Here is a 57,671-nt window from a genome sequence, read left to right on the forward strand (position 1 = left end):
TAGTTGGTGTGAAATGGTGAATAGGACAAGAGAATTAGAAAATGCCCTTGGTGACGGGGTTAAAGTAATAGAAGAAAACGAAAAGGAAACAGTTATTGTTCAACAAAGAGGAATCTATTTAAAAGAGAATGTGACTAAAGGACATTTCCTTACTATAAAAGATTTTGAGTTTTTAAGACCAGCACTTAAGAATGGATACCTTCCTTATGAGGCAGAAGAACTTGTTGGAATGGAAATGAAATATGAAAAGAAGGTAGGAGAGCCTTTAATTAAAGGAGATTTACAATGATAAAGGGTAAGTTTACTGGACTTAGAGCAATTGAAAGAACAGATTTGCCCATTCTCTTAGAATGGAGGAATAAACCTGAATTTCGTATGTTTTTTAGAGAACATAAAGAACTAAATATGGAAAATCAACAATCTTGGTTCGATAATTATGTAATACTTGATTCTAATACTAGAATGTTTGCAATTATCGAACTAAGCACACAAGAGTTGATTGGCGCTTGTGGTCTTTGCTATATTGATTGGGTGAACAGAAGCGCAGATTTCTCAATATATATAGGAAAAAATGATTTATATATTGATGATATATTATCAATAGATGCTGCTCTTTCAATGGAAAAGTATGCATTTGAAGAATTAAATCTTCATAGACTCTGGGCTGAAATCTACTCAATTGATGAAAAGAAAATAAAGTTTTTTAATAAATTGCAATTTGAACAGGAAGGTCACTTAAAAGAGACTCATTGGACAACAGGACGTTGGGTAGATTCATTATATTTTGGGAAAATAAATAAAAATAATTGAGTTAAAATCTATACTCATTTTTAATCGTTTGAAAATAGATTTGTAAATTTAATGGAAGTTGTTAATCTTTTATTATTGTTTTTTTTTTGAATTGATTTTGTTAAAAGATAATATAGATAATTAGTGTTTAAAGGTCGAAAATAAATGAAAAAAAGAAGTACTTATTATCTCCTTAGAATATTATAATTCAGTTAAAGTTAGGTGTTGAGAGTAATTGCCTGAAAATCAAAGCATCAAAATCCCAGCACATCATAACATATATACTGGGTACTCAAATAGAGAGTTGAGAATTGACTTTTCGCTTCCTGAAAAAGGAACAAATGAGACTACTGGCATTGTAATACTAGCTCCAGGCTATGGGGGAAATATTGATTCAAGTGTGTATAAGAAGATGAGAGAAACATTTGCAGAAAAACATAATTTAGTTACAGTACAATGTGAGTATTTTGGCAGTGACTTTATGCAAAGTGCTTCATCCTTTAATTTAAAAAGTGATTTGGAACAGGTAATGATTTCCCTAACTCCTGAGGAAAGAGATTCTATAAAGAATAATACATCTAAACTATTAGATATATTATCAAATAAAACAATAAATCTCTCTGTAAAAGCAGATATAAAAGAAACAAATGATTACTTTAATGATATGGGCTATATGCAAGCAATTGATATTATTACCTCAATTGAAGCGATACGAATTATATTAAAAGACAATAATTTTATATTTAACGAAAAAAAAATAATAGGATATGGTCATTCTCATGGTGCTTATCTAATTCATTTAAGTAACCGTTTAGCACCTCATCTTTTTTCTCATATTATAGATAACTCTGCATGGATTGAACCAGTTTATTTAACTGCTAATCGCTATTTATTTCAGAAGTATGGGGAAATGATATTACAAATTGAATTTGATTACTTTGCAAAAGAAATTATAGAAGATAAACAATCACTTAATTTATTCACTGTGTATAATGACTTTAATAACGTGGCAAAAATTATTTCATTTCAAGGAAATAATGATAATTTAATTAACCATTTGGAAAAAGAAAAACTAATCAAAAGTATACCTGGGACAAAGTTTATTTTAGTTGATGAAAAAAGAGTAGATGGGCAAATATTTAAATCTAATAAACATGGATTAGATGCTGATTTTTTGACAATGTTTGACTGTGGAGTTAAAGAATTAGGAGTACATCTTAATGATATAGACCTATCAACTAAATATGAAATTACATTATCAAATACAATGATTCAGGTTGACTACTCTCGGGGACTTCCGATTTTTAATAGAAGGTTATTGTAGGAATTCATAAAAAAAGACTAGAAACCTTAAAATGGTTTCCTAGTCTTTTTTTTAACTAAATAATCTCAGTACATCATTAATATTCTGATTCGTATGCTTAATTAGCATTTCATCGCCCTTTTGGCGTATTCCTTGTTTAACAAATTCCATCATTTCATAAGCCAAATCTGGATCTCGAATAAGAGATTCTGACTTTTGAAGACTTGCCTCGGTATTCGACACGTTATCCTTATGGTGAGTTAGTGCTTCGTAGTCTGCTCCAGTATTTGCAAGGTGACTAGAAATAATACCTTGGGCTTTATCCACGTTTGTTATTAAATCCTCTGCTTTTTCGCGTGTAGAAAGCTCAGCGATTGCTATACCTAAAGAAGCCGTACTCACATTTACTGTATCAATACGAAGTGCCTGTCCAGTGTTAGCACCCACGTGTATGTACAATGGTCGGACGTCACCGAGAATACTTTGAGTGTTAAACTCCATTTTGTCGGCAGTATCATCAATTGATTGGAGAAGCTGGTCTAATTCCTTTTGGGCTGCTCCTCTGTCTTCATCTGAAACAGTATCAGTAGATGTTTGTACTGCTAATTCCCTTATCCGCTGTAAGACACCGCTAACATGTTGAAGACCCGCATCCGTTGTCTCAAGTACAGAAAGCCCATCCTGCATATTAAGCTGAGCCCTTGCAAGTCCACGAATTTGCCCACGCATTGTTTCCGAGATGGACAAACCTGAAGCATTATCTGCAGCACGAGTCAATTTGTCGCCACCTGAAAGTTTTTCTAGTGTTCTAGTTATTGCATTGTCATTTTTCTGATAACGATTGATAGAGAAGGCTATCCCTGCCTGGTTTTGTATTTTCAATTCATTCACCTCCATGTGAATTATTTTACTACTCTATTATTATCGTCAGTTTAAATGGAAATTTTGCTAACAACTGAAAATTAATATTAAATTGCCGATAATGAATATAAGAACATTGTTAGCATAGGGGGAGAGCCTAGTATGCGTCTATCAGCACAGGCACAGTCAAAAGATGTTGCAATTACATCTCAGCTAAAAAAAGAAGTAGTGGGAGATATAACAAAATCAAATGTAACAGAAAATTCTCTAAGACAAATTATGCAAGCTGAACAAAAAGCAAATGAAAAGGAATTAATTCCAAAAGAAAAAGTACAAAAGGCAATAGATGCATTAAATGAGTTTATGACTATCCAAAACAGAAACTCAAAATTTGTTATGCATGATGGTTTAGATCGCTACTATGTAGAAGTTATAGACGCAGAGACGGAAGAGGTAATAAGAGAAGTTCCACCTCGAAAGCTATTGGATGCATTTTACACGATGCAAAAATTTTTAGGCATGATAATTGACGAAAAAATTTAGGGGGTTATTAAATGGCAGGTTTAAGAGTTGGTGGATTAGCATCGGGAATGGATATTGATCAAATTGTTGGAGATTTGATGAAAGCCGAAAGAATACCATTAGATAAATTATTTCAAAAGAAAACAACAACGGAATGGCAAAGAGATTCTTATCGTTCTATAAATACAAAATTAAAAACTTTTAGTGATTACTTACTTGATAATTTCACATTGTCCAGAAACTTTAACAAAAAAACTGTACAAAGCTCTAATTCAAGTCTAGTAACTGCAACTGCAAATTCCTCTGCTTCAAGTGCTTTATCTCTTGAAGGGGTATCCCAATTGGCTACTGCAGCGAGACAGATTGGAAATACTATTTCTACTACAAGCGGGGGAACAGTATCTGGTACTACTCAAATGAGCGAGCTTGGTGTTGGGGATACGACAATTTCTTTGAAGGCTATCCAAGCAGATGGCAATCTTGCAGCAAAAGCAACAGAGATAGAAATAAGTTCTACGGATACTATTGCTCAAGTAGTATCTAAAATAAATAATAGTAATGCGGGAGTATCAGCATTATTTGAGAATGGTAAGCTATCTATTACTGCAAAAAATACAGGTGATGTAAAGGGCGGAGCTGAAGTCCAAGTAGTTGCAGGGAATGATGTATTTTCAAAATTAGGCATGGCAGATTCAACTAATTTAGCATCTGGAGGAACTAATGCTGTTTTCCAAGTGAACGGTATTACAACGGAAAGATCTTCTAACACTTTCAATATCTCAGGATATACAGTGACATTAAATTCTACATTTAATGTTAAAAATACTTTGCAAGAACAAGTGGCACGATTAGAAATAGCAAAAAATCAAGCCGCTCAAGATGTGGTGAATGCAGAAAACTCCGAAACAGCTGCGTTGGAGGCTCAACGTGTCGCCAATGCAAACTATACATCTACTTATGAGAATTTATCTTCTAGTTTGCAAACAACCTATACAGATTTTGTTAGTGGAAATTCTAATGTTAAAAATACTTTAGCAAATTTAAGTGAAGAAAATTTCGAAAAATATAAAGCACTTGCTTCTACTTCAGATGAAGATATAGATGGTTCTGATCTAACTGCTGAGCAAAAAAAAATGCTGAAAAATTTATCAGCTGATGAGAGAAAAAATTTACAGGAAATGAGCACAGGAGATTTTACTGCTTTAAAAAATGTAGCTGAAAAGGATATTCAAGCGGAAATAGCAACTTTGACCGCAACGAATGCAACAAATGATCTAGCAGCAAAAGAACTGAAAAGTACTCAGTTGAATGATGATTATAATGATGCTGTTGCTAAAAATAATGCTACATCACCTGATACAACTGTAGCTCCTGTTCAACTTACAGCTAGTGCTGATATAGACTCCATGGTAGATAAAGTAAAAGAGTTTGTTGCAAAGTATAACGAATTAATTACTGGAATGAATGATTCTTTAAAAGAAAAGAAATATCGTGATTATCCTCCATTAACAGATGAACAGCGCAAAGATATGTCTGATAAAGAGCAAGAATTATGGGATGAAAAAGCTAAAAGTGGACTTCTTCGTAGTGATTCCATAGTTAGCAGCGGTTTATCTAGTATGCGTAATGCAATTTATGGTAGAGTAGATGGTATAGGTGACGATTTAATTGATACTCTTGCTGAAATGGGGATTACTACTTCTAGTGTTTACTCAGATGGTGGTAAACTAGTAATTAGTGAGGATAAACTACGAAAAGCAATAACAGACAATCCTGATAAAGTGGTACAAACTTTAACTCAATCAGGAGAAAAAACTGCAACAGGAGACACTCGTGGTATTGTCAATAGACTTCGTGATTCTATGAAGGAATTAACTGCCAAAATTGAATCTAAGGCAGGGAAGGCTAGCGCCACTGATCAACAATATACTCTTGGTAAAAGCTTAATTGACATGAATACTCGTATTTCTAACTTCCAACGCAGATTAGAAGATATAGAAACTCGTTACTGGAAACAGTTCACTGCAATGGAGCAGGCAATTAGCAAAGCCAATTCACAATCAGGTTATCTATCACAATTCGGCCAAAGCTAAATATAATTATGTTTTTCAACAAAAGGAGTTGTAAGATTTGTCAGCACAATCGGTCCACCAAGCTTATAAAAATAATAGTGTGAGTACTGCATCGCCAGGTGAGTTGACTTTGATGTTATACAATGGTTGTTTAAAATTTTTAGGTAAAGCAAAAATTGCGATAGCAGAAAAGAATATTCAAGAAAAAAATACAAACTTGCAGAAGGCACAGAAAATTATTCAAGAGCTTATGATGACCTTAAATATGGATATTGAAGTTTCTAAGTCAATGATGCAAATGTATGAATATATGAACCATCGCTTAATTGAAGCAAATATGAAGAATGACACTGCTATTATTGAGGAAGTGGAAGCATATGTCCTTGATTTCCGCGACACATGGAAGCAAGTCATTCAATTGAATCGTCAAAAGCAATTTACTACTGGCGGACAAGCGTGATGGCTAGTGTCGACCAATTTTTAGCGGTCTCTGAAGAGCTATACAGCCATCTTTTAAAAACACCATCTGATGATGAGCGTACAGAATTTATTGAAAAAATTAATGAGTTATTGGATGCTCGTGAAATGGCATTACAATCCTTAGATCTTGAACAAATATCCAAGCTATCAGTTTATGGCAAATTAATAGAGTTAGATCATGGGATAAATAAACAGCTAACTACTGTGATGGCTCTTGTTAAGAAAGATATTAAGGAGCTTCAGCAAAAGAAACGCCATGAAGGTTCTTACACTAATCCTTATGCGGCTACTCAAATGATCGATGGTATGTATTTTGATAATAAAAAATAATACAAAAAACGACTTTCGCTATGAAAGTCGTTTTTCTTTTTCTCTTAAAAACTATACTCCTTCAACAATCCCTCCAGCTTCAATGCCAATCCAATACTCCCGTCAACCTTCAGCTTCCCAAACATAAATGCAGAAGTGCTATTTAAATCCCCATTAATGAGCTTTACAAAATCCTTTGAGCTTAATGTAAGGGTGCAATCAGCTTTTGTGCTAGTATCATCCGTTACATATGCTCGACCGTCAGATAGGACTAGCTGTTTGACGGATGGTTCGTCGCCGGTTAGGTGGAATTCGTAACGGACGTTTTGGTTTTGGATTGGAGTTGGGTGGTTATTCATTGTGTTTTCGATTTGGTTCCAGGTTTCGTTCATGTATCATGTCCCCTTTGTATTTACTGAATGGTTATTCATTAATTATCATGCCATATTTTCTGATAATTTACGAGCATTTATTTCCCAGGTAATATTTTGTTGAAAGTTGTGGATGTTACCAAAGTTTTACCGATATAAAAAGAAAGGGGGTTTAAAGTATGAGAAAGAAAGTGCTGATTATAGCATTTATACTGTTTTTTATTACAGAAACTGCAAGTGCTAGTACGCTTTATGAAGTGAAAAAAGGCGATTCGCTTACTAAAATTGCTAAATTACATAATGTAACAGTCGCTGATTTACGTACTTGGAACAAGCTGACAAAGGATAATATTTTTATTAAGCAAAAGCTTGTCGTTCAAAAGCCGGCAACTGTTAAGGGGACAACGAATACAACGCCAGTTAAAACAGCTCCTGTAGTAACAGCACCTGTAAAAAATGAGTTGGTTGTCTCACCGGCTCCTGTTATTACAGTACCTAGCAATGTATCTGGAGAAGGTTATGCTTATTACCCATTGATCATTGATTTTGCTAAACGCCTGGAGGGCATTCCTTATTTGTATGCTGGTAATACGATGGCTGGATTTGATTGTAGTGGGTTTATTTATTTCCTACATACGCAAGCTGGTATGAAAATCGAACGTAAGAGTAGCGAGTCCTACTATTTAGAAAGTATTGTGGTGACTAACCCGATTCCTGGAGATTTAGTGTTCTTCCAAAACACGTATAAAGAAGGAATTTCTCATATGGGGATCTATCTTGGAGACAATCAATTTGTCCATGCAGGATCTAAGGGAGTAGAGATCACAAAGCTAGATAATGTGTATTGGAAAGAGCATTTTGTATCCTTTAACCGTTTTGTTCAAAAGTAAATAATCAGACAGGAGATATATTATGAAGTGGACAATTACAAAGAAAATGTGGTTGGGCTTCTCCGCAATTATCCTATTGATGATTGTTGTTTCTTTTTTCAGTAGCTTAGCAGGCAAGGAAACAAATAAACAGTATAGAGAGATTCTTGAGGTGGATAGCGTAAATGTGAGGCTTATCCAGGAAATCAAAATGTCTCAAAATGAAACTACAGAAAATCTTTATGATTTTTTATTAACGAAAATGGATGCTTCTCGAAAGGGAGTCAGCTCGCATCTGGAGACCACTGGGACGCTGATGGAAGAGCTCAAACAGGGGATAAATTCAAAGGAGTCTCTTCCTTTCATCGAGGACTATGAAAGAAAGTACGTAATGTTTGTAGAGGCTAATGAAAAGCTCATCTCTAACCAAATTCTTGTTGACCCGACTCAAATAAATACGTTAACGAAAGATGTAAAAACTATTAATGACAATATGGTATCTATATTAAACAAGATAGAGGAACAACTTCAAAATGATATGGCTGTAACAGTTAATGAGCTGCAGGACTACGAGCGTGGTGCGAACATTTTCATCATGGCTATTACGATTGTAGGGGCTATCCTTGGGGCAATTATTGCATTTTACATAGGCAGAAGTATTGCACGTCCAATTAAGCGTGTTACCTTAGGTCTTACAGAAATTGCAGGAGGCAACTTGCATGTAGAGCCAATTCATATTAAGAACAAGGATGAAGCAGGCGAAATGGCAGCAGCATTTAACATAATGTCAGAGGATCTTCGTACAATTGTTTCCAACGTCCAAGACACCTCTATGCAACTAGCAGCAAATGCGGAGGAACTATCAGCCATTGCAGAAGAAAGTCTTGCTAGCTCTCAATTAGTAGCAAGCTCGGCACATGAGCAAATGACTAGCAGTGAGCAACAAGTAGAACATATGACCACTTCGATGGCAGGCATGTCTGAGCTATCTCAAGGCGTTAGTGACATTGCAGCAAGTAATGGGGAAATGTTGAACTCCGCAGAAAATGTAGGACACCTAGTGAAGCAGGGTTCTGATGTAATAGCGGCTGTGGCCACTCAGATGAATATGATTCATAATACGTTCAATGAAACGGCAAATAATATGAGAGATATGGAGAAGCACTCACATGATATTCAGGGAATCACTTCTCTCATTACAGAAATTTCAGAGCAAACCAATTTACTAGCATTGAATGCGGCTATTGAGGCTGCCCGGGCTGGAGAGTATGGCAAAGGCTTTGCGGTCGTTGCAGACGAGGTAAGAAAGCTAGCGGAGCAGTCGAAAGATGCAGCATCTGAAATTGCTAAAATGATTGAATTGATTCAGGGAGCATCTGGTACTGCGGTAGAGGCTATTACAACTGGGGAGAACAAGATCAAAGAGGGCATGAACAAAACAAACGAGTCTTTAGAGGTCTTCCAGCTTATTGAATCAGCGGTAGTGGAGGTAGGAGAGAAAGTAGAATCTGTTTCTACAGCAATTGAGCAAATTCAGGCAATTGCTCAATCGGTGTCAGATGGCTCCTTGGAGGTTCAAAGACTTGCTGAAATCGTTGCCCAAGGAGCAAATGACACAAGCTCCGCAACAGAGCAACAGCTTGCTTCTAACGAAGAAATTACCTCTAATGCCCAGTCTCTAGCAAACCTTGCTGAAACATTACAAAATAATGTAAGTCATTTTAAGATATAGGTAAAAGGGATCTATATTATGTTTCGTAGTATAGATCTTTTTTATTTTATTATGAATAAATATGTACATTTATCTATGTCTAAATACCTTAAAAAGAGTATAATTATAGAGGTGCATTTTTACTAGCGCTAAATATTTTAAAGGAAAAGGAGTTCCAAAATGAAATTGTCAATTTCAAAGAAAATGTGGTTCGGTTTTTCATTTGTTTTACTTTTATTAATTTTTATAAGTGTTATATCTATCTTTACTTCTTATGATGTTGCAGACAAATATAAATCTATTATTGATAAGGACATTGAAAAAATTAATCTAGTATCAGAAATTGAAGTAATTCAAAAAGATATGGCGACTGCTGTACTAGAATTCGTCATGTTCGGCTCGGAGGATGCTACCGATAAATTTGATGAGGAAATAGAAAAGGGTTCTATAGCAGCTCGTAAATTAATAGAGTCTGTTAAGGATGAAGAATCTTTAAAATTAATGAAAGACCTACAAACGGAGACAGTTCAACTGTTTGAATCAAATGATAAGATTATCTCATTGAAAAAAAGCAACCAGCCCTTTGATCAATATGCAGCTCAATCATCGGAATTAAATGAGAAGACATTAGTGATTTTAGGTGAATTAAAGCAAATTCAACAAGAAAATATGCAAAAAACTAGAGAAGACTTAGATACATATCAAACTAACGTTAATATAACTATTATTATTTTAGCCATTGCAAGTATTATTATTGGGGTTTTAGTATCACATTTCATTAGCAAAGGTATATCTAGCCCAATCCGCAAGGTTACAGAAGGCTTAGGAGAAATAGCGGATGGTAATCTGAATGTAGAGCCAATCGTTATAAAAAATAGAGACGAAGTTGGAGCAATGGCTTTAACATTCAACAAAATGACGAGCGATTTACAGCGTATCGTTTCCAATGTACGTGATTCTTCCATGCAGCTTGCTGCAAATGCGGAAGAACTTTCAGCAAGCTCAGAAGAAAGTTTAGCTTCCTCTCAAATGGTTGCAAAATCTGCAGAAGAACAAATGGCAGCGAGCGAGGAGCAAGTGAAGCATTTAGAAAGCTCTGTTAGATCTATGTCAGAAATGCAACAAGGTGTGGAAGATATTTCGCAAAACAATAACGAGATGCTTCAAGCAACTGATGGCGTGAAAAAATTAGTAACAAAAGGCTCTACAGTAGTATCTGGTGTAGCAAGTCAAATGAATACTATCCATGAAACATTCAAAGAAACAACAGAGATTATGAATAATATGGCTAAGCATTCCCATGAAATTCAATCGATTACTGCATTGATCACGGATATTTCAGAACAAACGAATTTACTAGCATTGAACGCTGCAATCGAGGCAGCTCGCGCTGGGGAATATGGTAAAGGCTTTGCGGTTGTAGCAGAAGAAGTTCGTAAGCTTGCAGAGCAATCAAAAAACTCTGCTTCCGAAATTGAATCTATGGTTAAATTGATTCAGTCTGCTTCAACAGAGGCTGTAAAGGCGATTACAACCGGTGGTGACAAAGTAGAGGACGGTCTGTCTAAAACTACTGAATCATTAGATGTTTTCAATGAAATTGAATCTAGTGTAGAAGCCGTAGCTGAAAAGGTTGAATCAGTTACTACTGCAATCGAGCAAATTAAAGAAATGGCTAGCTCAGTAACACATAATGCTCAACAGGTCCAAGGCTTGGCAAGTCATGCTGCAGATGGAGCAAGCGATACGAGCGCAGCAACTGAGCAACAATTAGCTGCAAACGAGGAAATTTCTACAAACGCTCAAACTTTAGCTACTCTTGCAGAAAAATTACAAAGTGAAGTAAGTCATTTTAAAATTTAATAAATAAAGTATTGGGTAGAGTCCACTTGTCTTAACTAAAAGACAGAAAAGCTTTAATCTCATGAGCGCTAAGGCATTGTCACATACTGTGGCAATGCCTTCTTTAATGATAGAGGAAGAGATTTATAAGTTTTCTTCAACCGAACAATTAGTGTAGTCTAGCAGGCTTAAATTTTAAATTCTATTTATCATGATAATTCCTCACCTAGTCACAATTAAAAGGAAAACTTTTTAGTATAATAAGGATAGGTGATCAACTATGTATTCATTCATTATGTATATGCACGTGATTAGCGCTATTCTTTCCGTAGGTCCATTCTTTGTATTGTTTCCATTACTGAATCGTATGAAAGGCAAAGCAGGAATAGAGTTAGATACACAGATAGAGGTATTTCAGGCAGCTATTCGAATTGTAAAGCATGCGGGACATGTCTTGGTTTTCTCTGGTATCCTGCTTATGTGGCAAGGGAATTGGCAATGGACGACTTCATGGGTAATAATGACAATTATTGTCATGGTAAGCTCTATCATCTTTTTAGCTAGAGCCTTTAAACCGAAAATTCGGCAGTTTTATGCTGGTGAGATGAATGTAGAGACACTTATTTCAAAGCTACGCTCCTCCGTATGGAAGTATATTTTCCTGCTAATGATTATGCTTTGGTTCATGGTTGCAAAACCAATCCTATGGTAAAAATTGTTTCTAAAGGATCTTGTTTAAGAATGCGTATCTTTTTCTAAAGAATTTCATCATGATTTAATATTTATGCCGTGAACCTTGTGTTCATGGTATTTTTTAGGCAAAAAAGTATTTAATTTCTTTAATGGGTAGGATAGTAGTTTCTCATTCTACAAGTCATCCATTATTTGTTGATTGAAGCGATATGCGGCGACTCCAGTGGGATGAGTGAGATAGATAAGACATCACAACCGACGCGTAAGCGACGGTGATGGCTTATCACTCACCCCGCGGAAAGCGTCCGCATAGAGCGAAAATCAAGATTTACATATATGTTTTTCATGTGAATTGCATCTATATGAGTATTCATATAACAGGCTAATTTATAAATTGATTTAATTTACACTATATTACTTCTTTACATATCTGATTGAAGCGCATGTGGCGACTCCAGCGGGATGAGTGAGAGAGATAAGACATCACAACCGGCGCGAAAGCGACGGTGATGGCTTATCACTCCCCCCGCGGAAAGCGTCCGCATAGAGCGAAAATCAGGGTTATTTTGTCATATCACTGCAAAATCAATCTAGTGATTCTCCTATAATATCTCTCGTCTAATTCTTGAAAATAATCCTTCCACCTTCCTTTTGTTCGCTTCAAAGACCAACATGCATATGCCTCCCACAATCATGTTATGTATAAATAAAATTAAAAATAATTTTTCTTTATTTAAAATGCGATATATCGCTATTGTAAGCGATTACAACATTTACGAATATTCAAAACTAACAGAAAATTTACCAAAATACTGTTGACGCAAGGATTTAAAGGCGTTATGATAGCTTCAATATATTAAATATTGCAAGAAAATTCACATAGTATTTAAAAATGAATTTCACGAATTTTGCACAGGTAAACGCGTTGAAGCGGTAAAGTATAGGGGCGATTTAAATGAGAAGTGACATGATAAAAAAAGGCGTAGATCGAGCTCCTCATCGTAGCTTACTTTATGCTACGGGAGTAAAAACAAGAGATTTAGATAAACCATTTATTGGTGTATGTAACTCCTATATCGATATTATTCCTGGCCATATGCATTTAAATAAATTTGCAGAGGTTGTAAAGGAGGCGATTCGTGAGGCAGGTGGAATTCCATTCGAATTCAACACAATCGGTGTAGACGATGGAATTGCAATGGGACATATCGGAATGCGATATTCACTTCCGAGTCGTGAGTTGATAGCAGACTCAGCGGAAACCGTTATTAATGCTCACTGGTTTGACGGTGTCTTCTACATTCCAAACTGTGACAAGATTACTCCAGGAATGCTAATGGCAGCAGTCAGAACGAACGTCCCATCCGTATTTGTGTCAGGCGGTCCTATGGAGGCAGGTGTATCTGCTGATGGAAAGCAGCTTTCCTTAACCTCCGTATTTGAAGGTGTGGGATCTTATAAATCTGGTTCAATGACTGCAGAGCAGCTCTTAGATATCGAACAAAATGCATGTCCAACATGCGGCTCCTGCTCAGGGATGTTCACAGCAAACTCGATGAACTCTCTAATGGAAATGCTAGGAGTAACTTTACCAGGTAACGGAACGATTGTTGCTACATCAGACGAGAGACACCAGCTCATTCGAGAAGCTGCAAAGCATCTTGTAAGAATGGTTAAAGAAGATGTAAAGCCTAGAGACTTAATCACGAAAGAAACAATTGATGATGCTTTTGCGCTAGATATGGCAATGGGTGGATCAACTAACACTGTATTACATACATTAGCTATCGCTCACGAGGCAGAAATTGAATATAACGTAAATGAAATTAATGAAGTAGCTAAAAGAATTCCATATTTATCAAAAATCATGCCAGCATCTGATTACTCCATGCATGATGTTCACTTAGCAGGAGGAGTCAGTGCCATTATAAAGGAACTTTGTGAAATACCTGGAGCGGTTCACCCAGATCGTTTGACGATTACCGGTAAGTCACTCTATGAAAACGTAAAAGATTGTGAGATTAAGAACGAGCAAGTAATTAGAAGAAAAGAAAATCCTTATAGTCCTGTAGGTGGATTATCTGTACTGTTTGGAAACATTGCTCCTGAGGGTGGTGTGATAAAGGTTGGCGCTGTGGACCCTTCTATTAAGGAGTTTACGGGCGAGGCAATTGTCTTTGATTCACAGGAGGCTTCACAGGAAGCAATTGACAATGGAACTGTTAAGGCAGGTCATGTAGTAGTAATTCGCTACGAGGGACCAAGAGGTGGTCCTGGTATGCCAGAAATGCTTGCTCCGACATCAGCGATACAAGGTCGAGGATTAGGAACAAAGGTAGCACTCATCACAGATGGAAGATTTTCAGGTGCTTCTAGAGGAATTTCCATCGGACATATCTCACCAGAGGCGGCTGATGGAGGGCCGATTGCTTTAGTAGAGAATGGCGATATTATCGCTATTGATCTTATAAATAGAACGATAGAGCTGCAGGTTAGTGAAGAAGAACTCGCTAGCAGAAGAGCAGAGCTTCCACCGTTCGAACCAAAGATTAAAAAAGGATATTTAGCAAGGTATTCAAAACTCGTTACATCTGCAAGCACAGGTGGAGTCATGAAAATATAAATATTGCTGTAAATCATTGATGAGGTAAAAGTTAAAGGAATTTTGTATTCACAGAGAGCTGGTATAGCTGGGAGCCGGCAATACAACCTTTAACGACATCCCCTCGGAGTGAGGTGTTGAACGGGATTTCCCCCTTTAGATACTTCCGGGTGTAGTAAAAAGCTACTCTCGTTAAAAATGGACATTCGATGCTTAGTCGTATGTCTGCGAGGTAGCGGTTGCGCTGCGAACTAGGGTGGTACCATGAAAAGAATTTCATCCCTATACAAAAGAACTATGGTTTCTTTGTGTGGGAGGAAATTCTTTTCTTTTTATTTAGATGAGCTAGATGATTCATATCTAGCTTCTGGCCCCTGCCTTACGAGGGTGTCCTAGGTTTAAGAGTAACTGGACGATTGAGGAATAGGAGGAATGATGATGAAGTTTACTGTAGAAGCGGAACGTTTAAAAGAAGAACCTGCAACCAGTGTAGCTCTCAAGGAAATGAATGGTGCAGAAGTATTTATTGAGACACTGAAAAAGCATCAGGTGGAAGTAGTATTTGGTTATCCAGGTGGTGCGGTTTTACCGATTTATGATGCGCTTTATAAAAATCCGATTAAGCATATTCTGGCCCGGCATGAACAGGGTGCTATCCATGCGGCAGAAGGATATGCAAGGGTCTCCGGTAAAGTTGGAGTCGTGATTGCAACATCTGGCCCAGGTGCAACTAATGTAGTGACAGGAATTGCAGATGCAATGATGGACTCTATTCCTTTAGTTGTGTTTACTGGTCAGGTTGCTACAACAGTCATCGGAACAGATGCCTTTCAGGAGGCAGACATCATTGGTATTACTCAGCCAATTACGAAGCATAACTATCAAGTAAAAGATGTAGCAGATTTCCCAAGAATTATAAACGAAGCTTTTCACATTGCTTCCACAGGTCGTCCAGGACCAGTCGTTGTAGATATACCTAAAAATATGGCAACAGGTATTTTTGTCCCGAAGGAAGGGGCAACCGAAGCAGTAAACTTACCAGGCTATCAACCGACAACTACGCCGAACTTCCTGCAAATTCAAAAGGCGTCACAGGCGATTACAAACGCCAAACAGCCATTAATTCTAGCAGGCGCAGGAGTACTTTTTGCGAAAGCCAACGAGCAATTGAAAGAGCTAGCGGAAAAATATCAAATACCGATTACAAATACACTTCTAGGACTAGGAAGTATAGAAGGTACACACCCATTATTTTTAGGGATGGCTGGTATGCATGGTACATACACAGCAAACATGGCCATTCAAACATGCGACCTACTCATTAATGTGGGGGCAAGATTTGATGATCGCTTGACAGGGAACTTAAATTACTTTGCTCCTAATGCAAAAGTAATTCACATTGATATAGATCCCGCAGAAATCGGAAAAAACGTTCCAACAGAGATTCCAATTGTCGGTGATGCGAAAGAGGCTTTAGAGGCTTTATTGAACCAAAATGTACCTAATGGAAATACAGCAGCTTGGCTTGAGAGCTTGAAGGTCAACCAAGTGCAATATCCATTACATTACGATGCAAGTGGAGATCGAGGACTTCTTCCACAGCAAGTATTGGAATTAGTACAGGAGTACACGAATGGTGATGCCGTTGTAACAACAGACGTTGGGCAGCACCAAATGTGGACTGCACAATACTACAAATTCAGCCAGCCACATAATTGGGTAACGTCAGGTGGCCTAGGGACGATGGGCTTTGGATTTCCAGCGGCAATTGGGGCTCAAATTGCTAAGCCGGATGCAAAGGTTGTTTCCATTGTTGGAGATGCTGGCTTTCAGATGACGCTTCAGGAGCTGTCACTGCTACAAGAAATGCGTATACCAGTGAAGGTCATTATTTTAAACAATCAGGCACTCGGAATGGTTCGTCAGTGGCAGGAGACGTTCCACGGAGAAAGGTATTCTCAGTCATTAATCTCAGTTCAACCCGATTTCGTCAAGCTGGCTGCTGCCTATGATATTAAGGGATACAAGATTGAGACATACGAAGATGCAAAGGTTCAATTAAAAGAAGCATTAGCTTCGGATGAGCCAGTGCTCATCGATTGCCGAGTAGTACAAAAGGAAAGTGTTCTGCCAATGGTTGCCCCTGGCAGAGGATTACATGAAATGATTGGAGTGAAGCCAGAATGAAACGCATTATTACCGTAACGGTTATCAACCAAAGCGGTGTACTCAATCGGGTTACCGGTCTACTCATGAAGCGCCAATTCAACATAGAAAGTATTACGGTAGGACATACAGAGCAGCCTCAAATCTCTAAAATGACCTTCGTTGTAAATGTGGAGGATGAACAGAAGCTGGAGCAGCTGTTAAAGCAGCTACAAAAGCAGGTAGATGTCTTAAAAGTAAATGATATTACGGAAAAATCGATAGTAGTTAGGGAGCTCGCCTTAGTAAAGGTAGTATCTCCTCCGTCTGCAAGAGCAGAGATTAATAGCTTAGTAGAGCCTTTCAGAGCATCTACCATTGACACAGGAAAAAATGTTGTCACATTCCAGGTCACTGGAAACCCAGAGAAAATAGACGCTTTTATTGAGCTCGTCAAGCCTTATGGCATTAAAGAACTAACAAGAACAGGTGTGACTGCCTTTGTAAGAGAAACACAAAAGGTTACGAATGCACCTTATCTTTCTATATTGCAATAACAAAACAAACATTCTGAGGAGGAAAAGAAAATGGCGAAAATGTATTATAACGGGGATATCAACGAAGGAACTTTAAAGGAAAAAACAATTGCAATCATCGGTTACGGATCACAGGGTCATGCACATGCACAAAATTTAAAGGATTCAGGATTTAACGTTATCGTAGGAATTCGTGCTGGAAAATCATTTGACCAGGCGGCAGAAGATGGGCAGGAGGTTTACTCCGTTCAAGAGGCGGCAGAAAAAGCAGATGTGATTATGATTTTATTGCCAGATGAAAGACAAAAGGCAGTGTATGAGGCAGAAATAGAAGCAGCTTTAACAGCAGGTAAAGCTTTAGTATTCGCGCATGGTTTTAACATTCACTTCGACCAAATCGTTCCTCCGGCAGATGTGGATGTATTCTTAGTTGCACCGAAAGGACCAGGACATCTAGTTCGCCGTACATTTGAATCTGGAGCAGGAGTACCTGGCTTGTTTGCGGTATATCAAGATGCGACCGGGCAAGCAAAAGACTTAGCTTTAGCTTATGCAAAAGGCATCGGGGCTGCACGTGCAGGAGTATTAGAAACAACGTTCAAGGAAGAAACTGAAACGGATTTATTCGGAGAACAAGCAGTTTTATGTGGTAGTACAACAGCAATCGTAAAAGCAGGCTTCGAAACGCTAGTGGAAGCTGGCTATCAGCCCGAGCTAGCTTACTTTGAAACATTACATGAATTAAAACTGATTGTAGACCTTATGTATGAAGGTGGAATGGCAACAATGCGCTCTTCTATTTCCGACACAGCGGAGTGGGGAGATTTCGTGTCAGGCCCACGCATCATTGATTCATCTGTTAAGGATCGTATGAAGGATGTATTAACAGATATTCAAAATGGTAAGTTTGCGAAGGAATGGATTCAAGAAAATGAAACAGGGCGTCCAAAATATAATGCAATCAAACAAGCCGAATCAGAGCATCAAATTGAAACGGTAGGTGCACAGCTAAGAGAAATGATGCCTTTCATCAATGAAGGGAAAAAAGCGAAGAAAGAAGTGGTGACGAGTGGGCAAAATTGATATTTTTGACACAACCTTAAGAGACGGAGAACAATCGGCAGGGATTAACCTAAACTCCCAAGAGAAGTTAGAGATTGCTCGTCAGCTAGAGAAATTTGGAGTGTCTATTATCGAGGCAGGTTTTCCTGCTTCGTCACCAGGAGATTTTAACGCAGTCCAACAAATTGCGAATACTGTAAGAAATTCGGTCGTCACAGGTCTCGCTCGTTCTATAAAAAGCGACATTGAAACGTCATGGGAGGCATTAAGAGGAGGGGTCCAGCCTCATCTCCATACATTTATCGCTACGTCTCCAATCCATATGCAATACAAACTCAATAAAACACCAGAGCAGGTGATTGAAATTGCAGTTGAATCAGTTAAACTGGCGCGTAAGTATTTTCCTTTAGTGCAATGGTCAGCCGAGGATGCAACGCGTTCGGATAAGAATTTTTTAGTTCGCATTATCAATGAAGTTATTAAAGCAGGAGCTACTACTATCAATATCCCAGATACAGTAGGCTATGCAACACCAATTGAATACGGTGCGCTATTTAGATACTTGTCTGAAAATGTGACAGGAATTGAGAGAGTGAAGCTTTCCGCTCACTGTCATGATGATTTAGGTCTTGCAGTGTCCAACACACTGGCAGCAATTGAAAATGGTGCAACACAAGTAGAGGGAACCATTAACGGAATTGGTGAACGAGCAGGTAATGCTGCACTAGAAGAGGTCGCAGTCGCTTTACATATTCGTAGCGATTACTACCAAGCGGAATCAGGAATTATCCTAAAGGAAACAAAGCGCACGAGCCAGTTAGTAAGTAAGCTTACCGGAGTAGTGATCCAGCCGAACAAAGCAGTTGTAGGGAAAAATGCCTTTGCTCATGAATCAGGCATTCATCAAGACGGTATGCTGAAAAATCCAGAAACATATGAAATTATTACTCCAGAGTTAATCGGAGATGTCGCAACAGAGCTAGTACTAGGAAAGCATTCTGGTCGTCACGCATTCTTTAGCCGTGCAGTGCAAATGGGATTCCAGCTTAGCGAGGAAAAACTAAATGCAGCATTTGCAGCGTTTAAAAAGCTTGCAGATCGCAAAAAGGAAATATCCGATGAGGACTTATTTGTTTTATTGACGGATCAGCAAGTCGACAATGGAGAAGTTGAGGTTTATGAATTAGAGGAATTAATCATTAATTATGAAAACAACATACCGACATCAACTATTACAGTGAAGGTTCCAACAGGAGAGCAAATAAAAGAAAAATGTAGCGGTTCAGGGGCAGTGGAGGCAATTTTCAATACATTAGAAAAACTAGTAAATGGAGATGTTCGAATTTTAGATTATCGGGTGTCATCTGTTTCGAAAGGTCGAGATGCTTTAGGCGAGGCAGTTATTAATCTAACCTATAATGGCGTAACTTCCTCTGGAAGAAATGCTTCGCAAGACGTTTTAAAAGCATCTGCAAGAGCTTATATCAATGCAGTCAATCGACAATTAATGAATGCACATTATCAAGAGCGTGTGGCAGTCAATCAATAAATAAATCTATGGGAGTGAATGGGATGGAAAAAACGATAACGGTATTACCTGGTGATGGAATCGGTCCTGAAGTAACGGAAGCGGCGGTAAAGGTGCTTGAAACAATTGCAAAGCGATATAATCATACATTCAAGCTGCAATTTGCGTTAATAGGAGGAGCAGCGATTGATGCTTGTGAAAATCCACTACCAGAAGAAACAATCAGCTTATGTAGTGATAGTGATGCCATCCTCTTAGGTGCTGTAGGTGGGCCTAAATGGGATCAAAACCCATCTCATTTACGCCCCGAAAAAGGATTGCTAGCAATTCGCAAGCACTTTGGTCTTTATGCAAACATTCGTCCAGTGAAGGCAATTCCTGCTTTACTAGAATCTTCTCCACTCAAAAAAGAAATAGCGGAGAATGTTGACATGGTTATTGTTCGTGAGCTAACAGGTGGATTGTATTTTGCAGAGCCTCGTAAGAAAACAGAGGATTACGCGTTGGATACGCTTGTTTATACTCGACCAGAAATTGAACGAATTGTTGACACAGCGTTCCAACTTGCAAGAAGTAGACGAGGAAAGCTGGCCTCTGTAGACAAAGCGAACGTACTTGACTCCAGTAAGCTATGGAGAGAAATAGTGGAAGAGAAAAAGCAAGGATATCCGGACGTTGAGGTAGAGCATATGCTAGTCGATTCAACAGCGATGAAGCTGATTACAAAACCAGGTGCATTTGATGTAATCGTTACAGAGAATATGTTTGGCGATATTTTAAGTGATGAGGCATCTGTAATCACAGGATCTCTAGGAATGTTGCCATCCGCAAGTACACGAGGTGATGGTTTTGGACTTTATGAACCGGTTCACGGGTCTGCACCAGATATCGCTGGTCAAAATAAGGCAAATCCAGCTGCCTGCATTTTATCAGCGGCAATGATGCTACGAGAGGCGTTCCAAATGGAAACAGAAGCTGCGGCAATTGAAGAGGCTGTGTTTAGTGTATTAAATGATGGATATTTTACAGGAGACTTGCAGACTAAAGGAATAAGCGTTCTTTCAACAAGTGATTGGACCGACAAAGTGTTGGATGAATTGGATTCAGAGTTTGTTTCAGAAAGCATTATGTATTCATACGTTTAAAAGGGAGAGGGACTAAATGGCAAAAACGATTATTGAGAAAATTTGGGATGAACATATTGTGTATGAGGAAGAAGGGAAACCAGACCTTCTCTATATCGATCTTCATTTGCTTCATGAGGTGACTTCTCCACAGGCGTTTGAGGGCTTACGTTTAAATAATCGTAAAGTTCGCCGACCAGACCTGTGCTACGCGACAATGGACCATAATGTGCCGACTAGAAACCGGGAAGAAATAAAAGATGTAATTGCACGTAAACAGATTAATACATTACAGCAAAACTGTGATGAATTTGGAGTTCCTTTAGCTAATATCGGTCATCCTGACCAAGGGATCGTTCATATAATTGGCCCGGAGCTAGGGCTAACACAGCCTGGAAAGACAATTGTTTGTGGTGATAGCCATACTTCGACACACGGTGCCTTTGGTGCAATCGCTTTTGGTATCGGAACAAGTGAAGTAGAGCATGTCCTGTCTACACAAACTCTTTGGCAGGCTAAACCAAAGACAATGGAGATAAAGGTAACTGGTGAGCTAGGGATAGGAGTAACAGCTAAAGATATTATTCTGGCTATTATCGCTAAATTCGGAATCGATATGGGAACGGGTTATATCGTGGAATATACTGGTGAAGCTATTCGCAAGCTAACTATGGAGGAGCGCATGACAATCTGCAATATGTCTATTGAAGCAGGAGCAAGAGCAGGATTGATTAGTCCCGACGAGACTACTGTAGAATTTTTAAGAGGTCGAGAATACGTACCAGAAGGTGAAGCATTCGACCGAGAAGCGTCACGATGGCTACAGTTGGCATCGGATAATGGAGCTATTTACGATAAAACCTTAGAAATCAATGCCAATGAAATTGAACCATTTGTTACTTGGGGAACGAATCCATCTATGGGATCTGGAGTCTCCCAAAGCATTCCTTATATAAAAGATTTTCATGAGTCATCCGATCAGCAGGCTCATGAAAAAGCACTTACTTATATGGGCCTGCAGGAAGGTATGGCTTTAACTGATATTCATATTAGTAACGTCTTCATCGGCTCATGCACTAATGCTCGTCTAAGTGATCTACGCGATGCTGCTAACATAGTGGAAGGACGTACGGTGCATCCGAATGTCAAAGCAATTGTTGTACCAGGTTCTCAAACTGTAAAAAAACAAGCAGAAGACGAAGGAATAGACCGAATTTTCAAGGCAGCGGGCTTTGAATGGCGCGAATCTGGCTGTAGCATGTGTCTAGCAATGAATGATGACATAGTACCTTCAGGTGAGCATTGTGCCTCAACTTCAAATCGCAACTTTGAAGGCCGCCAAGGAGCAGGAGCGAAAACTCATTTAATGAGTCCAGCAATGGCAGCTGCAGCTGCAATAGAGGGGCATATTGTAGATGTACGCAAATTTCAGCTAACGCATGCATAAGGAGGAGAACCATGGAGCCAATCAATGAAATTAAAAGTGTCATAACACCTTTAAATAGAAAAAACGTCGATACAGACCAAATCATCTCTAAAGAATTTCTCAAAAGAATCGAGCGCACTGGCTTCGGTAAATACCTGTTCTACCATTGGCGCTTCGACGAGGAAGGAAAAGAACGAACAAATTTTGTATTAAACGATGAACGCTATAAAGATTCAACTATTTTAGTAGCACATGATAACTTTGGCTGTGGCTCCTCAAGAGAGCATGCGCCATGGGCGATTTTGGACTATGGCTTCCGAGTAGTTATCGCGCCAAGCTTTGCAGATATCTTCTATAACAACTGCATGAAAAATGGCATTCTTCCTATTAAACTATCAGTTGAAGAAGTAGAAGCAATCCTCAGCAAGGAAAACTACTCTGTGGAAGTAAACTTAGAGTCACAAACAATAATCGGAGAAGATGAAGTAACATACTCATTCCCAATCGACCCCTACCAAAAGAAAATGCTCCTAAATGGCTGGGATGAAATCTCCTTAACCTTCCAATACGAAGACCACATTAAAGACTACGAAGAAAAGAAACTTGCAGGAGCACAATTATAAAGATTTAGCCACTAATCTAAAGAAGATTAGTGGCTTTTTATTGATAAAACATAGTTTTTGCAGCTGAACTAGGATTTAGCATAGACATTCTAAGCATAAAATAGCTTTATGACCGGATAGAGCTCATTTATGACCGGATAAAAATATTTATGACCGTTCAAGAGAGATTTATGACCGGATAGATTTTTTTATGACCGCATAGAAAAATTTATAACCGTTCGCAGCAAAAATAGACTTTGGAGCAGATTTATTTTGCAATAAAGGCAATTCTCAATGCAATTAATGGCTATTTTATCTAGAAAAGAGGATTTAGCGTAGACATCCCGCATTCGGTGCAGGTTCATTTTGTAACAAAAGTTATCCCCATTGCGAGAATAGCTTTTAAAAACAGGTAATATAATTCCTATGTTTGTCTACAATGAAAGAGAGTTGACTTTCTTAGGTAATTAAAATATAATTACTTACGAAAAGTAAGTTAATTAGAGGAGCCAATAACTATGAAATTTCATCAAAAACCATGGACTTACGTAGAGCTAGTAGAGTTAAAGGTATCAGACTTAGAGCAATCACTTAAATTTTATGAAGAAGTAATAGGGTTTAAAGTATTAGATAAACAAGCAAACAAGATATGGCTAACGGCTGATGGACAAACGGCGTTGTTATCAATTGAACAGCCTGATAATGTAGAGCCAAAGCTACCTAAAACGACGGGTCTTTATCATTTTGCATTACTATTACCTAGTCGTGAAGATTTGGGCGCTGTTTTAAGATTCTTTGCAGAAAACGGAATTCGCATTGGTGCAGGAGACCACTTAGTGAGTGAGGCACTTTATTTAAATGACCCAGATGGGAACGGAATAGAGATTTATAGCGATCGGCCTGATTCTGGATGGAAGTGGGATAATGAGTTTGTTGCAATGGATACATTGGCAATTAATGCTCAAGATATTTTAGCAGCTGGAGCAGGAACAGAGTGGAAAGGATTGCCTAGTGGAACAGTAATGGGACATATTCACTTGCAGGTGGTGGATATCGAGGAAGCCAAAGAGTTCTATGAGCTATTGGGCTTTGAAGTTGTTACTCCTTACCCAGGTGCACTATTTATGTCCACTGGAAAATACCATCACCATATTGGATTGAACACTTGGGCTGGTGCAGGGTCCAAACCCGCTACAGAAGAAATGACCGGATTAGAAGCATTTAATATTATCTATCCTTCTATACAAGAAAGAGATACTGCGATTACTAATTTAAGAACAAAAAATATTTCTATTCTTGAAGAAAACGATATCTTTTATACAAAGGACCCTTCTGAAAATAAAATAAAGATGGTTGTTAAATAAATAAAAATGCCTCCTAAATTCTAGGGGGCATTTTGCGTATAATTTCATTTCCTTCTATATAAGACAGCTTCACCAATTTAATGTTTATCCATAAAACGCTCCAACCTCTTTAAGTAAATAGAGGTTATCTCAACATATAAACTTTTTCAAAGCAATGCACGTCTTCTCCCTCATTTTAAAGAGCCTTTAACATTCCACCATCAATAACTAAATTTTGACCAGTCATATAAGTATTTGCTTCGGAGCATAAAAAAGTTATCACTTTGGCAAATTCTGCTGGCTCCCCATATCTGCCCATCGGAATCACTTGTTTGAATCCATGGCGAACTTCTTCTATTGTGATATCTCGCTTTTTAGCAGCAATTTCATCTAGCTCTGTTACGCGGTCTGTTTGAATCCGGCCTGGCCCCACTGTATTAATCAGAATATTATCATTCCCATATTCTCTCGCTATGCTTTTCGACAAACCAACCATACCTAAACGGAAAGTGTTCGACAAAATTAAACCATCTAAGACCTCTTTTGTAGAAGATGACGAAATGTTAACTATTCTGCCGAAATTTTGCGCTTGCATGTGTGGGAGAGCTTGTCGAATAGTGCGTATATAGCTAAGCAAATTTTTTTCAAAAGCCTTTGCCCAGTCCTGATCGGTTACTTGGCCAAATCCACCGGGTGTCGGGCCTCCTGCATTATTGACAAGAATATCTACACCACCAAGCTTTGTCTTTGCTTCTTTGAACAATTGAACAATATCTTCTTCCTTCGTAACGTCACAGACGGTATAAAATATTTCAGCATTACCGCTATTTTGTTTGATTTCCTCTAATGTTGTTTTTAATTCTTCTTCATTTCTACTAGAGATAAGCACCCTAGCTCCTTCTTTAGCAAACTGTAAAGCTGTTGCCTTTCCTAAACCTTTACTTGATGCAGTCACAACCACGCGTTTATTTTGAAGTCCTAAATCCATTATTGATCACTGCCTTTCCGTAAATATATGTTAATAATAATTTTACATTTAATATTCTGTTTTGTCAGTGTAAAGGTAATATTAAGAATACGTAAATCAAAACTGTTTTAGAAAATTATATGCTATATTTTCATTTAGGGGGGCTGAATACCTATGTTGAAGTGGTCAAAAATGCCAATTAGAATGAAGTATAACGTTGCTTTTTTTAGTTCTTTTCTCTTGTTTGGAGTCATGACAATATTGTTAATATACCAAGTGACAAAAAACTACAATCTTACAAATGAGCTAGAATTATCTTCTAAGAATGTGGAATATGTAGACAGGATGATGAATGAAAATGCAGGAATGTATATTGCCATTACTCACTTTACAGGAGATCCAATTGAGCAGTATGAAACTGATTATCAAACATATAAAAAGAACCTGGAGTTACTTTTAAATGAAAAAAACAGATTTACTCAAGCAGAGAAGGAAAAGGTGTTAAGTACGATCCAAGGTATCCAAACTATCTATGAAACCAATCTTAGAACATCTGTACTAAATAAAGAAAACGTTGCCAAACGAAGGCAACTGAATGCTATACATACTCAATACAATGATCTTACATCTCTCCTAAATGATCAAAGAGAGAAAGAGTCGAATAATAGAGAAACAATTATAGAAGAAATGAATGAAAGCCAATTACAAACAATCCAATGGATGATTGGTTCGTTTCTTATATCAGGAGTCTGTTCAATTGGCTTGCTACTTTTGACTAACAGGCAAATTAAAGAGCAATTATCAATAGTTGCCTATTCTGCTAAAGAAATTTCTAAAGGAAAACTAAAAATAGCTCCAATTCCTATACTTAGTCAGGATGAATTAGGAGAGGTTTCGAGTGCTATGAACGATATGAAGGATAACCTCAAGGAGATGGTTACTATTATAAAAGCTACATCTAACAAGCTAAGTGAAGATAGCGTTTTATTAAAAGAGAATTCTTACCAATCCGTTGCTGGAGTTAACAGCGTACAGGAGGCAATCGAAGAGGCAAGCGTTAATATGAACGAGCAAAGAAATATGTCATTAGATATAAAATCTTTCCTAGAAAGATTCTCAGAGACCTTAACAATGGTAGCGGATCATGCCAATGAAGTAAAATTACAAGCTAAAAGTGCTGTAAGTATTGCAGATGCAAGTGCAATCGCTTTAAATAATGCAATTTCGGAGGTTGGGATTCTTAGATCTTTATTTAAGTCCGCTGACCAAGAAAGAAAATTACTACAGAAGAAAACAGAAGAAATAGTAAGATTAACCTCAAAGGTTCAATCTATTTCTAAGCAAACAAATTTATTAGCATTAAATGCTGGGATTGAAGCTGCGAGAGCTGGGGAACATGGCAAGGGGTTCAGCGTGGTAGCAGAGGAGGTAAAGAAACTAGCAGATGATGTCTCGGAAACCGCAGCAATTATTCGCGAAACTTCCATCTATATAACGGAGCAAGGAAATGACCTGAAAAAAGTATTTGCCGAAGGTCTTACAACAGCAAATTCCAGTGAGTTAGTGTTTCATTTATTACAGGAAAAATTAGAGGTCATCATTAATTATATCCATCAATCAAACGAACAAAACAATCAAATGGCTTTATCTATGCAGACTATAGAGAATGATAAAAACGAAACAGAAAATAGAATAATAGAACTCGCAAAGTCAATCGATATAAATTCAGGCTATATGGATGAAACAGTTCAATTGCTTTTCCTTAATGTCAAAAATATTAAGTCCTTATCGAAGCTAATTAGTGATTTAAGCGATCAAGCAGAAATTTTAGAGCAATCTACAACTCGCTTCGAACTTTAAAAAATATCATGTATATGAGATTAAAATATGACTTAAAAGTATATAGGTAAATAGTTTGTTAAATGTTTTAAAATTGCACCTTCTAGTGATAAAATTTTTTCATATGCTCTTTGAACTTAATTTATGATAATTGTCCCAATATCCATTTTAAAAGATTTCACAATATTAATAATGAAAAACATCGACTTTTTGTCGATGTTTTTTTATATAAATCCCTTTATACCAAGGGTTGTCCATATTTCCAATGAAAAAAGCTCTGTTACATTAGACGTTCTTTGTAATGAAATTGTTACATAACTGTAAAATAAAAAAGGTTTAAAAAGTGATAAGATGAATTCAGTTAAGTTTTCAGAAAATTTATGACGTCGGAGGAACTACATGAACTTGAAGTCTATATCGCAAAAAGTCATTGGTATAATAATTTTATCCATGCTTTTAGTCACACTTCCATTTGCAGCAAGCACCGAAGCTTCTAGCTCAATAGATTCATCTGAATTAGTAGCAACCGCTAAAAACTTAATAGGTATTAAATATCGCGGAGGCGGAACTACAACTGCTGGATTCGATTGTTCAGGCTTTGTAGGCTACGTATTTGATGATTTAGGCATTAATCTTCCAAGATCATCCGCAGGTATGTATGCGACTGGTTCTAAAGTTGAAAAAGATAACCTAGCTTCAGGAGATCTTGTTTTCTTTAATACATCTGGTAAAGGCATTTCACATGTTGGAATATACATTGGGGATGGAAAATTTATTCATTCATCGACTTCTAAAGGCGTGAAGGTAGATAAGTTAAGTGATCCTTATTATTGGGGCAAACGCTTTGTTGGAGCAAAAAGAGTCGCAGATGTAACAATGACAGCAAATAAATAAAAACATATACCCGGATACCTTATCGTATAGTGCGATAAGGTATTTTTTTATTACTAAATAAATAATACGGCGCTACAGCGAATGACAATCAGCATAAGCGCTTTTGAACTTTTGTAGTTTGAATAATTATGCGGTGGTTTTAAGATAACTAAAGAGAGGTATATAGGTTAATAATAACTTCCACTCTATAACTACAATATGGAGTTTGCATACTATTAATTTCTTGATAATTATTCTTCCGTTAGTCATAATGGAGGGAAGAAATAGGTTAATATTGGTGTGTGTGGGAGGAATTACAATGCAGTATAAGAGAAATGAATATTTTCGATACACTTTCGGTGAACCTTGTGAGGCAACATTTCGTTTAATAAAGGACACGGGAGGTGACCGCCCTACAGAATTCTCGAATAAAGGGAAGTGTCAAATCATAGATATAAGTCCCAATGGCTTAAGGATAATTACAGAGCTTTCTATTGTAATTGAGCTATTAAAAGTGATAGAAGTGAATTTTATCATTGATGAGACACCACTTAGTATGATTGGGGAACTCGTGTGGTCTAAGAAAAATGTCAATGGCTTCGAATACGGAGTGCGATTGAGTGGAAATCAAAATAACGAGCAAAAAATCGTAAATGACCTTAAAGTACGAAGTCGAAAAGAAATGGAATTAAAAACCAAAAATGTGTCAAGATTCGACAAAAAATAATTATTTTATTTTACGAAAAGAAGGATATTTAAAAGGAAATGTTGAAATATTATATAGAGTTAAATTAAAGGAGGAGTTTACATGCTAAACTTTAACATTCGTGGAGAAAACATTGAGGTGACTCCTGCAATTCGTGAGTACGTTGAAGGTAAGGTCGAAAAAGTCGGTCGTTACTTTAACGAAGAAATTCAAGCGACTGCAAACGTCAACTTAAAAGTGTACAATGACAAACAAACTAAGGTCGAAGTAACAATCCCGATGAAGAATTTAACTTTAAGAGCGGAAGAACGTCATACTGATATGTATGCCGCTATTGATCTTATAGTAGATAAATTAGAGCGTCAAATTCGAAAATATAAAACTAAAGTAAATCGTAAAAGCCGTGAGCGTGAGGGAGTAGGAGCATATTTTGCTGCTATCGATCCACCGGATGCTCCAGTTTCTCTTTCAGAGGAAGACGAGTACAATATCGTCCGTACAAAACAGTTTGATTTAAAACCGATGGATCAGGAAGAAGCAGTATTACAGATGAATATGCTTGGTCACAGCTTCTTTATCTTTACTGATGCCGATTCAAATGGTACGCATATCGTCTATAAACGTAAGGATGGAAAATACGGTTTAATCGAAACAAATTAATTAAACCAATAAAAATTATACCTAAAGTAAGCATATCGACATAAAGTGACAAAAACTCTTCTCTTTTCATGGAGAAGAGTTTTTGTATTTATGGCTCACCTCATTTGCGTGAGTATGTAACGAATGGTAAAATGGAGAGTAAGACTAAATGGGAAGTGAATATAAATGCTTAATGTTCTTAATAAAGTGTTCGATTTAAATAAACGTGATTTAAAACGATTAGAAAAAATCGCTGATAAAGTAGAAGCATTGGCTAGTGAAATGGAAGCTCTTACTGATGATGCACTAAGCGCAAAAACGGAGGAATTCCGTGAAAGGTTCTCTAAGGGTGAGACTTTAGATCAGCTTTTACCAGAGGCATTTGCCGTTGCGCGTGAGGGAGCTAAACGAGTACTAGGTTTGTATCCATTCCGAGTGCAAATCATGGGTGCAGCAGCACTGCATGAGGGTAATATTGCAGAGATGAAAACTGGGGAAGGTAAAACCCTAACGTCTACTATGTCTGTTTATTTAAATGCCCTAACAGGACAAGGAGTCCACGTAGTAACAGTAAATGAATATCTGTCTAGCCGTGATGCTGCGGAAATGGGTAAACTATATAATTTCCTAGGTCTATCTGTTGGACTAAATTTAAATTCTCTTTCTAAAGATGAAAAGCGTGAAGCATATGCTGCTGATGTTACGTATTCCACAAACAATGAGCTAGGATTTGATTATCTTAGAGATAATATGGTGTTGTACAAGGAAGAAAAAGTACAACGTCCGCTACACTATGCCGTAATAGATGAGGTTGACTCCATCTTAATCGATGAAGCGAGAACGCCTTTAATCATTTCCGGACAAGCAAACAAGGCTGCTGCACTTTACAAGCAAGCAAACGCATTTGTTCGTACCTTGAATAAAGAAGAAGATTATACGTATGAAGAGTCAACTAAAGGTGTAACTTTGACTGATACAGGAGTTGAAAAAGTAGAAAAAGCTTTCCATATCGAGAACTTATTCGACTTAACTCATGTTCGATTGAATCATGCGATCAACCAATCTCTAAAAGCACATGTTTCCATGCATTTAGATGTTGATTATGTTGTGCAAGAAGGTGACGTAGTCATCGTTGACTCCTTCACCGGACGACTGATGAAGGGCCGTCGTTATAGTGACGGATTGCATCAAGCGATTGAGGCTAAGGAAGGCTTAGAAGTACAAAATGAATCGATGACAATGGCTACGATTACCTTCCAAAACTTTTTCCGTATGTATGACAAGCTGTCAGGGATGACAGGTACTGCTAAAACAGAGGAAGAGGAATTCCGTAATATTTATAATATGAATGTTATTGCTATTCCAACGAATAAACCGATTGCTAGAGATGATCGTCCAGATTTAATCTATGCATCCATGAATGGAAAGTTCGAAGCGGTTGCAGCTGATATAGCAGAACGTCATAAAAATGGACAACCAGTTTTAATAGGTACTGTTGCGATCGAGACTTCTGAAATTATTTCAAAGCTGTTAACAAAGCATGGCATCAAGCATAATGTATTAAATGCAAAAAACCATGAGCATGAAGCAGAAATTATCGCAACTGCAGGACATCTTGGTTCTGTAACAATTGCCACTAACATGGCTGGGCGTGGTACAGATATCAAGCTTGGAGACGGGGTTTTAGATGCTGGTGGGTTAGCAGTAATTGGTACTGAGCGTCATGAGTCGCGTCGTATTGATAATCAGCTACGAGGACGTTCTGGTCGTCAAGGGGATCCTGGTGTGACTCAATTCTATCTTTCTATGGAAGATGAATTGATGCGTCGATTTGGTTCAGACAATATGCGCACTATGATGTCTAAGCTTGGAATGGACGATTCACAGCCTATCCAATCTAAAATGGTATCCCGTGCAGTGGAATCTGCTCAAAAACGTGTAGAGGGTAACAACTTCGATTCTCGTAAGCGTCTATTACAATATGATGATGTTTTGCGTCAGCAACGTGAAATTATATACAAAGAACGTAACGAAGTATTGGAAACAGAAAATATGCGTGCTTTAGTTGAGACAATGATCTTTGCTGCTATTGAGCGTTTAGTTACTGCTCATACCAATGCAGAAAATAAAGCAGAGTGGAACTATAAGGCAATAGAGGATTATGTTCAAGCTAATCTGCTTCCAGAAGGTGTCATCACTCAAGCAATGTTAGAAAATATTTCTCAAGATGAAGTTATTGAGAAAATTAAAGATGAAGTAATTAGCTTTTATGATGCAAAAGAAGCGGAAATGACTGCTGAGCGCATGCGCGAATTCGAAAAAGTTGTTTTACTTCGTTCAATTGACTCTAAATGGATTGATCATATCGATGCGATGGATCAGCTTCGTCAAGGTATTCACTTACGTGCATATGGACAAAATGATCCACTTCGTGAATACCAAAGTGAAGGGTTCGCCATGTTCGAATCCATGGTAGAGGCTATCCAAGAGGATGTAGCGAAGTATGCTATGAAAGCAGAAATCCGCAACAACCTGGAGCGTGAAGAGGTAGCTAAAGGGCAAGCTGTGAATCCAAAAGAAGAAGGCGGTCCTGTTAAGAAAAAACCAGTTCGCAAGCAGGCCAATGTAGGTCGCAATGAGCCATGTCCATGTGGTAGCGGAGAAAAGTTTAAAAACTGTCATGGTGCAGTTAGATAATAGAGATATTCGGAGGAACAAAAAAATGATAGAAATTTCAGTTGTAAGAAATGAATTAGACCGTACAGCCGGTAAGTTAAAAGACTTTAGGGGGTCTCTTTGACTTAGAAAATAAAGAGGTTCGTATTCAGGAATTAGAGGAGTTAATGACTTTCCCAGATTTTTGGGATGATTCTCAAGGAGCTCAAAAGGTTATTAATGAGTTAAATGGTTTAAAAGGAATTGTTGAACAATATTATAATCTTGTATCTACACAAGAAAATCTGGAAATGACTCTTGAATTATTGAAAGAAGAGCCAGATGAAGAATTACAAGAAGAGCTTGGAAAAGAGTTAAAAGAATTCACTACTGCTCTAGAAGAATTTGAACTTCAATTATTACTAAGTGAAGAATATGATAAGCACAATGCTATTTTAGAATTGCATCCTGGTGCGGGTGGAACAGAATCACAGGACTGGGGTTCCATCCTTCTACGTATGTATCAGCGTTGGGCAGATAAACGCGGCTTTAAGGTTGAGACAATTGATTACTTACCTGGTGATGAAGCTGGTATTAAATCCGTTACCTTACTGATAAAGGGTCATAATGCTTACGGTTACTTAAAAGCAGAAAAAGGCGTTCATCGTCTTGTCCGTATATCTCCTTTCGATTCATCTGGTCGCCGTCATACATCGTTTGTTTCGTGTGAGGTTATGCCAGAGTTTAATGATGAAATAGAAATTGAAATCCGCACAGAAGATTTAAAAATAGATACGTACCGTGCAACAGGTGCCGGTGGTCAGCATATCAATACAACTGACTCAGCAGTTCGAATTACTCACTTGCCGACCAACACAGTAGTAACTTGTCAAACGGAGCGTTCACAGATTAAAAACCGTGAACACGCAATGAAGCTTTTAAAATCTAAGCTATACCAATTAAAAATTGAAGAACAGGAAGCACAGCTTGCTGAGATTCGTGGAGAGCAAAAAGAAATCGGATGGGGTAGTCAAATTCGATCTTATGTATTTCATCCATACTCAATGGTTAAAGACCACCGTACGAATGAGGAAAGTGGAAACGTCCATGCGGTTGTAGATGGTGAAATAGACCCATTCATTCATGCATACCTACGCTCCAAAATAAATTAATAGACGGTAAAAACTCCCATGTTATAATAAAATTACATGGGAGTTTTTATGTGTTATTTTATATTGGGAATGGAGAAAAGGAAATGAACATTAATGAGTTGAAGCAGAAAGATCTATTAAGAAAAAATACCATACTTTATATTGCTTATGCATTAGCAGCTGGATTAGGGCTATTAGTGCAAGTTATGATGCAAGCGAAAACTGCAATTATTATTTCAATAGGTATACCCTTTGTTGCTTCTTTTATTTTTTACTATTTTGCTAGAAAATCGATGAATATTGCCAAAATGTTTCCTTATATTATTATATTGGCTACCGCAATTACTGCAGGTAGTACAGCTTATTTCAATGTAATCAGTATAGCGACAATTATTTTAGCATTCTTCGTACTTATATTAAGTAGTATTCATAATGATCGTTTCGTTTTTATATATGGTTTTGTTTTATCAATTATTGCCATGTCTATAAATGTTGTAAGGGATGAGCCAAACTTATTTGAGGGGCAAACAGTAAATGTGTTCTTTATACATTTTATAATGGCATTGGGCATCTATTTACAGGTTACTCAAAGTAAATCTTTGTTCTCAAATGTAGAAAGATTAATGGGTGAAGCCGCTCTTAAAGCTAAAGAAGACAGTCTTCTTAACGATAAATTGGAAAATGCAGTACATATCATCACTTCAAATTTAGAACAAATTCGTCAAAGTACACAATCTGCTAATATAGCTCAACAGGAAATGCTAACTGCTGTAGGGGAAGTCAGTAGCGGGGCTCAACGTCAAGCTGACAATGTAGCTGATATTGTCCATAATACAGAAGCTACTTCTAGCTCAGTGAAAGAAATGGCTATTAACTTAGAGTCGATAGTTCAGAAGGCAGAAGTAGCAGGAAAAAACGCTTCAGATGGGTCACTGGTCATGGAGGAAATGACGAAAGACATTAACCAATTTACAATCTTTTTCGAGGAATTAAACCAAACGTTTCAAAATCTTTTTGAAAAAATTACTGAAACAAATCGGTTTGCCAGCGACATTCGTCAAATTACAGAGCAAACAAATCTTTTAGCTTTAAATGCATCTATAGAAGCTGCACGCGCTGGAGAACACGGTAAGGGATTTGCGGTAGTTGCTGAAGAGATACGAAAACTAGCAGGTGTAACCAATCAAACGGTAGAGAAAATAGACGATAATCTAAACAATGTCAACAAGTTTAATGAGGCAGCTCTGCAAAAGCTTGAAATAGGTTTAGCACAAATTCACAATCAGTCAGAAACAGCTGAACAATCTAACAAATCGTTCAAAAATCTATTTGAAACGATGAGCTCACTTCAACAGTCGTTGGCAACCTATTTAAAAGAGATTGATACGATTGCAAAAAACAGTGAAGAAATTAACATAAGTACTACCGAGTTTGCTGCAATTATCGAGGAAAGTACGGCAACTGTAGAGGAACTAAATGCGACACTAGTAAATATTACAGAGGATCAGCTAGCCATTGCCGATTATATTGAGGAAACCTATAAGGAAGCACAGTCCATTAATAACTAATCTATTATGTTTAAACTGCGTATCTAATTAATTTTAGATACGCAGTTTTTATGTATGATTTTATTTAACTATATAGTACATACTAATCAAATCAATCTATTAATACGTCATCTTGCTGAAGTTCACAAAAATGTCTTCTGTTGTTATACTATTTCAGGTTGAATAAAAGTATTTACATGAAAGAGGAATTACGATGACTACAACGACAAATAATAGAGTTCATAAAGAAATGGCTCCATGGATGGTACAAGCAAGAGATTATTTTTACGTCATAATAGGAGCAGCAATAATAGCTCTTGGCTTTAACGTATTTTTATTGCCGAACCAAGTAGCCTCCGGGGGAGTTAGTGGAATAAGTACGATATTAACAGGAGTATTTGGCTGGGAGCCAGGACTTGTTCAATATGCTTTCAATATTCCATTATTTATAGCAGGTTTAATATTTCTTGGAGCAAGGTTTGGTATCAAATCATTAGTAGGAACCTTAGTGCTACCAGCTGTTGTCTTATTAACAGCAAGCTGGGAACCATGGACATATAATCCATTGTTAGGCGCTTTGTTCGGTGGAATCACAGTAGGGCTAGGATTAGGAATTGTCTTCAGAGGCGGTGCTTCCACAGGTGGAACGGATCTAGCTGCTCAAATTATCACCAAGTACACAGGTTTTTCATTAGGAAGAAGTGTTTTACTTATCGATGGCTTAATTGTACTGAGTGCAGCAGTAGTATTTGATATAGAAAAGGCTTTATACGCGTTGATTGGGTTATTTGTTACAACAAAAACGATAGATATCGTGCAGCTAGGATTTAGCCAATCTAAAATGATTTATATAATTACGAATAAACAGGATGAAATAAGGGAAGCTATATATAAGGAGATTGATCGAGGTGTGACGAAGCTTCCTGCCTATGGCGGATATACCAATGAAGAGAAATCTATCCTTATGGTGGTGGCCTATCAAACAGAGTTCACAAAGCTGAAACAAGTAGTCCAAATCATTGACCCCACTGCGTTTGTCATAGTTTCTGATGCCTATGAGGTATTAGGAGAAGGTTTTAAAAGGTACTAAATTTGGTATAATAAGAATGCAATTCCATAATGTTGAGGGAGGTTAAATTAATGAACAAAAAATTACTAGCTGTCATCTTTGGAGCAGGTCTAATGCTTGCTGCTTGTGGTGGTGGAGACGATGAAGCAAAAGACACTTCAACAACTGATGATGGATCAACAGGTTCTTCTGAAACTGCTTCTGTAGATGCAGAGAAGATTGTCAATTCTAAATGTATTACCTGTCATGGTGGAAATTTAGAAGGACAAGGTAGCTTCCCAGCAATTGCTGATGTAGGCTCTCGCTTATCTGAAGATGAAATCTTAAATGTTATTTTAAATGGACAAGGCGCAATGCCACCAAAAATCATTCAAGGCGAAGAAGCAGAAGCAGTTGCTGCATGGTTAGCTGAGAAAAAATAATTAAATGAACGAAAGCAGCTACTTGTAAAAGTAGCTGCTTTTTTGAATGATAAGAAAAGAATGTAAAAAAAATATTGAGTAGTACATATGTAAAACTAATTTTTGAGAGGTCAATTGCTTAAAGAAATATCTAAATGTCTTTCATATCTTTGCTTTCCATTGTTTAATTCATAAACTCTAATAAAATTAACTTCGAATTGAGGGTATGGTGTCAATTCTATATCTGCTAATCTTTCCATTTCTTTTAGTTCTTTTTTTGAGAGCCCAGTAGAAACGTTTCCACCATACTGTGCTTTCCCAAGAGTTAAGTGAGGTACAAAGTCATCGAGTTCAAAATACTGTTTTATTGAGACTTCTGACGGTGAAACCTCCTTTACTATTTTTTGATGCAATTCGTGTAAACTATTTGAGCGAACACTCAAAATATAAAATGTTATCTCCAAAATACTTTGGCTTATCTAATGACACTTGAAAAGACTTAAAATCCTTACACGCCTTTTGTACTTTGTCTTTCCACTTTTTATCTGCGGTTAATCCCCCTTGTGCTTTCAAAGTAATATGTGGCTCAACACCTAATTGCTTAATCCATCTACGTTGAAAATGCTCAATTCGTTCTAAATATTCTTCTGGTGGGACAATTCCTATAAAATACTCTACTTTCATTCTAATCCACTCCTATTTTTCTACGTTTAAATAATTTTAGCAGAAATAAAACAGCCTTCTTAAAAGACAAGAAATAAATGAAGTAAATACTACATGAATTCAAAGTATATATTTAAAATCGATCAATGACGCAACTTAAGAATGAGAGCATTTTTCAGGAACTAAGATTTTGAGTTTGCATTATTCAATAGCATTCATTATTGATTGATTGAGACGACAGGCGGCGACTCCAGTGGGAGGAGGGAGAAATAGAAGCAATCACATCGGACGCGGAAGCAAAGGTGATGGCATATCGCTCACTCCTCGGAAAGTGGAGATCCAGTCTACTTTTTAAAATATAACGGATACCTGCCCTGTATGATGCTAAATACTCTCTTTTAAATGCTAGTAAATGACATATATTGAAGGAAATTAATGAAAAATAGTTTAAATAATCAGAGTAATATCACGAAATGTTCAATTTATTGGTGGAAAATAGACTTTACTGTAAAAATTTTCTCTTAATCGATTTTATAGCAGGAGTTTTGAATGAATGTGTAGAAATAAGGGGTATAGTCCTTTTGTAAGGGAGCATAAAATACCAAAAAAACTGAAAAATCGATAATTATTTAGTTTTTTTGACTATATTTACCTACAAATTGAAATCTAATTGTAACATTAACAAAGGTCTCAAGTGTTATAATAGGCATTGTTGTATTTAATCAAAGAAAGTAATTAGGTGGTATACAAATGATAGAAATGACTAACGTCTATAAAAAATATCCTAATGGTATTGTTGCTGCTAATGGGATTGACGTAGCAATTAAACAGGGTGAATTCGTATACGTAGTTGGCCCAAGTGGAGCAGGTAAATCGACATTTATCAAAATGATGTATCGAGAAGAACGCTCAACGTCAGGTACGATTGTAGTCAATGGTATGAACTTAGCTACATTAAAAAACAAAAATGTTCCTTACTTGAGAAGACAAATTGGAGTTGTCTTTCAAGACTTTAAATTACTCCCACGTTTGAATGTATATGAAAACGTTGCTTTTGCATTAGAAGTAATCGAGGAATCCCCTAAGATTATTCGTAAAAAAGTAATGGATGTGTTGGAGTTAGTTGGATTAAAAAATAAGGCAAGAATGTTCCCAACTGAATTATCAGGTGGAGAACAACAACGTGTTTCGATTGCGCGTTCCATTGTAAATACTCCTAAACTAGTAATTGCAGATGAGCCAACAGGAAACTTAGACCCCGAAACATCATGGGAAATTATGAATATTTTCGAAGAGATTAATTCCCGTGGAACTACAATTGTTATGGCAACTCACAATAGAGAAATTGTAAACACAATTCGACACCGTGTTATTGTAGTTGAGGGTGGATTAATCACTCGAGACGAGTACGGAGGAGATTACGGATATGAAGGCTAGAACAGCAGGACGACACTTCCGAGATAGTTTGAAAAGTATTAGCCGAAATGGTTGGATGACCTTTGCATCCGTTAGTGCTGTAACCGTTACATTATTACTTGTAGGCGTGTTCGTCATGATTATGATGAATTTAAATAAAGTAGCCGATGATTTAGAACGAGACGTAGAGATAAAAGTTTACGTGGAATTGACTGCAGACGAAGCATCTGTCACTACGTTACAAGAAAATATAAAAAGCATTCCCGGAGTTTCTGAGTTAACTTACGCTACTAAGGGAGAAGAATTAAAGAAGCTTGTTATGGATTTTGGGGAAGACCTTGAATTATTCGAGCAAGAAAACCCTTTACATAATGTTTTTTACGTAAAAGCAAAAAACCCTCAAGAAACTGAAAAGGTTGCGAAGGAGATCGATCAGTTAGATAACACTTTTGAGGTTAGTTATGGAGAAGGAAAAATAGAAAGACTATTTTCTGCCTTAAATATGGGTAGAAACGTAGGTATTGTACTTATTTTAGCGCTATTGTTCACAGCGATGTTTTTAATATCGAATACTATTCGTATTACGATAGTTGCTAGAAGAAGAGACATAGAGATTATGAAGCTAGTTGGAGCTACAAACTGGTTTATCCGTATTCCTTTCATATTGGAGGGTATGTGGCTTGGTATATTAGGAGCGATACTACCAATCACACTAGTTACGGTGCTTTACTATAATCTTTATAATGCATTGCAGCCTAAATTAGAATCAGGAAATTTATTTAATTTACTAGAGTTTTCCCCATTTATCTATCAGTTAAACGGCTTGATCTTGTTAATGGGAGTTTTAATCGGTGTATGGGGCAGTTTCATGTCTGTACGAAAATTTTTACGAGTATAAGTAGGTAGCTTGAAGGGAGCAGGGAGATTTGAGAAAACAGTCGAAATGGGTGCTGCGCATATTTGCAGTGGCAGCATCTGGAGCGCTTTTATTTAACACGCCAAGTGCTCTTGCCAATTCATTGAATGACCTTAAAAAAGAACAGCAAAACATTCAAGAAAAGAAAAGTTCTATTCAATCAAATATTAAAGAAACTGAAACGAAGATTGATACAAATGAGTCCAAAATTGACCAAATTATGGCTCAAATCCAAGCGTTGGATAATGAAATTATGGCAACCGAGAAAAGTATTTCAGCAGTTTTAAGTGAGATTGAAAAAACCACGACTGAAATAGAAGCTCTTAAGGCTTCTATTGCTGAGCTAGAACAGAAAATTGCAGACCGTGATAAACTTTTGAAAGAAAGAATTCGCGCAGTTCAAGTTAGTGGTGGATCTGTAAATTATTTAGATGTTTTACTTGGAGCTAATAGCTTCGTAGATTTTATCGACCGTTTTTCAGCAGTTAATACATTGATGGAAGCCGATCGAAAAATTTTAAAAGAGCAAGCGGAAGATAAAGCAAAACTAGAAGAGCAAACAGCAAGCTTAGAGAAAAAACTTCAAGAGCAAGAAGATAGCAAAGCACAACTTCTTTCATTAAAAGCTAATTTAGATAGCCAAAAATCTTCTAAGGGTACTTTGGTTGACCAGCTAGAGGCAGAACAAGCAAAACTTTTAGAAGATAAAGAGCAAATGGAAACTGAATATGAAGAAGTTTTAAACTTAGATAAAGCAATTCAAGATAAAATCGTCGCAGAACAAAAACGACAAGCAGAAATAGCTAGAAAAGCAGCAGAAGAGAAAAAGAAAAGAGAGGCTGCAGAACGTGAGCGTCAGCAAGCCGCTAGCGGATCTACAACATCTATCCCAGAAGTTTCTTCTGGTAACTGGACTAAACCTGCATCCGGTCGATTTACTTCTGGATATGGATATAGAATGCATCCGATATATGGGAAAGGCAAAATGCATTACGGAATCGATATTGCAAACAGCACAGGTACACCAGTATTATCGGCAGCTGATGGCGTAGTTTCATATGCATCACCTTTAAGCACATACGGTAATGTTATTATGGTTACACATTCTATTGATGGCCAGACTATTACTTCCTTATATGCTCATTTAAGCAGCATTAAAGTAAGCGTTGGACAAGTTGTTTCAAAAGGCCAGCATATTGGCGCGATTGGAACTACTGGTAACTCAACTGGACCACATCTTCACTTCGAAACTCATCTAGGATATTGGGAAGGTATGGCAAGTAACTCAGTTAACCCATTAAGATATATTTCTTTATAAAATGAAAAGACACTTCTATTACTTAGGAGTGTCTTTTTTTGTACACATTTATAACAAAACAAAAGGAATAGAATAGTATTCTAATTCTACTTATGCATATAATTAGGGTAATGATATTTAATAGGTAATATGGAGGTACAAAGTGAAGAAAATCATTGGGTTACTAATTGTTGGTTGTTTAGTAGCTATTGCTACTATATCCTTTGTCAAAGAGAATATCGATGAAAAAGCAGATCCGTTTGAAGGGGAACAGATGGGCACAGATCTTGCTGAAAACCCTGCAAACAAAGGGACTGGTAAAGGAGATATTGCACCTGAATTTACTCTGACCACTCTGGCTGGTGAAGAAGTATCGCTTTCAGATTATAAGGGAAAAAAAGTTGTTTTAAACTTTTGGGCAACGTGGTGCCCACCTTGTAAGGCCGAAATGCCTCATATGCAAAACTATTATGAGGATATGGCAGAAGAAGCTAACGTAGAGATACTTGCGGTCAACCTTACAAAAGGTGATTATGGTATTGATAAGGTTAGTTCATTCGTGGATGATTATGGTTTAACTTTTCCTATCCCACTGGATGAAGAAGGGGAGATAGGAGATGTATATCAAGCCATTACTATCCCAACTACTTACATGATCGATACGACTGGAACGATACAAAATAAAATAGTTGGACCGATGGATGAACAAATGATTATAGATTATGTCAATAAATTAAATTAAGAATCTGATTTTTGGGCAAGTATTAAACTTCGTTTTTCTCACATATATTAGTGGAAAAGTAGGAGGTTGAATTTGCGCAAAAATCGGATTTTTTTATACGGCTTTATATTAGTTGTCGCATTAGTTTTAGGGTATTTATGGTTGTCAGGAAAATCATCTAAGGGTGAGGAGAGTGAGGTTAGTAGTAGCAAGGTCATTGATGAAGCTTATGACTTAATAAAGAAAGAAGCTGTTTTTTCTAAGAACGAGAAACTATTAGTGGAAGGTGCTATAAGAGGTATGGCTGATGCACTGGAGGATCCACATTCTTCTTATTTAACAAAAGAGGAAGCGGAGGTTCAGGAATCTTCTCTTGCAGAAGAGCGAGTAGGAATCGGTGTAGAAATTATGCAGTCTGGTGGCAAGTTTATCGTTGTTGCACCAATCAAAGACTCCCCAGCGTTTAAAGCGGGTTTAAAACCTCAGGATGAAATTGTTCGAGTAAACGGAGAAAGATTAACTGCTAAATCAATGGCGGAGTTAGTCCAACTGTTAAGCGGCGAAAAAGGAAGTAGTCTTAAATTGACGGTATATCGTCCAAGCGAGAATCGTCATGTGGAGTTACATATGAAACGAGACACAATCGCGTTGCATACTGTTTCTAGTGAGGTTTTAGAGGTCGATGGTAAGTCTATTGGAATCGTAACGATTTCTATTTTTGGAGAGAAAACAGCTGAAGAGTGGGAGAAGCAAACAAAAGCTCTTGTAGAACGTGGCATACACGGACTAGTTGTAGATGTCCGAGGTAACCCAGGTGGTTATTTATTTAGTGTTTCTTCTATTATAGGTACACTTTTACAAAATGGTAGCACATTTGCATATATGCAGGATTCCAATGGAGTTTTAGAAATGTTGAATACAGTAAATAAGGACACACCTTATCTTAACAAGGTACCAGTTGTTTTATTGCAAAATGGTGGAAGTGCCTCAGCCAGTGAGGTTTTAGCAGGTGCATTGAAGGATAATAACCGCGCCATGATCGTTGGTGAAACAAGCTTTGGTAAAGGAACTGTTCAAGAAACTCACCCATTATCCAACGGTGGCAAATTAAAAATATCTACACATAAATGGTTAACTCCCAAACAACAATGGATTCATCACAAAGGGATTGAGGCAGATCTGAAGGTGGAGCAAGACGAATTATTCGATATCGATATGAAATACTATCACGGTGAGTTCCAGCTTGGAGATTATGGTGAGGAAGTGAAGTACGTACAGCAAGTACTTGGGGGGCTTGGCTATAATGTAGCTCGCAAGGATGGCTATTTTGATGAAAATACTCTAGAAGCAGTAGACAAATATCGTGAGACGAATAAATTGGAAGTAAATTCAAAGCTTGATGAGGTATTCTTTCAGAATATGACTAACACAATTAACAATTATAAGTCTAGAAAAGAGAACGATCAACAGTTACAAATGGGAGTAAGTTATATAATTCATAAGTTAAATAAATAACTTGATACAATAAACCTATACGGAAGTTCTCCTCGTTTGATACAATAATAGTTACACTATGTTACGAGCGAGGAGGATGCGTATGGTACAAGAAATATTAATAGAATTGGTAAAAGGAATAGGACGATTCTTCCTTCATCCAGCCGTATATATTACGCTTCTTTTTTCTGTGTTAATCGGATATTTTCGAGTAAAAAGAGAGAGAAAACAGTTCCGAGCTAGAATTCTTTGGGGCTGGACAGAGGCCAAGCATTTCTTGTTAGACGGTTATGTATGGGCAATTATTATATCTGTTATAAGTGTAGCAGCGGGTTTAGTTGTACCTTCTTCATGGTTGATGGTCTATAGTGTATGGATGATTATTTTTGTGATACTCTTTATGTATCAGGCTGGTTCTGCGATATATGCAATCGCATTAGGAGCAGTTACTTTATATATCATGTACTTGTATGAGTGGTCCTTCGAATTATTGACATGGGATTTTATTGGACAAGATATATTTAGTGAAATGATCGTACCAATTGCTATTTTAGCAGGATTGCTATTAGTGGCTGAGGGATTCATCATTCAAAAGCATGGAGCAACTAATGCGTCACCTAAATTGGTAAAAACGGCAAGAGGCAGCGAGGCAATGGAATATGTAACCAAACGACTTTGGTTGTTACCGATTCTATTAGTCATACCGGGAGATGTTATACATACATATCTACCCTACTGGCCGCAGTTTACTTTAGGAGAATCAACGTTTTCTTTAATATTATTCCCATTTGTGATAGGTTTCCAACAAAAAAGCAGGCATTCGTTGGCAGAGAAATTTTTCCCTCACTATGGAAAAAGAGTTTGGCAGTTAGGAATAGTAGTGACGGTCATCGCTGCTTTTGGCTATCTAGAACCACTTATAGCTATAATTGCGGTGGGATTAGGAGTTATAGCGAGACTATTAATATCTTATATTGAATATACAAAAGAGCGTAATGGTTCGTATGCCGTTTCACCTCAATCTAATGGAGTGATGATTGCAGGTGTGCTATCGGACTCTCCAGCAGAAAAAATGGGCTTAAAAATTGGAGAATGCATCGTTAAAGTAAATGGACAAAAAGTAACAGATGAGCAAGAGCTATACGAAGCCGTCCAAATCAATGCAGCACATTGTAGATTAGAAGTATTGGATCACAATGGAGAGCTACGATTGAGACAGCATGTTTTGTTTAGACACGATCATTACAGACTAGGATTAATCTTAGTAAGGTAGGAGAAATAATGGAAACTTTATCTATACCAACACAAGTGATACTGGCTATCGTGACACCTGCTTTATTAGTTGTGCTATTTACTCGCATAACCTTCAACCGCTATGTTGCCCTATTACTAACTGTCGCGCTATTTGCAGCATCGGTCTATGCAGGATACACCCATCGTTGGTGGATATACATTTTAGATGCAGCATCCCTGACAGTTGGATTCTGGTATGCAAGCCATATGAAAGCACGCGACAAAAAATCCGCCTCTTGAAGGCGGATTTTTTATTTTGCTTTTGGTGAAAGGAATTGAGAAAGGGCATGACTCACATCATAGTGCAAGGAATTTTGGTAAGTGCAAGGTTGTGAGTCATCACTGCAAGGTTTGAAGCGAATACCGCAATGTTTATAGTGATCTGTGCAAGGTTATTAGTGATTACTGCAATGTTTACTCTCATCTGTGCAACGTTAAAGTAATATTGCAGGCTATTAATTATCTTCTAGGTTGGGGGGAACCATTTGTAGATACTTGTTTATCTGCAACACTACTCATCAAACGCGCAACAGTTTCCTCCGTTTGCGCAACACTTTGTGAAAAACTCGCAACAGTTAACGCAATCACTGCAACACTTTGGCAGAATGCGCAACAGTTAACGCGATCTCTGCAACACTTCTCAGCAAACCCGCAACGCTTCCTTTCTGCGCAACAGTTTAAACCATTTGCGCAACACTTTGTGAAAAACGCGCATAGTTAACGCGATCACTGCAACACTTCTCATAAACCAGCAACACTCCTACCATACATCCCTACACACCCAACTTTACCTACCTATTATCGAGCCGGCTATTCCTCAATTTCCACAGGTTTTCTTAGCTAGCGCTACTTCGTGGTCCTTGCGGATGTTGTGTAGCAATTCTGCATCTGTGAGGATGCGGTAGCCAGTGGAGGCTAGAGCTTTGGCGCCTTTGATGAGTGCCTCGTTACCTAGCTGGGATTTAGCTGCTTCCCGAAACTCGATTGTGTGACCAACTAAATCATCAGGGCCAATCTTGATATGCGGGTGGGCAGTAGGGACTGCGTAGCTAATATTTCCAGCATCTGTGGAGCCTTTTCCTTTTCGTTTTTCCGTATGCACGAATTCTCCCACTGCTTCTAGTTCGGAATGTAGGATTTCGTCCAATTTTGAATTTAATACAAAGTCCTGAACCTCGTTTTGGAATCGCTCAATTCTTACCGAGGCACCGGTTGCTAACGCTGCGCCATTAGCGATAGCATGAACCTTTTGTGCTACTTCCTCCGTTTGTTTCCAGCTTTCAGCACGGATATAAAAGCGGGCTGAGGCATAATCGGGTATGATATTCGGTGCATCCCCTCCGTGAGTGATAATGCCGTGAATACGTACATTGCTTGGTAACTGTTGACGAAGTGCGTTAATACCATTGAATAGCAGAATGACTGCATCTAGAGCGTTTATTCCTTGCTCTGGAGATCCAGATGCATGTGCAGCTTTACCGTAAAAATGAAAATCTAGTGGATCTACAGCCAATGTCTCACTAGTTAAAGATGTTTTCCCGGAAGGGTGAATCATTAATGCGACATCTACATCCTTTAAGAAGCCATGCTTTACGAAGCTTCCTTTTGCACTTCCATTGGGGCCACCTTCCTCGGCAGGGGTTCCTAGTATGACCACGTTGCCACCTGTAAGGGGAAGTGCCTCTGCTAGAGCAATACCAGCTGCTACGCTAGTAGTGCCGATAATATTATGACCACAGGCATGACCGATGCCTGGAAGAGCATCATACTCGGCTAGATAAGCTACAGTAGGACCTTCTTTTACTCCTTTTTTTATAGCATAGAAGGAGGTTTCATGACCTGCAACGGCAGTAGTTACCTCAAAGCCAGCGTCACGTAGCAACTTAATATGCTTGGCACTAGCAAAGAATTCCTGATTACCAATCTCCGGGTTAGCATGAATCTCTTGGCTGACTTGAATATACAGCTCTTTATTTTCCTCAATTGACTTAATCAGAAGTTCTTTCGGTTCTTTTACAATACTCATCTTTTTTCCTCCTTATATTTTCATTTATTTATTTCAATAGATTTTCAAATGTCTCATCTAGTTGTTCCTGAGTTAAAATTACTAGAGATGAGCCACCCTTCGTGTCCTCAGAGATTGCTTTTTGAATGTCTTCCTCTTGATAAAGTTCGACGATGCGAAGATAGGCTTCGTTGTCTTTGTCTTCTCCGCGAGCTGCTATTAAGTTAACGTAAGGATAGATAGATTCATCTTCTCCAGCCTCTCTATAAATAGGATCTTCTCCAGGGGAAAACCCAGCCTGGCCGGCAACGCCATTATTGATAATGGAGGCAGCAACGTCCGGTAATACTCGTGGAGTTTGTTGAGCAACCATTGGAATGATATCTAAATTTAATGGGTTTTCTACAATACCAGTGGGATCTCCGAATAGGCCAAAATCATCTGATAATGTGATGAGCTTTGCAGACTCTAAAAGACGAAGAGCACGCGCTTGGTTAGCTGGGTCATCTGGGATAGCAATTTTATCTCCTTTTTTTATTTCATTTATGTCTTTAATTTTTTCCGAATAAACTCCTAAAGGTGCAAACATTGTAGAGCCGATTGGAACAATATCATTGCCACTTTCCTTCACGTATTGGGATAGGAAGGATAAGTGTTGGAAAGCATTTAAATCGATATCTCCTTGAGCCAATGCATTATTCGGTAATGTATAATCTGCAAATTCTACTAGTTCAATTTCAATACCTTCCTTAGCAGCTTTCTTCTGTAAAATTGGCCATTGAATGCCATCTGAACCATTTACACCAATTTTCACTTTAACTGTATCTTTATCTTTAGCAGCAGATGAGTCACCACAAGCCGTCAGTATTAAAGCAGTTATTAGAGCGAAAAATAATAAACTAAATTTTTTCATCGAAATCTCTCCTTATCTTCTCATGAATTTTTTTGACAAAGCATTTCCTAACCATTGCGCAAGCTGAACAAGAATAATAAGAATAATGACTGTTACGAGCATTACGCTTCCGTCAAAACGCTGATAGCCGTATGTCATAGCAATATGACCGAGACCACCGCCACCAACAGTTCCTGCCACTGCTGAAAAGTCTATTAAGCTAACAGTTATAAATGTTAATCCTAGGATAAGAGGCCCTAAAGCTTCAGGGATTAATACCGTAAATATAATGCGTAAGGGACTTGCTCCCATTGCTTGCGCTGCTTCAATAACACCCGGATCTATACTAACTAAGTTATTTTCAACTACTCTAGCAATCGAAAAACTCGCAACAATTGTCATGGGGAAAATTGCAGCTGCTGTACCTATTGTTGTTCCCATTACTAATCTTGTAAGCTGTGAAATAGCTACTAAAAAAATAATGAAAGGTATCGGACGTATGATATTGATCAAGATATTTAAAACTTGAAAAACTAATTTATTTTCTAATATGTTCCTTTCACGTGTGACAAACAACAGTAATCCAATCGTTATTCCTAAAATAGAGCCGAATATAAGGGTGGCGATTACCATTATGATTGTTTCGCCTGTCGACTCCACAATTCTTGGCCAAAAAGTACTCCAATCAACCTTCATGCTTTGCCACCTCCTTTATATCCACAATAGTTTCTAACTCTGCAATCGCATGTTGAATAGCTACTGGATCACCTTCGAACGAGATAACTAAGTCTCCAAACAGTCTTTCCTGCAATTCGCGTATAGAGCCGTATACAATATTAAAATGAACCTTGTGCTTCTGAGTTATATGCGATAAAACCGCTTCGTTAGTGATCTCTCCTTTAAAAATCACTCGGTAGAAGCCATTGCCACCTCGAGCACGCCATTCCTCTAATATCCTTGGGGAGGGAAGGTCCTGCTGTACTGATTGGATAAAACGCTGTGAGGTAAGGTGCTGTGGTTCGGTAAAGACATCGAACACATCTCCCGATTCAATAACCACACCGTCCTCCATCACTGCTACTCTTTGGCAAATGGACTGGATAACGTGCATTTCATGAGTAATCAATAAAATGGTTATACCAAATTCTTTATTGACCTTTTTTAGAAGTCTAAGTATTTCACCAGTAGTTTCTGGATCTAAAGCTGATGTCGCTTCATCACAAATTAAAATATCTGGGGAAGTTGCTAGTGCACGAGCTATTCCTACTCTTTGCTTTTGTCCCCCAGATAGCTGACTTGGATAATCCTTTGCCTTGTCAGAGAGGCCAACAAAACTTAATAGCTCATTAACACGTGTATTAATTTCACTTTTACTAAGACCAGCAAGCTTTAATGGGTAAGCGATATTACCAGCAACTGAACGAGAATGGAATAGGTTAAAGTTTTGAAAAATCATACCGATATTTCTTCTTCTAGTTCGTAGTTCTTTTGATGACAAAGAATTTACATCAATGTCCTGAATAAATACGGAGCCCTTAGATGGTCGTTCCAACATATTCACTAATCTAAGGAGTGTACTTTTCCCAGCTCCACTAAACCCAATGATGCCAAATATTTCTCCTGCATTAACTTTTAGAGAGACATTTTTAACGGCATGCACCTCCCGTTTGCCAAGACGAAAAGTCTTAGAAACATTTTTAAACTCAATCATTAATAACAACCTCCTTAGGCATCATCATTCGTTACAGACAAATGATAGTCATCTACCTTTCTATCACGAGAAAAAAGAGCTTCCATTTTCTTATCTAATAAACGATAAGAAAAAGAAAGCTCTTCAAAATATACGAAAAACCAACTTTTCTCATCTTTCAAGCATTACGCTTGCAGGAGTTGGCACAGTATTCAAATGAACCTGTTGCCGAAACGTCATAGGGCCTGATCCCTCGGTTTCTCTAGATAAGAAAGTGATGTGCTATTTAATTGTTGTAAGAATTGTTTTCAACTTTAAACAATCAAAACCTAGTAGTCAAGTATATTTAAAAAGTAAAATAATTCAGACTATTAAAATAATAAACTATAAATGGCTAAAAATCCTATAGTGCCTAAGACGACAATCATTACGTTTTGAAACAAAAAAGCAAGCGCAAAGGCAACAATAGAACCAAAGACACCAAATAATATATTGCCTTCTTGTATGTATATAACAGCAGGAAATATCAATGCTCCTAAAACAGCATAGGGGATATTACGTAAAACACCAGAGATAACAGGAGGAAGCTCCTTACCTTCCAAGAAGGTTAAAGGGAACGCCCGAGGGATATAAGTCACAATTGCCATACCAAGAAGCATCCACCAATACCAATCTCTCATTCATTAAACTCCTTTCGGCAAACTTTTTTGTTTTCTTGCATAAACGATTTCAACTATGATAGAAGAAGCAAGAGTCGCAACCAAAATGGACCATCCAGTCGATAGCAAGCTAGTCCAATAAAAAAAAGCATTAATTAGCGCGGCTATTAGGGCTAACATAACAACTTTTCGGTTACCCTTCATAGATGGGACCAATAGACCGATGAACATTGCATATAAAGCGATGGCCATAGCCGCTTGAAGGAAAGCAGGAAGATTTGCCCCGATAACATGACCTATCGCAGTGAAAACAACCCAACTAGTATAAGCAATAACGACAACACCAAATGCGAAGGGGGTTGGAATCTTGTCTTCTTTCTTAGTAGCAAGAACAGAGAAGGCTTCATCTGTAATTCCAAAAGCATAAATTCCTTTGATCCATCTTTTTTCACTTTGCATCTTTTCATTCAATGATGCCGTCATAAGGAAGTGACGAATGTTTACAACAAAAGTATTTAACACAATTAAAATCGGATCTACCGATTTTGTGATAAGAGTCAAAGACATGTATTGAGCAGCTCCCGCATATACAAAGAGGCTCATGGCAGTTGCCTCTAACAGAGATAATCCAGACGTTTTTGCCAAAAGCCCGAAGGTTAGTGCAACAGGAAAATATCCGATAGCGATGCTTGATCCATCTCGGAGTCCATTTACAAAATGCTTATTCACAAAATATTCACATCCTTTTTACATAATGAAAAAATTATACTATAAGAAAATAGTTTTATGTATAAAATAAAAGGGAAAAGTACAAATATACATAGGCGGAGGAGAGAAATATGCCAGATTGGTTTTCTTTAGACACACTCACTAATTTAACGCATGACTATCGGGCGCTCGGACCGATATTTGGTATCCTACTGCCCTTTCTAGAAGCTTTTTTACCATTCTTACCTTTAGTAGTATTTATTGTGGCAAACGTAGCAGCCTATGGGTTGTTATTTGGTTTTTTAATATCGTGGGTTGGTTCCTTCGTTGGAGCTTATACAGTATTCTTAGTCATTAGAAAATATGGACGAGCACGCGTATTAGGTTTTATAACTAGGCATGAAAGAATACAAAAATTAATATTATGGGTAGAGAGAAATGGTTTTGGTCCACTATTCTTATTGATATGTTTTCCTTTCACTCCTTCTGCCTTGGTAAATATAGTAGCTGGGTTGTCAAATATTAAAAAGCATACATATTTATGGACGGTAGCATCCGGTAAACTGATCATGATTTTTGTTGTGAGCTTTATCGGGTCTGACCTTAAAGCACTTGTGACCCAACCAATTCGAACAGCAATAGTTGTTATTGTCATTGCAATATTATGGTTCATTGGAAAGCGAGTGGAAAAAAGAATTGAAAAGAAAGTAGAAGATGATTTTAGAGGCATCAAGGCCAAAAGAAAGAGAAAAAGAGGAGAGACATTTGAGTAAATTAAAGCAGGAGACAATTGAATGGGTAATTGCCATAACAATTGCTGTAGCTATAGTACTCGTAGTTCGACTGTTTATTGTAACTAATTATGAAGTTAGTGGTAAGTCAATGATGCCCACGCTTTCAGATCAAGACAGGGTCCTAATTAGTAAGATTTCACCGATTAACCGCATGGACATAATTATTTTTAACAATGGAGAAGAAGATTTCGTCAAACGTGTCATTGGTGTACCTGGAGATACGATTAAATATGAAAATGATGAACTATTCGTAAACGGAAAAAAGGTAGATGAGCCTTTTTTAAAGGGTAACATCGCATATAATAATCCAGACGAGCATTTTACAGAAGACTTTGAATTATATGATTTAACGGGTTATAAAACTGTACCCAAAGGTAAACTATTTGTACTTGGGGACAATAGAATGGCCAGTCTCGATAGCCGCTATTTTCATTTTATAGATAAAGATGAAGTTATTGGTGAAGTAAAGATGAAGTATCTTCCAATAGCTGATGCCACGTTTAATTTTTCATCCGAATAATTTCCCTCACTCGATTATGTTTTGTACAATGAGAGTAGGGAATTATTCGGTTTTTTTATGAAAGGAGCTAGTTTAGCTTGTCATTACGAATTATTAGTGGTCGATCGGGCTCTGGTAAAACAAAATTTATGCAGGAAGAAATCGTCCAAACAGTAAAAGCGGCTCCGATTGGAGACCCTATTTTATATATAGTTCCTGACCAAATGTCTTTTTCCAGTGAATATGACTTGGCTGCAGACTCAGGGTTAAGCGGAATCATCCGTGCTCAAGTGACCACCTTTAAACGTCTTGCCTGGCGTGTCCTTCAGGAAACAGGGGGAATCGCAAAAGAAGAGATTAGCGGTTTCGGTTATCGAATGCTCATCCGTAGCTTGCTAGAGGAAAATAAAGAGGAATTCACTTTATTTAAGCGTGCCTCTACTAAACGGGGATTCACAGATCAAATAGAGGTTTTACTAAAGGAGTTTAGTCGGTATTGCTTAGATTATTCTTCGATGAGCAATGCAGTTAGTGACTTAAAGGCTGTAGATGCGCCTCAAACATTGTTAGACAAATCATCTGACATCATGATGATGTTAGATTTAATTGAACAGAAGCTAGGAACGAGTTATGTAGATGGAGAGGGTTATTTAACTCTGCTTGCCAATAAGATAGAAGACTCGTATTTACTAGAAACTGCTGAAATTTATATTGATGGTTTTACCTCTTTTACAACAAGAGAGCTTGAAATCATTCAAGCGTTGATGAAGAAAGCAAGAAGAATTTCTATCGCTTTTCCACTAGGGAGCCTGTCTGATGCTTATGATGAGCAATCCTTGTTCTTTCAGCCCGCCAATACAGCAGTTAGATTAATAGAGATGGCTCAGTCATTGGGTGTAGAAGTGGAGAACACAGTTCATTTTAGCGAGCAAAGAAGGTTTGTTGCTGCGGAGCTAGCTCATATCGAAGCAAATTTTGATCAATTGCCACCAACAGAAATTGTCTCTAAAGGAGCTTTAAGGCTTACAGAGGCGATGAATAAACGTGCAGAAATTCATGCGGTAGCTAGACATATCAGAGACTTAGCTCAGTTTAAAAGCGTTAGATATAACGAGATTGCTATATTGCATCGTGATGCAGAAAACTATGAAGGACTAATTGAGACAACTTTTCCGCAATATGAAATTCCTTTTTTCATAAGTAAAAAGAAATCCATGCTACATCATCCTCTCATCGAGCTTAGTAGAACAGTTTTAGAGATTATTCGAACGGATTGGAAATATGAACCCATGTTCCGGGCGATTAAGACTGATCTCTTTTTTCCGCTAGATGCGCCTAAAACGATGTGGAGGGAACGTGCGGATCGCTTAGAAAATTTTGTTTTGTCTTTTGGTATATACGGCGATCGTTGGTTTGATGAACGAAGATGGACTTATAAAAAGTATCGTGGATTGGAGTTTTATTCGAAAGTCCAGACTGATGAAGAACTAAGTATACAAGCGGAGATCCATGCAGTAAGAGATGTTCTCATTCAACCTATTAAGAAGCTGGCCGATTCCTTAGGCGAATGCAGTACAGGAAAAGAAATAGCCACCGCACTCTATACCTTTATGGAATCCTTGCAGGTTTATGAAAAATTGCAAAGTCTCAAAAAAGCGGAGGAGGAGAGCGGACAGCTACTGTTGGCTACAGAGCATGACCAGGCATGGAACGATTGGGTCGATGTACTTGACCAGTTTGTTTTAATGTTTGGGGAGAAAGAAATGTCACTAGAGGAAACGATGAAAATCCTCGATGAAGGCTATGACCAGCTGACCTTTTCTCGAATTCCTCCTACAATAGATCAGGTAATCGTAGGAAACGTAGATACTGCGCGTCTGACAAATATAAAAGCTGTATTTGTAGTCGGTGTAAACGATGGCGTGTTCCCAAAAAGAATAGATCATGAGGGGTTGCTATCCGATACTGAGCGGGAATGGTTTTCTAAAGTAGGCTTTGAGCTAGCGCCAACCTCTCGGATGAGATTGCTCGATGAAAATTATTTGACGTATAAAGCTTTTGCAACTCCTTCTCATTATTTGTATGTATCTTATGCTATTGCGGATAGTGAAGGGAAGGCTCAGCTGCCTTCTATGTATATTAGCAAGCTTCAACAGTTAGTAGATGGTGTTCCATTGGAATTAGCTGTAATCGATCCTTCTGATATTAAAGATCAGAGCTTTGATATCACATTAATTAGTCATCCTAGAACAACTCTGGCGTATTTGTCGATGCAGCTCCGTCAGGCTTTACAAACCGGTGAATTGGCGGATGCATGGCAGGCAGTGTATCAGTATTATATGGAGGATCCATACTGGTCCACGCTCTTAAAGCGGATTATTAGACCGATGCTTCGTGGAAACAAAACCGAGCTGTTGTCTCAGGATATAACCGCTGCGTTATACGGTGAAACTATCAATTCAAGCGTTTCGCGTGTTGAAAAGTATTATAGCTGTCCTTTCGCTCATTTCGCAGGCTACGGACTAAAGTTGGAGGAGCGAGCAGAGTATCGCTTGGAGGCACCAGCTATGGGCGACTTATTCCATGCTGCTATGAAGTGGATATCTGACGAGACATCACGCTTAAATTTAACGTGGGGCCAGCTAACTAAAGCAGAGTGCATGCAGCTTGCAAAGAAGGCTGTAGACCATATAGTTCCGGTCTTTGTACATCAGCTCTTGTTAAGTACAAATAGATATCGTTACATTCAACGAAAATTAGAGCAGATAGTAGGCAATACCTTAGTGGCATTAAGCAGACATTCACAAGTATCTGGCTTCGTGCCCATTGCCATTGAAGCTGGATTTGGTCCAGGTGAGATATTACCACCTATGGAAATTCCATTAAAAAATAGCCGTAGAATGCAGTTACGAGGAAGAATTGACAGGGTCGACGCTGCAAACGTGAATGGTAATATGTTCATGCGAATTATAGATTACAAGTCATCTAAGAAAGGCATTGATTTGAATGAAGTATATCATGGTATATCACTTCAGCTTTTAACCTATTTAGATGTAGCAGTAGAAAATGCAAAAATTTGGTTGCAAGAGGAAGCTGAACCAGCAGGTGTGTTATACGTGCATATGCATAATCCATTTATTCAAAGCCAGAAGGAACTTGAAGACACAGAGCTACAGGACGCTATTTATAAGTCATATAAGATGAATGGCTTGCTTTTGGATGATCCGGAGGTAGTTATGGAAATGGACGAGCAAATAGATGGATTTTCAAAAGTGATACCGGTTCGCATGAACAAGGATGGGAATCTTTCTAAATCCTCCTCCAAAGTAGTAGAACCAGAACAAATGAAACTTTTACAATCCTTTGTCCGTAAAAAACATGAACAAGCCGGTAACGGTATGAATGCGGGAGACACTCGAGTTTATCCGTATGTCATGAAGGACAAGATGCCATGCCAATACTGCTCATACAAAAGTGTATGTCAATTTGACCCTCAGGACCCGGAGCAAAAGGTTCGAGTGATTAAAGTAGAAAAACCAGACGTTATAACGGAAAAGATTCAAAAGGAGATGAGTACAAATGAAGATTCCTAACATGCCGGCCGATTTAACATGGACCCCGGCACAGTGGAAGGCAATCTGGGCTACTGGTTCAGATGTATTAGTAGCAGCTGCCGCAGGTTCTGGTAAAACAGCTGTACTCATCGATCGACTTATCCAGAAAGTAATTGCAAAAGAAAATCCGATTAATGTGGATGAGTTACTAGTAGTAACATTCACAAATGCTTCCGCAGCAGAAATGCGTCATCGAATGAGAGAGGCACTAGAAAAGGCAATCGTCTTAGATCCAGATTCTACTCATTTGAGAAAGCAGCTGACTTTGTTAAACAAGGCGCAAATTTCCACCTTGCATTCGTTTTGCTTAAATATCGTAAGGCAATATTCATATATGCTCACGATTGATCCTGGCTTTCGAATAGCGGACGATACAGAGGCTGCACTAATGAGAGATGATGTATTGGCAGAAATTCTAGAAGAAGCATATCAAACAGACAATCCAGAAGCCATGTATTTGTTGTCCGATAGCTTTACTTCAGACCGTGATGATCAATCGATTGAGGTTATGATAGACAAACTATACAGCTATGCTCGTGTTCATCCGGAGCCAAGTAAATGGCTATTAGCAATTCCAAAGGAATACGAATTAGATGAGCAGATGACTATTGATGAGCTTCCGTTTATTGAACCATTGAAGCTTGCTTTGACTTATCAGTTGGAGGAAGCAATTGCCGTATCAGAGGAAATTAAAAGACTTGCTAATCTTCCGAACGGACCAGCCCCACTTGCCGATACTGCTATTAACGATCAAACCCTAATACAGGAAGCAGTCCGCTTGTTAAAAATGGGTACTTGGCAAGAAGTGTATTACTATTTTCAAGGGTTAAAATGGGGAAAAGCAGCATCTATTCGAAAAGATTCCTGCGATGAGGTGCTCAAAAAGCAGGCAGCGAATAAACGAAATAAAGTGAAAAAGATCGTAAATGATCTTAAGGATAAATATTTTACCCGTACACCTGAACGCTTATTAGAAGAAATGCGTCTAATGGCACCTCATTTAAAAACCTTAGTAGATTTGGCAATCTCTTATGGGGAAAGATATACTGCTGCAAAAAATGAAAAAGGTTTAGTGGATTTTTCTGACTTGGAGCATTATGCTCTGGAAATATTAACGGAGCGCGATGAGGAAGGTCATTTAATGCCTTCTGCTATAGCGGAGGATTACCAAGCTCGCTTTAAGGAAGTACTGGTCGATGAATATCAGGATACAAACAGACTCCAAGAGACAATTCTACAGCTAGTTAAGAGTGGAGAAGAACTCACGGGAAACATGTTTATGGTAGGAGATGTAAAGCAGTCCATCTATCGATTTAGACTTGCCGAGCCGATGCTTTTCTTAGGGAAATATCGAAAATTTAAAGAAGAGCCCTATGACTCAGGAGTTAAGATAGATTTAAATGCCAACTTCCGTAGCCGTCAAGAGGTATTGCACGGAACAAACTATATTTTTCAGCAAGTAATGGGAGAAAGTGTTGGAGAAATTGACTACGACGATGCTGCTTCCTTGAAGCCACAAGCTCCTTATGATGATAGAGATGCGGCCATTGAACTCGCCTTGCTATATGAGGTAGAAGATGGCAACGCAGAATCAGAGGAAGATGAGGATGATTTTAAAACAGTTGACGCTGAGGAGGAGTTAAAAAAATCTCAGGCAGAGGCTCGTTATATTATTTCTAAGATAAAAGAAATGATTGGCAGCGGTCATACTGTCTATGATCCGTGGAAGAAAAAAGAACGGCCGTTACAGTATAGCGACATCGTTATTTTAATGCGCTCCATGACTTGGTCTCAAGAAGTCAACGAGCAATTTAAGGAAGCAGGTATTCCATTGTACGCGGAGCTTTCTAAGGGTTACTTTGAGGCAGTAGAAGTACTAATCATGCTACATACGCTGCGAACAATTGACAATCCATATCAGGATATCTCACTAGCTTCTGTTTTGCGTGCTCCATTCGTAGGCTTAACAGAATCTGAATTAGCTTTAATTAGACTAGCAGCGCCTAAGGAGCCGTTCTATGAGGCATTAAAAGTATTTGTCTCAAGTGGGGGTGCAGGACTGACAGTAGAAACTGCAGAGAAGTTGCAAAGATTTCTTCTGCAATTTGATGATTGGCGGGATCTAAGTAGAAGAGGATCTCTAGCAGATTTAATCTGGCAAATATATTTAGATACACATTATTACGAAATTGTAGGATCTATGCCAAACGGTAAGCAACGACAGGCAAATTTGCGTGTTTTACATGACAGAGCAGTAACTTATGAAAAGACCTCGTTCCGTGGTCTCTTCCGTTTCCTTCGCTTTATTGATCGTATGAGAAAACGTGGGGATGACCTGGGAGCTGCTCGTGCTATCAGTGAGAAAGAAAATGTTGTTCGATTAATGACAATTCATTCCTCGAAGGGTCTCGAGTTTCCTGTAGTCTTTTTAGCAGGCATGGGCAGACCGTTTAACCAAATGGATTTCAATGAGTCGTATTTATTTGATCAAAACTTTGGGTTAGCAGTAAAGGCGATTGACCCTATAAAGCGTATTTCTTTTACCTCGTTACCATTTCTTGCGATTAAGGAAAAAAAACAGATGGAGCTAAAGGCAGAGGAAATGCGAGTTCTATATGTGGCGATGACCCGTGCCAAGGAACATTTATATTTAGTTGCTACGATCAAGGACCTGGCAAAAACATTGGAAAAATGGGAGGATTCTCAAACACTGCTGAGCGATGAAATGATCCCTGACTATGTACGAGCTAAAGCAAAAGGTTATTTAGACTGGATTGGTCCAGCCCTTGCTCGTCATCCAGACTATAAACAACTATCTGAAGTAAACGAGGCCAATTTATTGGAGGGTCCATCTAAATGGAACATTATCGCTAAGCATATAGAAGAGTTTAAAGTCCAACATGTAGAGGAAGAAAAGGAGCAAGTAACGCTTTCCGAACTCATTAAAACGGAAGAGCCAGCGATGTTAGAGGA

The 57,671-nt window shown here is 37.9% G+C and carries 52 protein-coding genes and 1 riboswitch (2 of these 53 running past the window's edge); of the genes, 40 read left to right on the forward strand and 12 right to left on the reverse strand.

The window, feature by feature from the left end:
* The 3 genes from ACQKNZ_RS04785 to ACQKNZ_RS04795 form a co-directional block, all read left to right on the forward strand.
* Positions 1-289, forward strand: partial view of an N-acetylneuraminate synthase family protein gene (locus ACQKNZ_RS04785; RefSeq protein WP_427658391.1) — the 3' portion only. 788 nt of this gene lie to the left of the window's left edge; 289 of the gene's 1,077 nt are visible here — the last part of the coding sequence; its start codon lies off the left edge, out of view; its stop codon occupies positions 287-289.
* On the forward strand, positions 286-810 hold the full coding sequence (locus ACQKNZ_RS04790) for a GNAT family protein (RefSeq protein WP_340862774.1): 525 nt from the start codon (positions 286-288) through the stop codon (positions 808-810). Before ACQKNZ_RS04785 ends, ACQKNZ_RS04790 begins: the two co-directional genes overlap by 4 nt.
* 214 nt (positions 811-1,024) lie before the next feature.
* A complete protein-coding gene (locus ACQKNZ_RS04795; protein ID WP_427658393.1) occupies positions 1,025-2,113 on the forward strand; it encodes a DUF2920 family protein in 1,089 nt (362 codons plus the stop codon).
* Between the two features lie 51 nt (positions 2,114-2,164).
* Here the strand turns inward: ACQKNZ_RS04795 and ACQKNZ_RS04800 are convergent, their stop codons facing one another.
* Entirely contained in the window at positions 2,165-2,983 is an 819-nt protein-coding gene (locus tag ACQKNZ_RS04800) for a flagellin (protein ID WP_427658917.1), read from the reverse strand.
* Between the two features lie 132 nt (positions 2,984-3,115).
* Here ACQKNZ_RS04800 and ACQKNZ_RS04805 point away from each other — a divergent pair, with 132 nt between their 5' ends.
* Genes ACQKNZ_RS04805 through ACQKNZ_RS04820 form a run of 4 tightly spaced genes read left to right on the forward strand, consistent with a single transcriptional unit; the run spans position 3,116 to position 6,357 of the window.
* Positions 3,116-3,496 (forward strand): flagellar protein FlaG, encoded by a 381-nt coding sequence (locus ACQKNZ_RS04805; protein ID WP_340862776.1) that lies wholly within the window; start codon positions 3,116-3,118, stop codon positions 3,494-3,496.
* 11 nt (positions 3,497-3,507) lie between these two features.
* Positions 3,508-5,568, forward strand: a complete 2,061-nt coding sequence (gene fliD, locus ACQKNZ_RS04810) for a flagellar filament capping protein FliD (RefSeq protein ID WP_427658395.1) — start codon at positions 3,508-3,510, stop codon at positions 5,566-5,568.
* A gap of 37 nt (positions 5,569-5,605) precedes the next feature.
* Positions 5,606-6,007, forward strand: a complete 402-nt coding sequence (gene fliS / locus ACQKNZ_RS04815; protein ID WP_427658397.1) for a flagellar export chaperone FliS — start codon at positions 5,606-5,608, stop codon at positions 6,005-6,007.
* Positions 5,947-6,357 (forward strand): flagellar protein FliT, encoded by a 411-nt coding sequence (locus ACQKNZ_RS04820; protein ID WP_342578183.1) that lies wholly within the window; start codon positions 5,947-5,949, stop codon positions 6,355-6,357. Before fliS ends, ACQKNZ_RS04820 begins: the two co-directional genes overlap by 61 nt.
* A gap of 44 nt (positions 6,358-6,401) precedes the next feature.
* Here ACQKNZ_RS04820 and ACQKNZ_RS04825 read toward each other — a convergent pair whose 3' ends face one another.
* Positions 6,402-6,728, reverse strand: a complete 327-nt coding sequence (locus tag ACQKNZ_RS04825) for an SCP2 sterol-binding domain-containing protein (protein ID WP_427658399.1) — start codon at positions 6,726-6,728, stop codon at positions 6,402-6,404.
* 158 nt (positions 6,729-6,886) lie between these two features.
* Between ACQKNZ_RS04825 and ACQKNZ_RS04830 the strand changes: the two genes are divergently transcribed.
* The 13 genes from ACQKNZ_RS04830 (at position 6,887) to ACQKNZ_RS04890 (ending at position 24,211) form a co-directional block, all read left to right on the forward strand.
* The gene (locus ACQKNZ_RS04830; RefSeq protein WP_154311288.1) at positions 6,887-7,597 is read left to right on the forward strand and encodes a C40 family peptidase; all 711 of its coding nucleotides are present in this window, start codon (positions 6,887-6,889) and stop codon (positions 7,595-7,597) included.
* A 22-nt stretch (positions 7,598-7,619) separates the two neighbouring features.
* The gene (locus ACQKNZ_RS04835; protein ID WP_427658401.1) at positions 7,620-9,308 is read left to right on the forward strand and encodes a methyl-accepting chemotaxis protein; all 1,689 of its coding nucleotides are present in this window, start codon (positions 7,620-7,622) and stop codon (positions 9,306-9,308) included.
* Between the two features lie 159 nt (positions 9,309-9,467).
* Positions 9,468-11,150: a methyl-accepting chemotaxis protein gene (locus ACQKNZ_RS04840; RefSeq protein ID WP_154311286.1), complete on the forward strand. Its 1,683-nt coding sequence runs from the start codon at positions 9,468-9,470 to the stop codon at positions 11,148-11,150.
* 259 nt (positions 11,151-11,409) lie between these two features.
* Positions 11,410-11,841: a hypothetical protein gene (locus ACQKNZ_RS04845; protein ID WP_154311285.1), complete on the forward strand. Its 432-nt coding sequence runs from the start codon at positions 11,410-11,412 to the stop codon at positions 11,839-11,841.
* 936 nt (positions 11,842-12,777) lie between these two features.
* Positions 12,778-14,445, forward strand: a complete 1,668-nt coding sequence (ilvD, locus tag ACQKNZ_RS04850; protein ID WP_154311284.1) for a dihydroxy-acid dehydratase — start codon at positions 12,778-12,780, stop codon at positions 14,443-14,445.
* Positions 14,446-14,862: 417 nt separating this feature from the next.
* Complete coding sequence (ilvB, locus tag ACQKNZ_RS04855) at positions 14,863-16,611, forward strand: acetolactate synthase large subunit (RefSeq protein ID WP_427658404.1); 1,749 nt, start codon at positions 14,863-14,865, stop codon at positions 16,609-16,611.
* Positions 16,608-17,126 (forward strand): acetolactate synthase small subunit, encoded by a 519-nt coding sequence (gene ilvN / locus ACQKNZ_RS04860; protein WP_191696489.1) that lies wholly within the window; start codon positions 16,608-16,610, stop codon positions 17,124-17,126. Before ilvB ends, ilvN begins: the two co-directional genes overlap by 4 nt.
* 30 nt (positions 17,127-17,156) lie before the next feature.
* Positions 17,157-18,188 carry a ketol-acid reductoisomerase gene (ilvC, locus tag ACQKNZ_RS04865; protein WP_154311282.1) on the forward strand — a complete coding sequence of 344 codons (1,032 nt, stop codon included), beginning with the start codon at positions 17,157-17,159 and terminating at the stop codon, positions 18,186-18,188.
* Positions 18,175-19,716: a 2-isopropylmalate synthase gene (locus ACQKNZ_RS04870; RefSeq protein ID WP_154311281.1), complete on the forward strand. Its 1,542-nt coding sequence runs from the start codon at positions 18,175-18,177 to the stop codon at positions 19,714-19,716. Before ilvC ends, ACQKNZ_RS04870 begins: the two co-directional genes overlap by 14 nt.
* 23 nt (positions 19,717-19,739) lie before the next feature.
* The gene (gene leuB, locus ACQKNZ_RS04875; protein WP_427658407.1) at positions 19,740-20,840 is read left to right on the forward strand and encodes a 3-isopropylmalate dehydrogenase; all 1,101 of its coding nucleotides are present in this window, start codon (positions 19,740-19,742) and stop codon (positions 20,838-20,840) included.
* Positions 20,841-20,856: 16 nt separating this feature from the next.
* On the forward strand, positions 20,857-22,266 hold the full coding sequence (leuC, locus tag ACQKNZ_RS04880) for a 3-isopropylmalate dehydratase large subunit (protein ID WP_154311279.1): 1,410 nt from the start codon (positions 20,857-20,859) through the stop codon (positions 22,264-22,266).
* A gap of 11 nt (positions 22,267-22,277) precedes the next feature.
* The gene (gene leuD, locus ACQKNZ_RS04885) at positions 22,278-22,868 is read left to right on the forward strand and encodes a 3-isopropylmalate dehydratase small subunit (RefSeq protein ID WP_427658409.1); all 591 of its coding nucleotides are present in this window, start codon (positions 22,278-22,280) and stop codon (positions 22,866-22,868) included.
* A gap of 497 nt (positions 22,869-23,365) precedes the next feature.
* On the forward strand, positions 23,366-24,211 hold the full coding sequence (locus ACQKNZ_RS04890; RefSeq protein ID WP_154311277.1) for a VOC family protein: 846 nt from the start codon (positions 23,366-23,368) through the stop codon (positions 24,209-24,211).
* Between the two features lie 175 nt (positions 24,212-24,386).
* On the opposite strand, the gene ACQKNZ_RS04895 is transcribed toward ACQKNZ_RS04890, so the two are convergent.
* Positions 24,387-25,178, reverse strand: coding sequence for an SDR family oxidoreductase (locus ACQKNZ_RS04895; RefSeq protein ID WP_342578192.1), 792 nt, complete (start codon positions 25,176-25,178; stop codon positions 24,387-24,389).
* A 153-nt stretch (positions 25,179-25,331) separates the two neighbouring features.
* Between ACQKNZ_RS04895 and ACQKNZ_RS04900 the strand changes: the two genes are divergently transcribed.
* The 9 genes from ACQKNZ_RS04900 to cccB all read left to right on the forward strand — a co-directional run bounded on the left by ACQKNZ_RS04900 (position 25,332) and on the right by cccB (position 36,058).
* The gene (locus tag ACQKNZ_RS04900) at positions 25,332-27,017 is read left to right on the forward strand and encodes a methyl-accepting chemotaxis protein (protein ID WP_427658412.1); all 1,686 of its coding nucleotides are present in this window, start codon (positions 25,332-25,334) and stop codon (positions 27,015-27,017) included.
* Between the two features lie 378 nt (positions 27,018-27,395).
* Positions 27,396-27,890, forward strand: a complete 495-nt coding sequence (locus tag ACQKNZ_RS04905; protein WP_144537645.1) for a C40 family peptidase — start codon at positions 27,396-27,398, stop codon at positions 27,888-27,890.
* A 298-nt stretch (positions 27,891-28,188) separates the two neighbouring features.
* Positions 28,189-28,596 (forward strand): PilZ domain-containing protein, encoded by a 408-nt coding sequence (locus ACQKNZ_RS04910; protein ID WP_427658414.1) that lies wholly within the window; start codon positions 28,189-28,191, stop codon positions 28,594-28,596.
* A gap of 81 nt (positions 28,597-28,677) precedes the next feature.
* Positions 28,678-29,235, forward strand: coding sequence for a ribosome hibernation-promoting factor, HPF/YfiA family (gene hpf / locus ACQKNZ_RS04915; protein ID WP_144537649.1), 558 nt, complete (start codon positions 28,678-28,680; stop codon positions 29,233-29,235).
* Between the two features lie 165 nt (positions 29,236-29,400).
* The gene (gene secA, locus ACQKNZ_RS04920) at positions 29,401-31,911 is read left to right on the forward strand and encodes a preprotein translocase subunit SecA (RefSeq protein WP_342578195.1); all 2,511 of its coding nucleotides are present in this window, start codon (positions 29,401-29,403) and stop codon (positions 31,909-31,911) included.
* Between the two features lie 28 nt (positions 31,912-31,939).
* Positions 31,940-33,041 (forward strand): peptide chain release factor 2 gene (prfB, locus tag ACQKNZ_RS04925; RefSeq protein WP_144538236.1). Its coding sequence is split into 2 segments (ribosomal slippage): positions 31,940-32,011 and positions 32,013-33,041, totalling 1,101 coding nucleotides; the frame shifts between segments, so codons are not numbered across the junction.
* Between the two features lie 83 nt (positions 33,042-33,124).
* Positions 33,125-34,588, forward strand: a complete 1,464-nt coding sequence (locus ACQKNZ_RS04930; RefSeq protein ID WP_427658417.1) for a methyl-accepting chemotaxis protein — start codon at positions 33,125-33,127, stop codon at positions 34,586-34,588.
* A gap of 241 nt (positions 34,589-34,829) precedes the next feature.
* Positions 34,830-35,657, forward strand: a complete 828-nt coding sequence (locus tag ACQKNZ_RS04935; protein ID WP_144538237.1) for a YitT family protein — start codon at positions 34,830-34,832, stop codon at positions 35,655-35,657.
* 50 nt (positions 35,658-35,707) lie between these two features.
* Positions 35,708-36,058, forward strand: a complete 351-nt coding sequence (gene cccB / locus ACQKNZ_RS04940) for a cytochrome c551 (RefSeq protein WP_144537655.1) — start codon at positions 35,708-35,710, stop codon at positions 36,056-36,058.
* 110 nt (positions 36,059-36,168) lie between these two features.
* Here the strand turns inward: cccB and ACQKNZ_RS04945 are convergent, their stop codons facing one another.
* A complete protein-coding gene (locus ACQKNZ_RS04945) occupies positions 36,169-36,450 on the reverse strand; it encodes a hypothetical protein (protein ID WP_427658419.1) in 282 nt (93 codons plus the stop codon).
* A 10-nt stretch (positions 36,451-36,460) separates the two neighbouring features.
* On the reverse strand, positions 36,461-36,721 hold the full coding sequence (locus ACQKNZ_RS04950; RefSeq protein ID WP_427658421.1) for a 2'-5' RNA ligase family protein: 261 nt from the start codon (positions 36,719-36,721) through the stop codon (positions 36,461-36,463).
* A gap of 729 nt (positions 36,722-37,450) precedes the next feature.
* Between ACQKNZ_RS04950 and ftsE the strand changes: the two genes are divergently transcribed.
* The 7 genes from ftsE to ACQKNZ_RS04985 all read left to right on the forward strand — a co-directional run bounded on the left by ftsE (position 37,451) and on the right by ACQKNZ_RS04985 (position 44,077).
* Complete coding sequence (gene ftsE / locus ACQKNZ_RS04955; RefSeq protein WP_144537659.1) at positions 37,451-38,137, forward strand: cell division ATP-binding protein FtsE; 687 nt, start codon at positions 37,451-37,453, stop codon at positions 38,135-38,137.
* The gene (ftsX, locus tag ACQKNZ_RS04960) at positions 38,127-39,014 is read left to right on the forward strand and encodes a permease-like cell division protein FtsX (protein WP_340862790.1); all 888 of its coding nucleotides are present in this window, start codon (positions 38,127-38,129) and stop codon (positions 39,012-39,014) included. The genes ftsE and ftsX overlap by 11 nt, the downstream gene beginning before the upstream one ends.
* 28 nt (positions 39,015-39,042) lie before the next feature.
* Positions 39,043-40,350, forward strand: coding sequence for a murein hydrolase activator EnvC family protein (locus ACQKNZ_RS04965; RefSeq protein ID WP_340862791.1), 1,308 nt, complete (start codon positions 39,043-39,045; stop codon positions 40,348-40,350).
* Between the two features lie 142 nt (positions 40,351-40,492).
* Positions 40,493-41,071, forward strand: coding sequence for a redoxin domain-containing protein (locus tag ACQKNZ_RS04970; protein WP_144537665.1), 579 nt, complete (start codon positions 40,493-40,495; stop codon positions 41,069-41,071).
* 72 nt (positions 41,072-41,143) lie between these two features.
* The gene (locus ACQKNZ_RS04975) at positions 41,144-42,565 is read left to right on the forward strand and encodes a S41 family peptidase (RefSeq protein ID WP_427658424.1); all 1,422 of its coding nucleotides are present in this window, start codon (positions 41,144-41,146) and stop codon (positions 42,563-42,565) included.
* 82 nt (positions 42,566-42,647) lie between these two features.
* Positions 42,648-43,817 (forward strand): PDZ domain-containing protein, encoded by a 1,170-nt coding sequence (locus ACQKNZ_RS04980; RefSeq protein ID WP_340862793.1) that lies wholly within the window; start codon positions 42,648-42,650, stop codon positions 43,815-43,817.
* An 8-nt stretch (positions 43,818-43,825) separates the two neighbouring features.
* On the forward strand, positions 43,826-44,077 hold the full coding sequence (locus ACQKNZ_RS04985; RefSeq protein ID WP_144537668.1) for a CsbA family protein: 252 nt from the start codon (positions 43,826-43,828) through the stop codon (positions 44,075-44,077).
* 577 nt (positions 44,078-44,654) lie between these two features.
* Here the strand turns inward: ACQKNZ_RS04985 and ACQKNZ_RS04990 are convergent.
* From ACQKNZ_RS04990 to ACQKNZ_RS05020, 7 genes are all read right to left on the reverse strand, one after another.
* Positions 44,655-45,863: a M20 family metallopeptidase gene (locus ACQKNZ_RS04990; RefSeq protein ID WP_427658426.1), complete on the reverse strand. Its 1,209-nt coding sequence runs from the start codon at positions 45,861-45,863 to the stop codon at positions 44,655-44,657.
* A gap of 28 nt (positions 45,864-45,891) precedes the next feature.
* On the reverse strand, positions 45,892-46,755 hold the full coding sequence (locus ACQKNZ_RS04995; protein WP_427658428.1) for a MetQ/NlpA family ABC transporter substrate-binding protein: 864 nt from the start codon (positions 46,753-46,755) through the stop codon (positions 45,892-45,894).
* Between the two features lie 12 nt (positions 46,756-46,767).
* Positions 46,768-47,430 carry a methionine ABC transporter permease gene (locus ACQKNZ_RS05000; protein WP_144537671.1) on the reverse strand — a complete coding sequence of 221 codons (663 nt, stop codon included), beginning with the start codon at positions 47,428-47,430 and terminating at the stop codon, positions 46,768-46,770.
* Positions 47,420-48,445, reverse strand: coding sequence for a methionine ABC transporter ATP-binding protein (locus ACQKNZ_RS05005; RefSeq protein ID WP_340862795.1), 1,026 nt, complete (start codon positions 48,443-48,445; stop codon positions 47,420-47,422). The genes ACQKNZ_RS05000 and ACQKNZ_RS05005 overlap by 11 nt, the downstream gene beginning before the upstream one ends.
* A gap of 14 nt (positions 48,446-48,459) precedes the next feature.
* Positions 48,460-48,606 carry a hypothetical protein gene (locus tag ACQKNZ_RS05010; protein ID WP_154311266.1) on the reverse strand — a complete coding sequence of 49 codons (147 nt, stop codon included), beginning with the start codon at positions 48,604-48,606 and terminating at the stop codon, positions 48,460-48,462.
* Positions 48,593-48,697: riboswitch (SAM riboswitch) on the reverse strand. (Overlaps the previous gene by 14 nt.)
* Positions 48,698-48,795: 98 nt before the next feature.
* Positions 48,796-49,104: an AzlD domain-containing protein gene (locus tag ACQKNZ_RS05015; RefSeq protein ID WP_154311265.1), complete on the reverse strand. Its 309-nt coding sequence runs from the start codon at positions 49,102-49,104 to the stop codon at positions 48,796-48,798.
* A 3-nt stretch (positions 49,105-49,107) separates the two neighbouring features.
* Positions 49,108-49,812, reverse strand: a complete 705-nt coding sequence (locus tag ACQKNZ_RS05020; protein WP_144537677.1) for an AzlC family ABC transporter permease — start codon at positions 49,810-49,812, stop codon at positions 49,108-49,110.
* 110 nt (positions 49,813-49,922) lie between these two features.
* On the opposite strand from ACQKNZ_RS05020, the gene ACQKNZ_RS05025 reads away from it, so the two are divergent.
* The 4 genes from ACQKNZ_RS05025 to addA all read left to right on the forward strand — a co-directional run.
* Complete coding sequence (locus ACQKNZ_RS05025) at positions 49,923-50,564, forward strand: TVP38/TMEM64 family protein (RefSeq protein WP_144537679.1); 642 nt, start codon at positions 49,923-49,925, stop codon at positions 50,562-50,564.
* Positions 50,557-51,105: a signal peptidase I gene (lepB, locus tag ACQKNZ_RS05030; protein WP_225215866.1), complete on the forward strand. Its 549-nt coding sequence runs from the start codon at positions 50,557-50,559 to the stop codon at positions 51,103-51,105. Before ACQKNZ_RS05025 ends, lepB begins: the two co-directional genes overlap by 8 nt.
* A gap of 77 nt (positions 51,106-51,182) precedes the next feature.
* The gene (gene addB, locus ACQKNZ_RS05035; RefSeq protein ID WP_427658432.1) at positions 51,183-54,677 is read left to right on the forward strand and encodes a helicase-exonuclease AddAB subunit AddB; all 3,495 of its coding nucleotides are present in this window, start codon (positions 51,183-51,185) and stop codon (positions 54,675-54,677) included.
* A protein-coding gene (gene addA, locus ACQKNZ_RS05040) for a helicase-exonuclease AddAB subunit AddA (protein ID WP_427658434.1) crosses the window boundary here: on the forward strand, positions 54,664-57,671 show its 5' portion. 706 nt of this gene lie beyond the right edge of the window; only the first 3,008 of its 3,714 coding nucleotides appear in the window; it begins with the start codon at positions 54,664-54,666; its stop codon lies off the right edge, out of view. Before addB ends, addA begins: the two co-directional genes overlap by 14 nt.

Origin of the sequence: Psychrobacillus sp. NPDC093200 (genome assembly GCF_050280345.1) — a bacterium.
GTDB classification, from domain to species: Bacteria; Bacillota; Bacilli; order Bacillales_A; family Planococcaceae; genus Psychrobacillus; species Psychrobacillus faecigallinarum.

Bases quoted from the DNA above. Each gene is read 5' to 3' on its own strand.
- ACQKNZ_RS04790 (WP_340862774.1), top strand. From the start codon at position 286: ATGATAAAGGGTAAGTTTACTGGACTTAGAGCAATTGAAAGAACAGAT.
- ACQKNZ_RS04805 (WP_340862776.1), top strand. From the start codon at position 3,116: ATGCGTCTATCAGCACAGGCACAGTCAAAAGATGTTGCAATTACATCT.
- fliD (WP_427658395.1), top strand. From the start codon at position 3,508: ATGGCAGGTTTAAGAGTTGGTGGATTAGCATCGGGAATGGATATTGAT.
- ACQKNZ_RS04820 (WP_342578183.1), top strand. From the start codon at position 5,947: ATGGAAGCAAGTCATTCAATTGAATCGTCAAAAGCAATTTACTACTGG.
- ACQKNZ_RS04825 (WP_427658399.1), bottom strand. From the start codon at position 6,728: ATGAACGAAACCTGGAACCAAATCGAAAACACAATGAATAACCACCCA.
- ACQKNZ_RS04830 (WP_154311288.1), top strand. From the start codon at position 6,887: ATGAGAAAGAAAGTGCTGATTATAGCATTTATACTGTTTTTTATTACA.
- ACQKNZ_RS04835 (WP_427658401.1), top strand. From the start codon at position 7,620: ATGAAGTGGACAATTACAAAGAAAATGTGGTTGGGCTTCTCCGCAATT.
- ACQKNZ_RS04840 (WP_154311286.1), top strand. From the start codon at position 9,468: ATGAAATTGTCAATTTCAAAGAAAATGTGGTTCGGTTTTTCATTTGTT.
- ACQKNZ_RS04845 (WP_154311285.1), top strand. From the start codon at position 11,410: ATGTATTCATTCATTATGTATATGCACGTGATTAGCGCTATTCTTTCC.
- ilvD (WP_154311284.1), top strand. From the start codon at position 12,778: ATGAGAAGTGACATGATAAAAAAAGGCGTAGATCGAGCTCCTCATCGT.
- ilvB (WP_427658404.1), top strand. From the start codon at position 14,863: ATGAAGTTTACTGTAGAAGCGGAACGTTTAAAAGAAGAACCTGCAACC.
- ilvN (WP_191696489.1), top strand. From the start codon at position 16,608: ATGAAACGCATTATTACCGTAACGGTTATCAACCAAAGCGGTGTACTC.
- ilvC (WP_154311282.1), top strand. From the start codon at position 17,157: ATGGCGAAAATGTATTATAACGGGGATATCAACGAAGGAACTTTAAAG.
- leuB (WP_427658407.1), top strand. From the start codon at position 19,740: ATGGAAAAAACGATAACGGTATTACCTGGTGATGGAATCGGTCCTGAA.
- leuC (WP_154311279.1), top strand. From the start codon at position 20,857: ATGGCAAAAACGATTATTGAGAAAATTTGGGATGAACATATTGTGTAT.
- leuD (WP_427658409.1), top strand. From the start codon at position 22,278: ATGGAGCCAATCAATGAAATTAAAAGTGTCATAACACCTTTAAATAGA.
- ACQKNZ_RS04890 (WP_154311277.1), top strand. From the start codon at position 23,366: ATGAAATTTCATCAAAAACCATGGACTTACGTAGAGCTAGTAGAGTTA.
- ACQKNZ_RS04895 (WP_342578192.1), bottom strand. From the start codon at position 25,178: ATGGATTTAGGACTTCAAAATAAACGCGTGGTTGTGACTGCATCAAGT.
- ACQKNZ_RS04900 (WP_427658412.1), top strand. From the start codon at position 25,332: ATGTTGAAGTGGTCAAAAATGCCAATTAGAATGAAGTATAACGTTGCT.
- ACQKNZ_RS04905 (WP_144537645.1), top strand. From the start codon at position 27,396: ATGAACTTGAAGTCTATATCGCAAAAAGTCATTGGTATAATAATTTTA.
- ACQKNZ_RS04910 (WP_427658414.1), top strand. From the start codon at position 28,189: ATGCAGTATAAGAGAAATGAATATTTTCGATACACTTTCGGTGAACCT.
- hpf (WP_144537649.1), top strand. From the start codon at position 28,678: ATGCTAAACTTTAACATTCGTGGAGAAAACATTGAGGTGACTCCTGCA.
- secA (WP_342578195.1), top strand. From the start codon at position 29,401: ATGCTTAATGTTCTTAATAAAGTGTTCGATTTAAATAAACGTGATTTA.
- ACQKNZ_RS04930 (WP_427658417.1), top strand. From the start codon at position 33,125: ATGAACATTAATGAGTTGAAGCAGAAAGATCTATTAAGAAAAAATACC.
- ACQKNZ_RS04935 (WP_144538237.1), top strand. From the start codon at position 34,830: ATGGTACAAGCAAGAGATTATTTTTACGTCATAATAGGAGCAGCAATA.
- cccB (WP_144537655.1), top strand. From the start codon at position 35,708: ATGAACAAAAAATTACTAGCTGTCATCTTTGGAGCAGGTCTAATGCTT.
- ACQKNZ_RS04950 (WP_427658421.1), bottom strand. From the start codon at position 36,721: ATGAAAGTAGAGTATTTTATAGGAATTGTCCCACCAGAAGAATATTTA.
- ftsE (WP_144537659.1), top strand. From the start codon at position 37,451: ATGATAGAAATGACTAACGTCTATAAAAAATATCCTAATGGTATTGTT.
- ftsX (WP_340862790.1), top strand. From the start codon at position 38,127: ATGAAGGCTAGAACAGCAGGACGACACTTCCGAGATAGTTTGAAAAGT.
- ACQKNZ_RS04980 (WP_340862793.1), top strand. From the start codon at position 42,648: ATGGTACAAGAAATATTAATAGAATTGGTAAAAGGAATAGGACGATTC.
- ACQKNZ_RS04985 (WP_144537668.1), top strand. From the start codon at position 43,826: ATGGAAACTTTATCTATACCAACACAAGTGATACTGGCTATCGTGACA.
- ACQKNZ_RS04990 (WP_427658426.1), bottom strand. From the start codon at position 45,863: ATGAGTATTGTAAAAGAACCGAAAGAACTTCTGATTAAGTCAATTGAG.
- ACQKNZ_RS04995 (WP_427658428.1), bottom strand. From the start codon at position 46,755: ATGAAAAAATTTAGTTTATTATTTTTCGCTCTAATAACTGCTTTAATA.
- ACQKNZ_RS05000 (WP_144537671.1), bottom strand. From the start codon at position 47,430: ATGAAGGTTGATTGGAGTACTTTTTGGCCAAGAATTGTGGAGTCGACA.
- ACQKNZ_RS05005 (WP_340862795.1), bottom strand. From the start codon at position 48,445: ATGATTGAGTTTAAAAATGTTTCTAAGACTTTTCGTCTTGGCAAACGG.
- ACQKNZ_RS05015 (WP_154311265.1), bottom strand. From the start codon at position 49,104: ATGAGAGATTGGTATTGGTGGATGCTTCTTGGTATGGCAATTGTGACT.
- ACQKNZ_RS05025 (WP_144537679.1), top strand. From the start codon at position 49,923: ATGCCAGATTGGTTTTCTTTAGACACACTCACTAATTTAACGCATGAC.